Source organism: Mucilaginibacter flavidus (assembly GCF_024055575.1).
Classification (GTDB): domain Bacteria; phylum Bacteroidota; class Bacteroidia; order Sphingobacteriales; family Sphingobacteriaceae; genus Mucilaginibacter; species Mucilaginibacter flavidus.
This window is the reverse complement of sequence record NZ_JAMXOE010000004.1, coordinates 115,343-173,013: the sequence shown is the minus strand read 5'-3', so window position 1 is coordinate 173,013 and position 57,671 is coordinate 115,343. Positions and strand designations below refer to the sequence as shown.

47 protein-coding genes, 2 tRNA genes and 1 riboswitch (2 of these 50 running past the window's edge) are annotated in these 57,671 nt (G+C 43.8%); of the genes, 22 read left to right on the top strand and 27 right to left on the bottom strand.

Features of this window, described 5'->3' with window-relative positions:
• The 3 genes from NAF19_RS09925 to NAF19_RS09915 all read right to left on the bottom strand — a co-directional run.
• Positions 1-1,527: the 5' portion of an OmpA family protein gene (locus tag NAF19_RS09925; protein WP_252789890.1), read on the bottom strand. It extends 423 nt beyond the left edge of the window; 1,527 of the gene's 1,950 nt are visible here — the first part of the coding sequence; its start codon is at positions 1,525-1,527; its stop codon lies beyond the left edge, outside the window.
• Positions 1,528-1,608: 81 nt separating this feature from the next.
• Entirely contained in the window at positions 1,609-3,492 is a 1,884-nt protein-coding gene (locus tag NAF19_RS09920) for an ice-binding family protein (protein ID WP_252789889.1), read from the bottom strand.
• Positions 3,493-3,995: 503 nt separating this feature from the next.
• A complete protein-coding gene (locus NAF19_RS09915; protein ID WP_252789888.1) occupies positions 3,996-4,547 on the bottom strand; it encodes a helix-turn-helix domain-containing protein in 552 nt (183 codons plus the stop codon).
• Positions 4,548-4,945: 398 nt separating this feature from the next.
• Between NAF19_RS09915 and NAF19_RS09910 the strand changes: the two genes are divergently transcribed.
• The 6 genes from NAF19_RS09910 (at position 4,946) to NAF19_RS09885 (ending at position 13,940) form a co-directional block, all read left to right on the top strand.
• Complete coding sequence (locus tag NAF19_RS09910) at positions 4,946-5,323, top strand: BlaI/MecI/CopY family transcriptional regulator (RefSeq protein WP_252789887.1); 378 nt, start codon at positions 4,946-4,948, stop codon at positions 5,321-5,323.
• Positions 5,320-7,560, top strand: a complete 2,241-nt coding sequence (locus NAF19_RS09905) for a M56 family metallopeptidase (protein ID WP_252789886.1) — start codon at positions 5,320-5,322, stop codon at positions 7,558-7,560. Before NAF19_RS09910 ends, NAF19_RS09905 begins: the two co-directional genes overlap by 4 nt.
• Before the next feature lie 104 nt (positions 7,561-7,664).
• Entirely contained in the window at positions 7,665-9,152 is a 1,488-nt protein-coding gene (locus NAF19_RS09900; protein ID WP_252789885.1) for a TlpA family protein disulfide reductase, read from the top strand.
• Between the two features lie 193 nt (positions 9,153-9,345).
• Positions 9,346-9,876, top strand: a complete 531-nt coding sequence (locus tag NAF19_RS09895) for a hypothetical protein (protein WP_252789884.1) — start codon at positions 9,346-9,348, stop codon at positions 9,874-9,876.
• Positions 9,877-10,057: 181 nt separating this feature from the next.
• Positions 10,058-13,021: a glycosyl hydrolase gene (locus NAF19_RS09890; RefSeq protein ID WP_252789883.1), complete on the top strand. Its 2,964-nt coding sequence runs from the start codon at positions 10,058-10,060 to the stop codon at positions 13,019-13,021.
• A gap of 103 nt (positions 13,022-13,124) precedes the next feature.
• Positions 13,125-13,940, top strand: coding sequence for a BPL-N domain-containing protein (locus NAF19_RS09885; protein ID WP_252789882.1), 816 nt, complete (start codon positions 13,125-13,127; stop codon positions 13,938-13,940).
• A gap of 36 nt (positions 13,941-13,976) precedes the next feature.
• On the opposite strand, the gene NAF19_RS09880 is transcribed toward NAF19_RS09885, so the two are convergent.
• The gene (locus NAF19_RS09880; RefSeq protein WP_252789881.1) at positions 13,977-15,119 is read right to left on the bottom strand and encodes a GAF domain-containing protein; all 1,143 of its coding nucleotides are present in this window, start codon (positions 15,117-15,119) and stop codon (positions 13,977-13,979) included.
• Positions 15,120-15,499: 380 nt separating this feature from the next.
• On the opposite strand from NAF19_RS09880, the gene NAF19_RS09875 reads away from it, so the two are divergent.
• The 3 genes from NAF19_RS09875 (at position 15,500) to NAF19_RS09865 (ending at position 16,839) form a co-directional block, all read left to right on the top strand.
• Positions 15,500-15,889 carry a hypothetical protein gene (locus tag NAF19_RS09875; protein WP_252789880.1) on the top strand — a complete coding sequence of 130 codons (390 nt, stop codon included), beginning with the start codon at positions 15,500-15,502 and terminating at the stop codon, positions 15,887-15,889.
• A gap of 76 nt (positions 15,890-15,965) precedes the next feature.
• Positions 15,966-16,388: a hypothetical protein gene (locus NAF19_RS09870; protein ID WP_252789879.1), complete on the top strand. Its 423-nt coding sequence runs from the start codon at positions 15,966-15,968 to the stop codon at positions 16,386-16,388.
• Positions 16,389-16,416: 28 nt separating this feature from the next.
• The gene (locus tag NAF19_RS09865) at positions 16,417-16,839 is read left to right on the top strand and encodes a hypothetical protein (protein WP_252789878.1); all 423 of its coding nucleotides are present in this window, start codon (positions 16,417-16,419) and stop codon (positions 16,837-16,839) included.
• A gap of 182 nt (positions 16,840-17,021) precedes the next feature.
• Here the strand turns inward: NAF19_RS09865 and holA are convergent, their stop codons facing one another.
• A complete protein-coding gene (gene holA / locus NAF19_RS09860; RefSeq protein ID WP_252789877.1) occupies positions 17,022-18,044 on the bottom strand; it encodes a DNA polymerase III subunit delta in 1,023 nt (340 codons plus the stop codon).
• A 142-nt stretch (positions 18,045-18,186) separates the two neighbouring features.
• Between holA and NAF19_RS09855 the strand changes: the two genes are divergently transcribed.
• On the top strand, positions 18,187-18,645 hold the full coding sequence (locus NAF19_RS09855; RefSeq protein ID WP_252789876.1) for a type I restriction enzyme HsdR N-terminal domain-containing protein: 459 nt from the start codon (positions 18,187-18,189) through the stop codon (positions 18,643-18,645).
• Here NAF19_RS09855 and NAF19_RS09850 read toward each other — a convergent pair.
• Together NAF19_RS09850 and NAF19_RS09845 are read right to left on the bottom strand one after the other, a co-directional pair.
• Complete coding sequence (locus NAF19_RS09850) at positions 18,630-20,447, bottom strand: ATP-binding protein (RefSeq protein ID WP_252789875.1); 1,818 nt, start codon at positions 20,445-20,447, stop codon at positions 18,630-18,632. The two genes, NAF19_RS09855 and NAF19_RS09850, sit on opposite strands and share 16 nt — an antisense overlap.
• A gap of 107 nt (positions 20,448-20,554) precedes the next feature.
• Positions 20,555-23,212: a valine--tRNA ligase gene (locus tag NAF19_RS09845; RefSeq protein WP_252789874.1), complete on the bottom strand. Its 2,658-nt coding sequence runs from the start codon at positions 23,210-23,212 to the stop codon at positions 20,555-20,557.
• A gap of 362 nt (positions 23,213-23,574) precedes the next feature.
• Between NAF19_RS09845 and NAF19_RS09840 the strand changes: the two genes are divergently transcribed.
• Together NAF19_RS09840 and NAF19_RS09835 are read left to right on the top strand one after the other, a co-directional pair.
• Entirely contained in the window at positions 23,575-23,736 is a 162-nt protein-coding gene (locus tag NAF19_RS09840; protein ID WP_252789873.1) for a hypothetical protein, read from the top strand.
• Entirely contained in the window at positions 23,714-23,815 is a 102-nt protein-coding gene (locus tag NAF19_RS09835) for a hypothetical protein (protein ID WP_370362866.1), read from the top strand. The genes NAF19_RS09840 and NAF19_RS09835 overlap by 23 nt, the downstream gene beginning before the upstream one ends.
• 274 nt (positions 23,816-24,089) lie before the next feature.
• On the opposite strand, the gene metF is transcribed toward NAF19_RS09835, so the two are convergent.
• From metF to murQ, 6 genes are all read right to left on the bottom strand, one after another.
• Positions 24,090-25,046, bottom strand: coding sequence for a methylenetetrahydrofolate reductase [NAD(P)H] (metF, locus tag NAF19_RS09830; protein ID WP_252789872.1), 957 nt, complete (start codon positions 25,044-25,046; stop codon positions 24,090-24,092).
• 130 nt (positions 25,047-25,176) lie between these two features.
• Complete coding sequence (gene metH / locus NAF19_RS09825) at positions 25,177-28,896, bottom strand: methionine synthase (RefSeq protein WP_252789871.1); 3,720 nt, start codon at positions 28,894-28,896, stop codon at positions 25,177-25,179.
• Positions 28,897-29,034: 138 nt separating this feature from the next.
• Positions 29,035-29,142, bottom strand: a riboswitch (SAM riboswitch).
• Positions 29,143-29,334: 192 nt separating this feature from the next.
• Positions 29,335-29,946, bottom strand: coding sequence for a murein L,D-transpeptidase catalytic domain-containing protein (locus tag NAF19_RS09820; protein WP_252789870.1), 612 nt, complete (start codon positions 29,944-29,946; stop codon positions 29,335-29,337).
• Between the two features lie 28 nt (positions 29,947-29,974).
• Complete coding sequence (locus tag NAF19_RS09815; RefSeq protein WP_252789869.1) at positions 29,975-30,706, bottom strand: Bax inhibitor-1/YccA family protein; 732 nt, start codon at positions 30,704-30,706, stop codon at positions 29,975-29,977.
• Between the two features lie 148 nt (positions 30,707-30,854).
• Positions 30,855-31,421 (bottom strand): hypothetical protein, encoded by a 567-nt coding sequence (locus NAF19_RS09810; protein WP_252789868.1) that lies wholly within the window; start codon positions 31,419-31,421, stop codon positions 30,855-30,857.
• Between the two features lie 112 nt (positions 31,422-31,533).
• Positions 31,534-32,340, bottom strand: a complete 807-nt coding sequence (murQ, locus tag NAF19_RS09805; RefSeq protein WP_252789867.1) for an N-acetylmuramic acid 6-phosphate etherase — start codon at positions 32,338-32,340, stop codon at positions 31,534-31,536.
• 216 nt (positions 32,341-32,556) lie between these two features.
• Here murQ and NAF19_RS09800 point away from each other — a divergent pair, with 216 nt between their 5' ends.
• Entirely contained in the window at positions 32,557-34,152 is a 1,596-nt protein-coding gene (locus tag NAF19_RS09800; protein ID WP_252789866.1) for a S41 family peptidase, read from the top strand.
• Positions 34,153-34,339: 187 nt separating this feature from the next.
• Here NAF19_RS09800 and NAF19_RS09795 read toward each other — a convergent pair whose 3' ends face one another.
• The 3 genes from NAF19_RS09795 to era form a co-directional block, all read right to left on the bottom strand.
• Positions 34,340-37,099: a PAS domain S-box protein gene (locus tag NAF19_RS09795; protein WP_252789865.1), complete on the bottom strand. Its 2,760-nt coding sequence runs from the start codon at positions 37,097-37,099 to the stop codon at positions 34,340-34,342.
• 396 nt (positions 37,100-37,495) lie between these two features.
• Complete coding sequence (gene der, locus NAF19_RS09790; RefSeq protein ID WP_252789864.1) at positions 37,496-38,797, bottom strand: ribosome biogenesis GTPase Der; 1,302 nt, start codon at positions 38,795-38,797, stop codon at positions 37,496-37,498.
• A 187-nt stretch (positions 38,798-38,984) separates the two neighbouring features.
• Complete coding sequence (era, locus tag NAF19_RS09785) at positions 38,985-39,860, bottom strand: GTPase Era (protein WP_252789863.1); 876 nt, start codon at positions 39,858-39,860, stop codon at positions 38,985-38,987.
• A 145-nt stretch (positions 39,861-40,005) separates the two neighbouring features.
• Between era and NAF19_RS09780 the strand changes: the two genes are divergently transcribed.
• From NAF19_RS09780 to map, 3 genes are all read left to right on the top strand, one after another.
• Positions 40,006-40,082, top strand: a tRNA-Met gene (locus NAF19_RS09780).
• A gap of 134 nt (positions 40,083-40,216) precedes the next feature.
• Positions 40,217-40,289: transfer RNA gene (locus NAF19_RS09775), tRNA-Met, on the top strand.
• 233 nt (positions 40,290-40,522) lie between these two features.
• Entirely contained in the window at positions 40,523-41,284 is a 762-nt protein-coding gene (gene map / locus NAF19_RS09770) for a type I methionyl aminopeptidase (protein WP_252789862.1), read from the top strand.
• 198 nt (positions 41,285-41,482) lie between these two features.
• On the opposite strand, the gene NAF19_RS09765 is transcribed toward map, so the two are convergent.
• Complete coding sequence (locus NAF19_RS09765) at positions 41,483-41,779, bottom strand: hypothetical protein (protein ID WP_252789861.1); 297 nt, start codon at positions 41,777-41,779, stop codon at positions 41,483-41,485.
• A gap of 461 nt (positions 41,780-42,240) precedes the next feature.
• On the opposite strand from NAF19_RS09765, the gene NAF19_RS09760 reads away from it, so the two are divergent.
• Positions 42,241-43,344: a 3-oxoacyl-ACP synthase III family protein gene (locus tag NAF19_RS09760; RefSeq protein WP_252789860.1), complete on the top strand. Its 1,104-nt coding sequence runs from the start codon at positions 42,241-42,243 to the stop codon at positions 43,342-43,344.
• 80 nt (positions 43,345-43,424) lie between these two features.
• Here NAF19_RS09760 and NAF19_RS09755 read toward each other — a convergent pair whose 3' ends face one another.
• Positions 43,425-44,312: a dienelactone hydrolase family protein gene (locus tag NAF19_RS09755; RefSeq protein WP_252789859.1), complete on the bottom strand. Its 888-nt coding sequence runs from the start codon at positions 44,310-44,312 to the stop codon at positions 43,425-43,427.
• Between the two features lie 351 nt (positions 44,313-44,663).
• Between NAF19_RS09755 and NAF19_RS09750 the strand changes: the two genes are divergently transcribed.
• A complete protein-coding gene (locus tag NAF19_RS09750; protein WP_252789858.1) occupies positions 44,664-45,038 on the top strand; it encodes a cupin domain-containing protein in 375 nt (124 codons plus the stop codon).
• Between the two features lie 363 nt (positions 45,039-45,401).
• Here the strand turns inward: NAF19_RS09750 and NAF19_RS09745 are convergent, their stop codons facing one another.
• On the bottom strand, positions 45,402-45,689 hold the full coding sequence (locus NAF19_RS09745) for a hypothetical protein (protein ID WP_252789857.1): 288 nt from the start codon (positions 45,687-45,689) through the stop codon (positions 45,402-45,404).
• Positions 45,690-45,752: 63 nt separating this feature from the next.
• Positions 45,753-46,190 (bottom strand): Hsp20/alpha crystallin family protein, encoded by a 438-nt coding sequence (locus NAF19_RS09740; protein WP_252789856.1) that lies wholly within the window; start codon positions 46,188-46,190, stop codon positions 45,753-45,755.
• A gap of 213 nt (positions 46,191-46,403) precedes the next feature.
• Between NAF19_RS09740 and NAF19_RS09735 the strand changes: the two genes are divergently transcribed.
• Positions 46,404-47,045 carry a phosphatase PAP2 family protein gene (locus tag NAF19_RS09735; RefSeq protein ID WP_252789855.1) on the top strand — a complete coding sequence of 214 codons (642 nt, stop codon included), beginning with the start codon at positions 46,404-46,406 and terminating at the stop codon, positions 47,043-47,045.
• A 601-nt stretch (positions 47,046-47,646) separates the two neighbouring features.
• Positions 47,647-48,261 carry a hypothetical protein gene (locus tag NAF19_RS09730; protein ID WP_252789854.1) on the top strand — a complete coding sequence of 205 codons (615 nt, stop codon included), beginning with the start codon at positions 47,647-47,649 and terminating at the stop codon, positions 48,259-48,261.
• A 6-nt stretch (positions 48,262-48,267) separates the two neighbouring features.
• On the opposite strand, the gene NAF19_RS09725 is transcribed toward NAF19_RS09730, so the two are convergent.
• The gene (locus NAF19_RS09725; protein WP_252789853.1) at positions 48,268-48,846 is read right to left on the bottom strand and encodes a hypothetical protein; all 579 of its coding nucleotides are present in this window, start codon (positions 48,844-48,846) and stop codon (positions 48,268-48,270) included.
• Positions 48,847-49,211: 365 nt separating this feature from the next.
• On the opposite strand from NAF19_RS09725, the gene NAF19_RS09720 reads away from it, so the two are divergent.
• Positions 49,212-50,339, top strand: coding sequence for an acyltransferase family protein (locus NAF19_RS09720; RefSeq protein ID WP_252789852.1), 1,128 nt, complete (start codon positions 49,212-49,214; stop codon positions 50,337-50,339).
• 130 nt (positions 50,340-50,469) lie between these two features.
• On the opposite strand, the gene NAF19_RS09715 is transcribed toward NAF19_RS09720, so the two are convergent.
• Both NAF19_RS09715 and NAF19_RS09710 read right to left on the bottom strand, forming a co-directional pair.
• Positions 50,470-51,555, bottom strand: coding sequence for an alkene reductase (locus NAF19_RS09715; protein WP_252789851.1), 1,086 nt, complete (start codon positions 51,553-51,555; stop codon positions 50,470-50,472).
• A 100-nt stretch (positions 51,556-51,655) separates the two neighbouring features.
• Positions 51,656-51,991, bottom strand: coding sequence for a hypothetical protein (locus NAF19_RS09710; protein ID WP_252789850.1), 336 nt, complete (start codon positions 51,989-51,991; stop codon positions 51,656-51,658).
• 271 nt (positions 51,992-52,262) lie between these two features.
• On the opposite strand from NAF19_RS09710, the gene NAF19_RS09705 reads away from it, so the two are divergent.
• Entirely contained in the window at positions 52,263-52,592 is a 330-nt protein-coding gene (locus NAF19_RS09705; protein ID WP_252789849.1) for a hypothetical protein, read from the top strand.
• A 79-nt stretch (positions 52,593-52,671) separates the two neighbouring features.
• On the opposite strand, the gene NAF19_RS09700 is transcribed toward NAF19_RS09705, so the two are convergent.
• The 4 genes in view from NAF19_RS09700 to NAF19_RS09685 are tightly spaced (at most 31 nt apart) and all read right to left on the bottom strand, a layout consistent with a single transcriptional unit that may run on beyond the window.
• A complete protein-coding gene (locus tag NAF19_RS09700; RefSeq protein WP_252789848.1) occupies positions 52,672-54,342 on the bottom strand; it encodes an eCIS core domain-containing protein in 1,671 nt (556 codons plus the stop codon).
• Positions 54,343-54,364: 22 nt separating this feature from the next.
• Positions 54,365-56,194 (bottom strand): eCIS core domain-containing protein, encoded by a 1,830-nt coding sequence (locus NAF19_RS09695; RefSeq protein WP_252789847.1) that lies wholly within the window; start codon positions 56,192-56,194, stop codon positions 54,365-54,367.
• Positions 56,195-56,225: 31 nt separating this feature from the next.
• The gene (locus NAF19_RS09690; RefSeq protein ID WP_252789846.1) at positions 56,226-56,897 is read right to left on the bottom strand and encodes a hypothetical protein; all 672 of its coding nucleotides are present in this window, start codon (positions 56,895-56,897) and stop codon (positions 56,226-56,228) included.
• A protein-coding gene (locus tag NAF19_RS09685; protein WP_252789845.1) for an eCIS core domain-containing protein crosses the window boundary here: on the bottom strand, positions 56,894-57,671 show its final stretch. 4,097 nt of this gene lie beyond the right edge of the window; only the last 778 of its 4,875 coding nucleotides appear in the window; its start codon lies off the right edge, out of view; the stop codon is at positions 56,894-56,896. Before NAF19_RS09685 ends, NAF19_RS09690 begins: the two co-directional genes overlap by 4 nt.

The following is a 57,671-nucleotide window of genomic DNA, read 5'->3' as shown; positions in this document are numbered from 1 at the left end:
GGTTTCGCCTGTCATCACTATCTTGTAATCGCCATCAGGGTTAGTGCCTAAAATAGTGGCACCTGGTATGCTTGCCTGGTCGCTGGTATATGGCCCGAAATGCTGGGCAACGCCTTTGCTATCGGTAACATCAACCGACCACGATTTAAGCAGTTGTTGAGCGCTATCGACATTTAATACTACCTGGCTGTCAAGCGGGTTTACCTGGGTGGCGTTTATCTGCACTGGCTTCATCATATCGCCGCCAACTTCTACCAATAATTGAGGTGAAGCGCTGGTTATATCAACACGACGGTCGCCAGCACGGAGCAATGTAAGTTCTTTGGTGCCGCCAGGATGTTCTGATGGGATAACTGGTTTGGTACGGCCCTGTACGGCTATTCGTGAACCATCAATTGCGAACGTGGCAACTAAATACTGTTTTACTGTTTCAGCAAGTTCCTTGCCTTCTTTAGGGCCGTTGGCCGATGCACCGGTAAGTAAAATTACCGCATTTGGGTTTGCCCTTAAACGGTCGCCCAAAATGTTAAGAATATTATGATAAACATTTAACTGCCTTGCTGAGCGGCCGGTGTTATTGTCGGTTTGTGCATTCTGCAGTTGTTCTTCCCTGAAAGTGGTCGCCTGGTCAGGTGTAAGCATCACGTACCTTGCAGAAATTTGTGTGGACCCTTCATCAAAAAACACCGAGTTGCGCAGCGGCAAAGTTTCGCTTACCTGGCGCTGTAACGGCACTGCTAATGGTGCACGCACGTTAAACACAAAACTGTGTACCGGTGGCGCAGGTGGTGGTACTGCTGCTACAACATCTTTAACTTTGGCTTTTGAACCCTTGCCAAACTTGAGCGCAATACCGGCGCGTACGGTGGTAACCTGCCAGCTTTCGATGCTGCGAGGTGCCTGGCCGAAATAGGGATGAAATGAAACAAACGGCGAAAGGCTAACCTTTGTAGTGCTGTTTGCCGACGACATCATTATATCGTAACCGGCGCCAACCTGGCCCGAAATAATGGTTTTATGCATTGCAACCAGTTCGGCGCTGGTGTTTGGCTGCCTCAGTTGGGTATAGTCGAAGCCGCTGCTTGCATTAAATGCAATCCTTGGCCCTGTAAAAAAATACAGGCCGGTTGCTGGTACGCTTAAGCGCAAACTTGGCTCAATAGCAATGTAGCTTGTGCTTGTTTTTAAGGTAGCGGGGCAATCGCATGGGGCCACTACGCCGTCAAATTTGCCGCCGCGGCCGTCATAGGCTACGTTTAACATAACGCCCCACACGCCCACCGGGCGGTATTCAACCAGCACCGACCCATAGGGGGCCACACCTTTGCCTTTATGGAACGCGGTGGGCGCTATTAGCGAGCTGGTTAAGCGTTGGGTTGTACCATCGTAAAAATTAAAATTTGCAGCGCCAGATGCGCCAAACCACCATGTGGGCTGCGTTGTTTGAGCTTTAACCGTGGTGCCGGCCATTATAATCATCAGCATACAGGTGATGACTTTGGGTAGTATTTTATTTATGGGTAACATGTTGTATCTTCTTTAAATTGATGAGTATTGTAGTTTAGGTAAATCCCCCGAAGGGGATAAACCAGGTAAATCAACAGTTAGTTATTGTGGCACATTGATAGTGGTATTTACCATGGTAACCGAAGCTACCAGTGAAATAGCCCTGCCATTTAATACCGTTTGCACAGCATTGCCTGCTGTTGAGAACGTAACGCCTGCTGTGGCAATGATGGTACCTGTCATGATACCGCCACCTGCGCCATTAATTACAGCTGCGCTGCCTACATACCAGAATACATTTTTAGCTTGTGCGCCGCCTTTCAGTTTAACGTTCCTTGCTCCTGCCGGACCGGCGGTGCCTACGGTAAGCCCCGCAGCTGTCTGGAATATAAATACTGCATTCGGGTCGCCTTTTGCATCGAGGGTAAGATCACCGTTGGTTATTTTAAATGTACCGCTGGCAGATTTGTATACGCCCGCTGCTAAAGTCAGTCCGCCTAATTCGCCGGCGCCCGGATCGGTACCTCCTGGTTTTGATGCAGGGGAAATACTGTTATAAGCAATGGTGGCATCAATAAGCGCCTGCGATGCAATGGCAAACGAAGTAGCGTTGCCCGGTGCAGGTGGTGCGGTGTATATACGGCCGGTTACGTCGCCTTTGTTAAGCGGTGTTTCGGTATACACATCTGCAGTTGTGCCATCGTGAAAGCCTGTTATCAGGGTTGATGCGGCTGTTGTGCCTATACTGCCGTTATTAATAATGGTATTCAACCCCTGGTTGGTTACACCTGCGTTGCCGCCAAATGCACCAAAGATATCTATAGAGCCTAAGTTTGGCGGTGGCACCACCACTATCAGCGTAAAGTTTGCCGTGATGTTTTTATTAGCGCTCATGGTAACATTTAACGGATTGGTTGAACCCGATGCGTCGCCGCTCCATGATGTAAAGTTGTAACCTGCATTTGCTGTTGCCTGTATAGTTGCCGTTGCCCCTGCATTATAAGCACCCGAACCTGTTGTCGAGCCGCCTTCGGCCGGGTTTGAAGTTATGGTAAGCGCAAATTGCGAGGCCGGTATAGCCTTAAAATTGGCGATCAGCTTGCGGTTGCCAGCTAAAATAAACTGGTAGCTGGAGCTTGCGGAAACAATGTTGCCATTCTCCGTCCAGTTGATAAACGTGTACTTGGCGCTTGGCGATGCGGTTACCGTTACCTTGGTGCCGGCATTGTAAGCGCCCGAGCCGCTTGTTGTTCCGCCTTTAACCGGTAGCGATGATAACGCTACTGCAAATTGCGATGGCGGGATCACCTTAAAGTTTGCAACCAGTGCACGGTTGGCACTTAAAGTAAACTGGTAGCTGGAACTTGTTGAAACTATGGTGCCGTTTTCTGTCCAGTTAACAAAAGCATAGCCCGCGCTGGGTGTTGCCGTTGCGGTAGCAACCGTATCGCGGGCAAATACGCCCTCGCCAGTGGCTGTGCCGCCAATGGTTGGGTTTGCAGTTAGTGTTAACTGCGGGATGGTAGTAAAGCTCCACACAAAATTACTAACCAACGCTGTCCGCAGCGTATCAGTGGCCCCGGTTGTAATGGTGCCGGTGTAAATCGCAAATGGTAAAAGCGGTACGGTGGGCGTAAACGTAAACGTTTTAGCATCGGCCGATGCGGTAATTTTGCCTGCTACTGCTGTCGCGCCCTGTTTTATGGTAAATGTGTTAGCGTTGACAGTACCAACAGACATATTGGTATTAAACGTTACCGATATTGCTTTTTCAAGAACAACGTCCACCGCTTTATCAGCCGGGTCGGTTGAAACTACTACGGGGCAATTGCCTTTTATTTCGCCTTTAAAGTCATCTTTTTTGCAACCTGCGGCTAAAGCAATAACCAGCAGGATGGTAGCCACGATGGGCTTAAATACGTTTGGATAGTGCTTGCCGCTTGGCAATGGCGCACTATCCATAATAAGAGTAAATCTTTTTTTCATGAATAAATATTTGAAGAGTAAATTGTAAGTCCTCCGGAAGTCTTATTGGGTCAGATCTCAGGATAGTACAAATCTATGGATGGGTTATAGCTGATATGTTATATAACTTTTGCTAAAAGTTATATAATTCACACATTTTTCGGTCAAGGCAAAAGGCAGAAAAACAACTTAGCTGGGCAACGATTTGTAGTACCTTTTTTAATTTTAAGTAATCCGTAATATTCTTCAGCCCAAAGAATGTCGAATTCACCAGTCTTTCCGATGTAACGAAACTACCTTCATGGTTATTGCTACCGACCAGACGTTTCGATGGAACGTAAAAACTACAAAATGCGTTCCATCGGGACGCTTCGTCGGAAGAACTATGAAAAATGGCGTTTACTGTCCTTAGAACCGTTTAGTGCTGTTGAAATTGCTTCGGGCGATGCATGTCGACACCGTCTCAAAATCCGCTATAATCAGGCGGATAAATCAACTATTTATCGAGTTTGCCCTAATATTTTTCAGGCGCTTTTTTGGTCGTTAAAACTAACTTGTTTAAAATGCGAGGGGGTTACGCCGGTTACCTTTTTAAATTGGGCAGACAGGTGCGCCACGCTGCTGTAGTGGAGCTTCCACGAAATTTCGGTAAGGGTAAGCTCGTCCTGCCAGATCAGTTGTTTAACCGCCTGGATTTTATTTAAAATGATAAATTGTTCGATGGTGGTGCCCTGCACATCCGAAAATATATTGGCAAGGTAGGTATAATCAAAGTTTAATTCCGTGCTGAGGTAGTCGGAGAAATTGGTTTTAAGGGGCGAGTCGCTATAAGTAATCATATCCACGATTACCCGCTTAATGCTTTCAACTAAAATATTCTTTTTATTATCCAGCAGCACCAGGCCGTAGTTTGATAAAGCGAGTCCCGCTTCCATAATTTGTGCCGCTGAAGCATCGCCCGTAATGGTTACCCTCCCCAACTCAATATTGATGCATTTTAACCCGATTTTTTCAAATTCCTGCTCAACAATCATTTTGCACCGCGGGCCTACCATATTTTTTATAAAGAAGTTCATTGCAAAGGTACTTGCAAAGGCAGTGCCTGTATTGAATTTACAACATGTAGCTCTATCCTAAGCCAATTATGACTTTTGCACTTTGCACCAACCAGCCCTGCCAGTGTACTTTTTTTATGAAATATGTTTTTGTACGAACAAAAATTAATTAGTAAAGAGTGTCTGGTGCGTTATTTTCTTTTCTGTTGATTTTGGCTAAATATGAATAGTATATAGGATTTTATTAGTCTGTAAACGAATAACTGACCTATATTTTGGGTGGAGAACAGTTAGTGATTGTCAACGTACGGAACATTGGTTCTACAACTACTGCCTCAAGATTCAAAAAAACTATAGAAATAGTTTGTAAACTATGGGATTAGTTTTTTACATTTGGTAAACTATACCTTTAGTTTACTATGCCTGTCAAAGAACTTACCAAAGCCGAAGAAACAATAATGCAATTATTATGGCAATTAAAAGAAGCCATGGTGAAGGACATTATTGAACTTATGCCCGAACCTAAACCGGCCTACAACACCGTTTCGACCGTGGTGCGCGTGCTGGAGGGAAAAAAGTTTGTCGATCATAAGCCCTATGGCAATTCGCACGTGTATTTTCCGTTAATCAGCGGGGAGGAGTACAAGAAATTCACTTTCGACAAACTGATGAGTGGCTATTTCAGCAACTCGTACAAAAGCCTGGTGTCTTTTATTACCAACGAGAAAAAGCTGGATGTACAGCAATTGGACGAACTAACCCAACTGATTGAAGACCTTAAACACAAAAAGAAATGAACGGCCTGTATTACCTTGCAGAAGCTAACCTATACCTCGGCGTATTTTACCTGGCCTACTGCTTATTTTTAAACCGCAATACCCATTACCAGTTAAGCCGCACCTACCTGATATTCAGTTGCGTAGTCGCTTTTATACTGCCGCTGGTGCAGGTAAGCGCGTTAAGGTCGGTTAAAACAGCCGAACCTGTGTATGCAATAAGGCCGTTAAAGCCCGCTGAACAGGTAAATACCTTCGGCCCTGTTAAACCTGTTATGGCCCCGGTTGTAAATGTTACTGAGCAATATCATGCCCCCACCATAGGCGCACCTTCTGCTACATCGGTAATTGAACGCCATTTTACCTGGCAGGATGGTTTGTTGTATGCCTACCTCGCAGGCGCTGCTGTTTTACTTTGTATCCTTTTTATCAAGCTGTACACCCTGTTTAAAATGACCCGCAGTAAACAGGTAGTTAATGAAGGTAAGTACAGGGTGATCTATTTAAATGGAACAGATGTGGCCTTTTCTTTTTTTAATTACCTTTTCATCGGCACCGACACACACGGGGCCAACACCATCATCAGGCACGAAATGGTGCACATCCGGCAAAAACACTCTGCCGATATTATTTTGCTCGAGTTATTAAAGATATTCAACTGGTTTAACCCCTTTGTGTACCTGCTGCAAAACAGTTTACGAAGCGTACATGAATATATTGCCGACGAGCAAACCGCAGCTCATGAAAGTGACGCCCTAAGCTACGCATCGTTTTTATTGAACAACGCCTATGGCGTCGGCGGTTCGTCAATTACCCATTCGTTTTTCAATTATAACCTGCTGAAAAAGCGGATCATTATGCTGAATCAGCAACGTTCGGGTAAGTTGGCAAGGTTGAAGTACCTGGTTGCAATTCCGATCTGCATTACGCTGCTATGCGCATCTTCCCTGGTGTTCAGTAAGACCTATGCCTGGTTGGACCTTGCCCCTGCCAGCTTAAAATCGCCGGGTAAATATGCCATGCTAAATGCAAAATTTACCACACGGCGCAAACTGTTAAAAATCACCGAAAACGGGGTAACCACCATAACCGACAAGCTTTCAATTGATCAGCCAAACAAAAAAGTTGCCTATACAGCTGCAACAATTACAAAGGCCGACAGCCTGTTATTACTCAAAGATCATAACATTAAAGTAGAGGTGGTTCAGGACAGCACAAAATTTGTCACCAGGGACGGGCGACCAATTTTACCTGTGGTTAATGCTGACGGCTATCACTTTATGGACCATTTTCTGCATGACAATATCCATTTTACCGCTGCCAAAGGCGAAAAAGGCGGCCTGGTGGAAGTTGGCTTTGCACTGGACAACGACCGCCGCATAACCAACGCCAAAGTTGTAAAGAGTTGCGGCGCCAAACTGGATGCACTGGCGCTAAACGGGTTTAATGCTTACAAAGGAATAGTTAACGACGACCCGGGCAAACATTTAAAAATAGGCGTCTATTTTTTTACTGATGATTACTCAATATTTAAAACCGATTCTCTCGGCAAAGACCCCGAATTTGGGGGAGAATTGATTATCACCAATTATAAATATCCGACGGCCCGCACAAGTAAAGGGTATGAGTACGACGAAAGTGGTGTTGGCTTCCCCGGTGACAATAACAACACATCATTTGCAAAAGTTGTGATATACGATAAGAACGGTGAAGGAACCTGGTATTTTGAAAGTAAGTGCACACCTGCCGATTTGAAAACGCTTAAAGAAAAGTATGGGTATACTTTTCCGTCGGGAGCTTCATCTATTGTGCAGTTTTTTAACCCAAAAGATGTTCACAGTCGCTTAGGTTATATTTTCGATGTCGCTTCGTACCTGGATGCACCCTACGCGAATCAATTTTACAACTATATGCTCGACAATATTGAGTATCCGCAGGAAGCAAAAAAAGCATACAAAGGGGGCGTTGTAGTGTTGAACTTCAACCTTGATAACGATGGGATAATAAGTGATATAGCCGTGGCAAAAGGTGCCGGCAATGGTTTTGACGAAGCGGCGGTGAATGCCGTAAAATTATATAAATATGCCATTAAGGACAATGCGGGCAAGCATAGCCTTGCCGTGCTATTTTGTGTTGCCAAAAACGAGTATCGCCCGGTTGTTAGCGACGACGTTAAGAAAGATGGTTATGTAGGTGAGCTGGCAATCTGTGAAGCTAAGTCGCCATTTAAAAACGGGTCCGTTAAATGGAATCACTAATCTAACGTCCGTTCATAAAATTCGTGGCTCTTTGTGAATCGGCCTTAACGCGGGGAATCCATTATTGATCCGTACATTTACATTATAACTAAACCGATCCCCCTATGAAAAAACTTTTTATCTCAGCGTTATTAGTTCTGCTGTATTCAATAACAGCCTTTGCCAATAATGCGACCGTCCATATTACCGTTAAAAATTTTAAGGGAACAATTAGAGTATATGACCCCGGGCTGCGATACAACCTGACCAGGGGCAACGATACCGCCCTTCGCCTGGATGCACATCATTCGGCATCCTATACCGTGACAATCGATAAGCCGGTAAGTCTTGTTTTATATTTTTCGTCAAACAGCGAATTAACCTATAATATTTACCTTTCGCCGGGCGATGAACTTTTCCTTACTGCTGATTTTTCGAAAAAGAATAATAATTTCATTGTCACCGGCAGGGGCAGCGAGAATAATCAGCCCGAAATTTCGATGTTAGCAGGTTCAGACCTGCAGGCATTTAAAAGCGACACCAAGCCTGATCGTGTTATAGAGATCGTAAACAAGCAATTTTTACTTAACAAGGGCATATTGACAAACTATGTTGCCGAGCACAAGCGCTGGTCCGGATTTATAAAAGCCACGACAATTAATTTGCAATACCAGGCTATTTCCGATTATTATTTTTCATATCAAAACAACATTTATGGCAAACCCAAAGACCAGGACCCAAAATGGCGCAAAATCCAGGACAGCCTGTTTTCGAAGGTAAATTTGAGTAATGATGAGGCATTAGGATCGCATAATTACGCTCAATTCATCAATTTTGTTGTCATCCGGCGCTCGGGTGACCTTTGGGGCGAATATCTTACCAACCGGCGGTTGTTTTTCAAGACTTGTTTTAATTGCGACACTGTACAAGGTGAAAAACTTTTCAAAGAGGCGCGTCAGGGAATTTTAATGGCGAAGGTTATTGATAAATATTTCACAGGCAAGGCAGCGGAATTTGAATATGGCCAGGCAACAAAGTACGTATATTACAAAGCAGATTATCCGTCGGTTGTTTACCTGTTTAATCATTTCAAAAAAGAATACCCGGCAAGCGCCTACGTTAAAGGGTTTAGCAACCCAATTGCCGGGATAGTTAGTAAACAAAAAAACGCACTCAGCAATAAGGCCATTTTTGTTGCTGATAACGGAGGAAAGCTCAATACTATGAACGATGTGGTAAAACTCACTAAGGGCAAAACCGTATTAGTTGATATGTGGGGCACCTGGTGTGGCCCATGCAGACAGGAAATACAAAAAAATGCCAAACAGCTTAGCGATCATTTCAAAGGGAAGAATGTCACTTTTCTATACATCGCCAATCGTGACTCCAAACTGGAAAAAGAGTGGAAAAAACAAATTGCATATTTCCAGATCGAGGGCCTGCATATTTTAGCCAATCATAAATTGACAGAGGATATTATGGAAAAAGTTAAAGCAACCGGCTACCCTACCTACATCATTATAAAAAAAGACGGTAGTTATAAACAGGCAGCAACGAGGTACCCGGTAAATGTGCAGGCCATGATAAAAGAAATTGAAGCTGCAGGGGTGTAAGCCCGGCTTGGTATAGAATATTTAATGTAACGCTTTTAAGGACTGCCAAAACATTAATAAACTTAACTGGCCATCACATTTATATCACATTAAAACCCCTAACATTTCACCAAAAAATACGCATTTAGTAACATTTTTTATGCGATATGATGCTTGTATATTTAGTAAGTATACTAATGACAAGAACTAACGCATGCGATTGAAATTATTTTTTATCACCCTTTTAATTATTGGCTTAGTACCTATAGGCGTTAGCGCCCAGGAGTTCGGCATGCTGCCAACAACCGAGCAGCAACAGGTTCAGTCATTAACCATTGCCCGCAACATGCTAAAAGCGGTGATGGGCATAAACAACCACTTTGCCGATTTTAAAGGGGACTTTGTGCAAAAAGATGCCAATGAAAGTTCATATTATAAGGTAAAAGGCCTTGATTTAGGCGCCAGCGAGCAATATGTTATTGTAAACAGTAAAGGCATTACCATGTATGTGGCTATTTTTAAAGCCAAAGATGTGAATGATAAAAGCGCGATACTTGCATTTAATGCTTTTGCCGGAGGCATTATGACCGTAAGGCAATATGCCGATATCGGCGTAAAAATTGAAGATGCCGAAACCAAAGGTGGTATAATAAAATACTATTTACGTACTCAAGGCACTAAAATAGCCGCCTTTACTTTCGCCCCGGCAGATAACACCGGGACATTGTTGGTAGCTGTACAATAAAAAGATATTTTTTTACCTAAATTCCTATTCCCTCCTATTAAGTTTTTTATAATTTCGATAGAAGACAGTGCAGGACAGTTACTGCTTCATTGCCCTTAAATTTGACCCTGTGTGACGGTAAATGCAGTTCATTAGCTATCGCTTAAACTGCTATCGTACCCGTTCAGTCTTTTTCAGCATTATGAACAAAATGTATCTCCGGAAACTCTGCTTTTTAATAGTTTTAACAGCAACGTTTGTTTTGAATATTAATGGCGTAAGGCGGGTAAACCCCGAAAAAGATCACAATAAAACGATCGCACCTGGCACCGACACCCTATTAAATTTATTTCGTTCGCCGCCCGATTCCGCAAAACCGCGGGTTTACTGGTGGTGGCTTTTTAACCGGGTTACAAAAGAAGGTATTACACGCGATTTGGAACAGTTTAAGGCGAAAGGGATCAGTGGCGTTAACCTAATTTGTACAGGAGGATATGCGGGGAAGGCGCCGCTGCCGGGCGTAAAATTCCTCGGCGACGAGTGGCGCGGGCTTTTTCGACATGCAATAAAGGAAGCTAAAAGACTCCATATGGAGATAGGCTTTAACCTGGCCGGAGGATGGACCATGATGGGCCCATCGGTAACGCAGGATAACGCCATGAAGAAGGTTGTAACTGCTGAGTTGAAAACAGCCGGGCCGGCAAAATTTTCCGGGACGCTTCCGCAGCCTGAAAAAGTAGATGGTTATTATCATGATATCATGGTGCAGGCATTTCCCCTGCCGGACAGCAACAAACAAATCGACCCCAAAAACATAATCGATTTAACGGCTAAACTAGACGCCAGCGGTCACCTTGAGTGGGATGTTCCAAACGGCAAATGGGTTATCTTGCGAACGGGCTACACATTAACCGGGCACCCATGGAGCAAATGGCATGCTTACCCCGAGGGGGACACTTTTGAAGGCGGAGAAGGATACGAAATAGATTACTTAAGCCGGCGGGCGCTGGAAGATTATTTCGCCCATTTAGGCAAGCTCGTGATAAACGAAGCTGAAAAGGCCGGCGGCAAGCTTGACTACCTGTGGTCTGACAGCTGGGAATGCGGAAAGCTTACCTGGACCCAGGATTTCGCCAATCAATTCACCAGGTTTCGTGGTTACCGGCTGGAAAGTTATATGCCTGTTTTGGCCGGCTATAAAATCATCAATGCAGATGTATCGGCAAGGTTCCGCGACGATTTTGACCGCACTATACAGGATTGTATCGCCGAGAATTTTTACGGGCGTTTTGAAGAATTGTGTCACCAGCATGGTATGAAGGTTGGTAATGAAGCCGGAGGTCCAAATGACATCCCACCGCAGGATGTATTGAAAAACTTTGGGCATAGCGATATACTCGCAGGCGAATTTTGGGTAAACGGGCACTATAAATCGCCGGACGGCTATAATAAAGACCCAATGCAGCGGCTCAATCTGAAGCAAACTTCATCGGCGGCGCATGTATACGGCAAACAGCAGGCAGAGGCAGAGTCTTTCACCCAACAGGAGCAAGACCGCACACACTGGTCGCTCGGCCCGTCCGATTTAAAGCCCTATGCCAACCAGGCATTTTGCGAAGGTATAAACCGCCTGATGCTTCACCAGGCTACCTGCCAGCCGCCTTCGGATGGTAAACCGGGATATGAGTTTTGCGCTGGGCAGCATTTTACCCCGAATATCACCTGGTGGGAGCAGTCACCGGAATTCTTCACCTATCTTTCCCGTTGCCAGTACATGTTGCAGCAGGGCAAATTTGTGGGCGATGTTTGCTTTTACCTGGGCGAAAGGCCACCGCTGCTGGCGCCGCCGAAATACGATATCCCCACGCTGGGCCCGGGCTACGACTGTGATTATAGTAATCCCGACGTTTTGTTGAATAGGATGTCGGTAAAAGACGGCCGTATTGTTTTGCCCGATGGCATGAGCTACCGGCTGTTGGTATTGCAAAATTGCACTTCCCCATCGCCGGAAGTTGCTAAACAGGTTGGTTCTTACCAGGGGCTGTCGGTGTCCCCTATCCCATCTAACGCAATGTCGCTGCCGGTTATTACGAAATTGCGGGCAATGATAACCGCGGGCGCAACAGTTATCGGTTCGCCGCCGGATGTTTCCGCCGAATTGAAAAATTACCCTCAATGCGATGAACAGGTACGGAAGATAGCTGCGGAAATATGGGGCGGCCTGGATGGCATAACCCGCACGGAACGCAGGTTAGGAAAAGGGCGCATTATCTGGGGGAAAACGCCAAAGGAAGTTCTGCTTGCTGACGACATTGCCCCCGACTTTACTTTCCCGGGGCAAACTAAAAACCCTGGGACGTTTGATTATATCCACCGCACCAGCGGCGATGCGGAAATCTATTTCGTTATCAACCGCGCCAATCAACGCCAAACACGCGACTTTACTTTCCGGGTTGCCGGGAAACTGCCCGAAATATGGGATGCGGTATCGGGTAAAACTGTTATGGCAAAAGCTTATAATCAAACCAACACCACTACTACATTGCCGATTGAGCTGGATGCCTTCAGTTCATATTTCATTGTATTTCGTAAGCCGGTAGTCTTGAATGCTAAAATATCGGCCGGTGGTAATTTCCCTAAGCTGGCAGAAGTGCGTGAACTTAATGGCCCCTGGAATGCCGCATTTGATCCGAATTGGGGCGGTCCGGTGAAAGCTGCATTTCCGGAACTTATCAGCTGGACTAAACGGCCTGAAGACGGCATAAAGTATTATTCGGGGACAGCTACTTACAGCAAAAAGTTTGATTTGGGTAAGGATGCTGGCGGAAATGTGACGGTAATAAAAAAGAATAAAAGGTTGTTTCTTGACCTCGGTGCGGTAAGAAATGTGGCTGTAGTACGGTTAAACGGACAGAAACTGGGCATCCTTTGGTGCGCCCCCTGGCGGGTTGAAATAACTGGGGCTGTAAAACCAACCGGCAATTTGCTGGAAGTTGATGTGATTAACTTATGGGCCAACCGCGTTATTGGTGATCTGAACCTGCCAAAAGAAAAAAGGTTCACCAAAACGCATGATGCTTTCCGTTTTGATATGCTGCGGGGAAGCACACCGTTGCTGGAGTCGGGATTGCTTGGGCCTGTAAAGGTTTATGGAACTGGTGATTAATATCGATCTGGTTGCGTAGTTTATATCTTCGGCGCTTAACACTTTTTCTTGTCAGGCGTGTTTTTATTATTTTGTAGCTTGCAGTTATTAAATGCCTGCATCAATGAAAGTTAAGTTTATCGGCAAACCTAATTTAAATCTGCACACTGCAGATGGTAAGTTGCGACGGACTTTTGTTTCTGTGCTTTTTTCGCTGGCAATAACTGCCTTTACCGCCTGTACAAACCATAAACACAAAAGTAACTCACCCACCGGAGGCGTGGCTCAAATTCTTTTATTCAATGGCACCGGGACTTCGCCCAATGATGTCAGCGCGATTGAAGCAATTCTTAAAAACAATCACCTCTACTACACTATCGTCAATTCTTCAGAATTAAACAACATGAGCGAACTGCAGATGCGAAAATACCGCTTGCTGATTATTCCGGGTGGAAATTTCATCGACATGGGTAAAAGCCTCGCACCGGCTACAACAGCCAGGGTACACAATGCGGTAAAACACGGACTAAATTATCTTGGCATATGCGCGGGTGGTTTCCTTGCCGGCAGTTCAGCCTATTATAATGGTTTTAACCTGGCATCGGGCGTGTGCTTTGGTTTTTACGCTGCCGAAAACCAGGGCACCCGCAAGGCGGTGGCTATTACCACTCCCGGTGCGCCCGCACAGGATCAGTACTGGGAGGATGGACCGCAATTTACCGGCTGGGGCGCTGTAGCCGGCAAATACCCCGATGGCACGCCTGCCATTGTACAAGGCACATATGGTGAAGGGTGGATAATGCTTGTCGGGTTCCATGCCGAGGCACCGGAAGACTGGCGAACCGGCATAAAGTTTAATACGACTACCAAAGCCGACAATACCTGCGCCGGGCTGATTATCCGCGCCGCGTTTTACCGGGCTGCATTACCACATTTTTGAGTCAGCCAGGCAGTGGTTACAAAACATAAAGCTTTGTTACTCATAATGCGGCACATACGGGTTAATCACCGTATTATCAATATCAGCAACTATTGATTTTATTTTATCATCCAGCGCATACACTGCTTCGCTCAGCATTTCCAGGTATTCGCGGGGAGCTTCGTAGTCGGCATCTTTAATCAATCCCATCAAGCCCATTATCGAGGTCAGCGGTGCGCGGAACTCATGGGCCTGTATGTGGGCTATTTTTAAAAGGGATGTATTTTGGTCGATAATTTTTTTCTCTTTGAGTTTGCGTTCCGTAACATTGCGGATAAGGTACGATATGCCAATTATTTCATCATTATTATCACGGGCGGCTTCGAACGCCGCTTCCCACCAGATAGTGCCCATATCATCATAATCTGTTGAACCTTCTTCGAATGACTTTTTACCTTCCAGCGCCTCGTTATAGCGTTGCAAAAAGGTGCTGACAAAAGCAGGGTGCAGGTATTTTACAAATTGATCGCCGCGCAACAGTTTAGCGTTATGCACGGTGCGCACAAAAGCAACCGCTGTTTTATTAAAATCAATAACTTCACCGCTTTTACCAAGCAGTACATGGAAATTGGTAGAACTTTCAAAAAATGAGCGCAGCCTTATAGATGCATCATTATTAAATTCCTTTTGCTCTTCCAGCTCTTGTTGCTTTTTCCGGAGCAGCTCAACCCCCGCTTTTAATTCAAGGGTTTTCAAAGCCTGGGCACCCAATATTTTAAGCACGAGGCGTTGGTGGTCGTCGAGCGTTTTAGGGCTAACATCATAAACGGCGAGTACACCAACCCTTTCGCCGGTAGCTGTAATTAGCGGCATTCCGGCAAAAAAACGAATACCGAGCCCACCCGAAACATTTGGATTGCTAATACAATAGGGATCATTCAAAGTGTCGGCAATAATCATCACATCTGCTTGCTGAAAAGCTTGAGTGCAGAGGCTGCCTTTGACAGGTATCTCCGTTAAATCAATACCCTTTCTAACCCTTAGGTGCAAAGAATCATAACCCTGCAAAGCGATTAACACGTACGGGGACGCGGTTACAGCCGACGCCAGCTCAACTATTTCCAGCAGCTCGGCGTCATTTTCAAAATCCAAATCAATAAAACGGGCAACATCGTGTAAACGCTTTTCGTCAATAATCATTAAGTAAACTGGTATATGGTGTAAGATTAAAACTGTCAAAGCAGCATTTAACCTCCATTTATACGGAAATTACGCATTTTTTGTTCCACCAGATTTGCAGTAATAGTCATCTTATGGTCTTTTAAACTGAAAAAGTAAGGCATGCAAAAGCCCATGGAAGTTTAAAATAGGGCTAATGCTAGATTCTTTTCGATTTCAGTACCCCTTAAAAAAATAATCGTGCTCATTACTAAATAGTTAAGACAAAATTGTAATTTTTTATAGAACTATGTATTGCATATTACTGTATTAAACATATATCTTTGTAAAGTAGGGATATAAAAGCACTCCCTTAAAGAATAATGAGCATCATCATCAATCACCCTAAAAAAACCAATAACATGAAAGCTAGCTTTTTTATAGCCGCTTTTTGCCTGGTGGCATTGAGCATTTTTGTGGGCTGGATAAAATATCAGCGGAGCAACGGCGACATCTCAATATCTGTAAAAAACACCGACGACTACTATACCTACACGGCATCATTCGCCGAAGACGTAACCGGACGAGTGCAGGATTATATTAATTACAGCATTGCGCCTAATGGGCTTTTCAAGTCGACCCATGATTATTTTAACGTTACCACCACCCTTGCGGATAAAACAAATTTCTACGTAAAAGAATCGCCGGGAGAACTGAAGATTGAGCTTGACAAACGCAAAAACTCAACTGCTTCATACCTCCGTATCAAAAAAATGTGCGACGGCATTAGCAATGTTTTAAAAGGGAAATGAGAGGAAGCCGGAAGTCAGAAAAGACGAGAAAATAAAAAACGAATAAATTTATAACACATAACATAAAACCACGATCATGAAAAAAATCATTTTAACACTTTCATTATTAATAGGATTAACTGCCGTAACCTTTGCTCAGTGCGAAAAGACAGTAGAGCTTTCCTCATCAAAAACTAATCACCTCGACGAAAAGGGAACCATTACCCGCAGCGACGATGAAACCGCGGTTATTGACATCAGCAAAACCGCTGTAGATATCAGTGTAAACGGCGAGCATAAAATAACCGCCCCAATAAAATCAAATACCTGCAATTGGACCGTTCCGTTTAAAGAAGGCAAAACAGTAATAAAAGCTACCGCCGACCACGACGGACAAGACGAAAATATTACCATTACCATTGAAGGTAAAGACGGAAAAGTTACCTTGCTGTTTGAAATGGAAAGCCAACCTGGCGATAAGATAAAAGTCGGTATTGATAAGTTTACAGAGAAAGTTTAGCAATTATCTTACGTACCGAAAAACTGATATGAAAAAAATATTATTAACATTAACACTACTGTTGGGTATAATCGCCGCAAGCTTTGCACAATGCGGCAAAACAATTGTGCTAACCTCGTCAAAAACAAACCATGTTGACGCCACTGGTAAACTAATAGGAAGCGACGACCAACCCGTAGTTATTGAAATAAACAAAGCTGCCTTTAGCATCTCGGTAAACGGTACCCAGAGAATGGCTGGCATTGTTAAAACTTACAAATGTAGTTGGCCTGTGCCATTTAAAACCGGGAATTCGGGAATTCAAGGCACCATGAAAAAAGATGGCAAGGACGAGGACGTTATGTTTACCATTGACGGAAAAAATGGTAAAATAGCGCTGGGGTTTGAAATAAAAAGCATGCCCAACGACAGGGTGAGGATGACTCCCGATAAATTTATAGCAAAACCTTAGTTAAATTTCAGACTTACGAAGGTTACGAACCTTCGTAAGTCTTCCGATCTTCATTACTACGCTACTTTACCGTTTTCATCCAAAGTTTCGATAACGGTCTGATTTGTTTATTGATGTAGATATTAAGCCTTGGCTTACCGCTGGCATCGTTTAAAAACAGGCCCCGCTTCTTTTGTATTTTTTCAATGCAAAATCTTAAACACCAACTCCTTCATCAGCCCGCCATGGTCGGTATTGGAGTCAACACCTTTGCTTTTTAAATCGTACTCGCGCAGGTAGCTGATAATTTGCATGGTTTTGGCATAGTTAAAGCTGCGGGCTGCCTGCTCATAGTCTTTTATAAAATATGGACTAACGCCTAGTTCCCGGGCAAGCGTCTGCGGGGATTTGTCCTTTACATAATGATAAGTGAGCACCTTGCTAAAAAAATTGTTCAGGTTGCCGAGCACCAGTACAATAGGGTTTGCTTTTGGGTTTGCCTCAAAGTAATTGATTATCTGGTTAGCTTTAAGGGCATCTTTGCGGCCAAGGGCTGCCTGCAGTTCAAAAACATTATATTCCTTGCTGATGCCGATATTGTCGTGGATATGCTTTAGCGTAATTTCCTGCCCGGCCTGCACATTCAGCATCAGCTTTTCCAGTTCGTTTGATATTTTCGACAGGTCGTTACCCAGGTATTCTGATAGCATCAGCGAGGCTTGCGGATTTATTTTGTAACCTTTTTCGGCTACGAACCCTTCAATCCATGCCGGTATCTTACTGTCATACAAAGCAGCCGACTCAAAAATGAGCCCATTTTTTTCAATGGCCTTATAAGTTTTTTTGCGCTTATCAAATTTGCCGTATTTGTAGCAAAACACCAGTATGGTGCTGGGCAACGGGTTCTCCAGGTAGCTGAGCAAAGGGTTTATGCTTTTTTTATCAGCATCGTCACTGCCCCACTTCATATCCTGGGCTTCCTTCACCAATACAACCTGGTAGTCGGCCATCATCGGGTAACGTTTCGACGCGCCCAGCACCGTCATTATATCGGTATCCTTGCCATAAAAAACGGTTTGGTTAAAGCCTTTTTCGGCCTCAGATAGTAACTTGCGCTCCACGTATTCGCCCACCAGATCAATAAAATAAGGCTCCTCGCCGTGTAGTAAATAAACAGGCTTGTACTTTTTATTTTTAAGATCCTTTATAATATCTGCGGCGCTCATATCAGGGTGCAAAATAGTGATTTTTGGTGAGTGGTGAGCGGAGAATTGTGAATGGTTATAACAACTACTCACTTAATCAACTTAATCAACTACTCACCAATTCAAATTAGGATTCTCCTCATAAAATAACCATTTTCGCAGTATGGACTTGCTGTTGCCGCTTAATCTCCCGCCCTATCCATTCAAAATAACCGATGCTAACGGACAGCTAACATTGTTTGATGTTATCAGGAAGCGGGACATTATCATCACTCCCGAAGAATGGGTGCGCCAGCATTTTGTACAGTATTTAATAAATCAAAAAAACTACCCCAAATCGCTTATTAAGCTTGAGGGTGGTCATAAACTGCATGGCATGGCCAAGCGTACCGACATTGTGGTTTATAATCCCGCCGGCGAAAAAATTTTATTAGTTGAGTGCAAAGCCCCGTCAGTAACCATCGACCAAAAAACCTTCGACCAGGTGGCCCGGTATAATATGGTGCACAAAGTAAAGCTGCTGGCGATTACCAACGGGCTGCAGCATTATTACTGCGTTATTAATTTCGAAGAAAGGGATTATAAATTTATTGAAGAAATGCCGTTTTACGCAACACTATGACCGGCATCAGCAAAAACCAAGTTCTGAATTTTCTCCATCAGCTCTTCCGGCTTAAATGGCTTTGATACGTAGTCATTCATACCAGCATTTAACACCTGCTCTTCAATATCCAACAATGCTGCAGCAGTTAATGCAATAATAGGCACGTTTGCTTTTTTGGGATTGGGTAGTTTCCTGATCCCCATCGACGCATCAAAACCATTCATTACCGGCATTTGCAGATCCATTAATATAATGTCGAAATCGCCATTCTGGAAAGTTTCAATTGCTTTCTGTCCATTCTCCGCAATGGTGGGCGCAATTTTCCATTTGGATAATAGCTTTTTCATCAATAATACATTCACCGGGTTATCTTCGGCAATTAATATCCGCAGGTTGCTTAGGCTGTCGGTGTTTTGCAACAGCGGATGCTTGTCGCCAACTTCGTTGATATTTGCGTTTGATACCTGGAACTCCATATTAAACGAAAACTCCGAACCCTCGCCTACCTTACTTGATACGTGCATGTGCAGCCCCTGCAGTTCGAGCAGGCGTTTTACAATTGCAAGCCCCATACCTGTACCGCCGTACTGACGCGTTGTAGTTATTGATTCCTGGGTGAAGGGTTCAAAAATGCTTTGCAGGTTATTCTTGTCGATGCCGATACCGGTATCTTTAACGGTAAAGGTGATCCTTAATTTATTGTTACGGTCTTCGTAGCAAAACGCCTTCACATAAATGCTGCCCTCGCGGGTAAATTTAATAGCGTTGCTTACAAGATTAAACAGTATTTGTGTAAGCCGGGTGGGATCGCCAAAAAGCACCCTTTTTTGAAGCACCGGGTCTATTTTTAAAGTAAATGACAGTCCTTTTTCTTCTGCCTTTAGCTTTTGTGCACCGCAAATATTTTGCATTAAATCAACGAAGTTAAATTTCACGGTCTCGAAAATCACCTTGCCTGCCTCTATCTTGTTAAAATCGAGTACATCGTTTACGATAGATTGCAGGTTATTTGCCGAGGATTTTAAAACGTTAAGATTTTCCTTCTGATCTGGTCGCGGGTTAGCCATTATCATCAGGTTGCTCATCCCTATTATTGCATTCAGGGGAGTGCGGATCTCGTGCGACATGGTAGCCAAAAACTCTGATTTTACCTGTGATGATTTTTCGGCTTTGCTTATTGTCAGTTCCAGTTTGGCGTTCAGAACCGCCTGGTCCTCGCTGGTTTGCTTAAGCTCCTTGATGTTTTTCAAGAATGCACTGTAAAAATGGCTGTGGATATAAATGATAATAATAAAGTTGGCAAACATACTAATGATGATTGTCGACTGGTCAAGTTCCTCGGGCCTTAGTGGGATAAAGTAGCTTTGATTATAGTTTAAAACATAAAAGGCAAGTACCGGAATAATATTAAGTAACGAATACCCTAACCCGGCACGTTGCCCAAGCATGTAATAACTAAACAACAGCACCAGCAAAATAACCTGTATGGTAATAATATCAACCTTTTGAATGGTAATAAAAACATTGGATAAATTTATCAACGTTGCAATTATCAGCAACGCATGTGATATCACCCGCCATTCAGGTTTATAAGTAAGGTATTTAAACAGGCATACAACGCAAAAAAAAACAATTGCTGCGGTAACCGTTAAAAACTCAAGGTGTTGAAAATAAACGCTTAGAAACAAGCCCGCTACAACTACCATCACTATCCAAAGGCCATAATAAAGCAGGCGGATACGAGCCTTGTCGAGGATGGATTGTTCGGTCGAGAGTATGTTGGATAAGGAAAAGTTAAAAAAGTCCGCGTCCTTGCTCATTAATGTAGCACTAATCTGTTAAAGTTGCCTATAAAATTCAATATTAGCAAGAGGTGTAGAAAAGTAAACCCCCTGCTCATCATAATTTATCGCAAACAGATATGCAATTAGCAAGCCAAAGCCGTCATGCCTTCTTCAATTATATTCAACTTGGCTTCCGCATCGGCCTTTTTCTTTAGCTCAACCTCAATAATTTCGGGTTTTGCATTAGCCATAAAGCGCTCATTACCTAACTTTGAGTTAACCGCCTTTAAAAATCCAGTCAAATAATCCTTCTCTTTTTGCAGTCTTGCGCACTCTTCAACAGGGTCAATTTTCTCCTCCAAAGGCACATAAAACTCATCGGTTGAGACCATAAAGCCCGCAGCCTGTGCCAGCTTGTCGGTAACGAAATCAAGCGCGCTGGTGTTGGCGAGTTTAGTTATAATTAATTCATAAACTTTATAATCAACCTGCGAGTTTGCTTTAACCGAAAGACCCAATTTTTCTTTTGGTGATATTTGTTTTGCATTACGAATGTTGCGTACCTGCGTTATAATTTGTTTCACAATTTCCACCTCATCAAGCAGCCGGGTATTTATTTGCCCACCTTTCGGTAATTGGGCAACTATGCAACAATCAAATTCAGATCTCGCCCCAAACAGCTCGTCATGCCACAGCTCTTCGGTAATAAATGGCATAAACGGATGCAGTATTTTCAGGATATTCTCAAAGAAACGAACCGTAGCCGAATAGGTTTTACTATCAATAGCTTGTTTTTCAACATCTTGCTGGTAAGCCGGCTTCACCATCTCCAGGTACCAGGCACAGAAGTCGTCCCATACCAGTTTATAGGTACTCATTAAAGCCTCAGAAAGGCGGAACTGCGTAAAGTTGCCTTCAATCTCTGTTAAAGCCTGGTTGAAACGGCTTTCAAACCATTCAATGGCAACGGCATTCGGGCTTTCAAGCTTTTCGTCAACCTCCCAGCCTTTAACCAGTTTAAATGCGTTCCATATTTTGTTGGCGAAATTCCGTCCTTGCTCGCAGTAACTTTCATCAAACATCAAATCGTTACCTGCGGGCGAACAAAGCAGCATCCCTACCCTAACACCGTCAGCGCCAAATTTTTCTATCAATGCCAACGGGTCCGGCGAGTTGCCTAATGATTTCGACATTTTGCGACCCAGCTTATCCCTTACTATCCCCGTCAAGTAAACGTTTTTAAACGGCGCCTCGCCCCTAAACTCATGCCCGGCCATAATCATCCTGGCTACCCAGAAGAACAGTATCTCTGGCGCAGTAACCAAATCGTTAGTAGGGTAATAATAGTTGATATCGGCATTGTTCGGGTCCTTAAAACCATCAAATACCGATATCGGCCACAGCCAGGCCGAAAACCACGTATCGACTACATCCTCCTCCTGCACCAATTCATCTATGCTAATTCCGTGACTCTTGGTTTTTGCTTCCTCAAATGCTTCTTCCTTGCTTTTGGCAATTACAAATTGGCCGTTTGGTAGGTACCAGGCAGGTATTCGCTGTCCCCACCAAAGCTGGCGGCTTATACACCAATCCTTCACGTTTTCCATCCAGTAACGGTAGGTATTGGTAAACTTGTCAGGTATTAGCTTTATTTCGCCTTTCAGCACATAGTCCAAAGCAGGCTGCGCCATTTCGGTCATTTTGCAAAACCATTGCATAGATAGCTTTGGCTCAATAACCGCATCCGTACGTTCCGAAAATCCAATCTGCGATTTGTAGTCTTCAATCTTATCTAAATAACCATCAGCTTCAAGCAGGACAGCTATTTTTTTACGCGCCGCGAAACGGTCTTCACCAACCAGTATTTGCGCCTTTTCGTTCAGCGTACCGTCGTCATTTAAAATATCAATAACTGGCAGGTTATGCTTTTGGCCCAACTCGTAGTCATTCAGATCATGCGCCGGGGTTACCTTTAAACAGCCGGTACCAAAATCCATGGTAACGTACTCGTCCAGTATAACAGGAATTTCCCTGTTAATAAGCGGTATCAATACTTTCTTTCCGTGCAAATGCGTGTAGCGCTCATCATTAGGGTTGATACAGATAGCGGCATCAGCCATAATGGTTTCAGGACGAGTTGTAGCTATTGTTAAGTAATCCTGACTCAAGGCTTCAGACTCAGAACTTACGACTTTATACCGTATATAATAAAGTTTCTGATTAACTTCTTTACGTATAACCTCTTCATCACTTACCGCAGTTTTGCCCTGCGGGTCCCAGTTTACCATACGAACTCCGCGGTAAATTAGGCCCTTTTTATACAGATGGATAAAGGTGTCTATAACCGCAGCAGAAAGATCGTCCTCAAGGGTAAAGCGGGTGCGGTCCCAATCGCATGATGCACCGAGTTTTTTTAGCTGATCGAGGATGATGCCGCCGTATTTTTCTTTCCATTCCCAGGCATAAGCCAAAAACTCCTCGCGGGTAAGGTCTTTTTTGCTGATGCCGCGCTCTTTAAGCATAGCAACAACTTTTGCTTCGGTAGCAATGCTGGCATGGTCGGTGCCGGGCACCCAGCAGGCGTTTTTGCCTTTCATACGCGCGCGGCGAACCAGTACATCCTGTATGGTATTATTCAACATATGCCCCATGTGCAGCACACCTGTTACATTTGGCGGAGGGATTACAACAGTATAAGGTTCGCGTTCATCAGGCACCGATTTAAAAAAATCGTGCTTTAACCAGTAGCTGTACCATTTTTCTTCAGTCTCTTGCGGCAGGTATGTTTTAGAAATACTCATAGGGTGCAAATTTAAAAAAGAAAGTCCATAGTCGATAGACCATAGACCATAGTTTTTACCGGAAAGTATATCAAAGCGCCGTAAAGTAGCGCTACCGTCATTCCATACGCTTCGATGGTCTATGGACTATGGTCCATGGACTTCTTCCCGCCTGCCACAATATTTTTACAATTAAAAAGTTTAATCTATAAACAACGCGAAATGTTCGCTAAAACACTGCATTTACACCGTTTTTTATTGGAAATACTCAAAAGAGCGCGATCATCTTTTTTGATAAAATGGTTTAATAAGTAACCATCCCCCCCTGCCGGCTTGCAGCCTTGCTTCGTAATTTATTAACTTTAGTTTTTCCGTAGCTGATTATGAAACAAAACATAAAACACTTTATGCTGGCGGGTTTGTTATGCCTTTCGGCCAGCGCTTTTGCCCAGGTGCACACAAAAAACAAGGACAACCCGAAAACGCCGGATTTGACCTTAAATCTCAGAGCAATACCGCACGATGGCGCCTTTAACAAATATTGACGCCTGGTACAAAGCATTTAATATAAAGCCTGGCGATAAGCTGTATAAAAAACCTGAGGACAGGACGAAGGTGTGGTAGATTAGTCCATAGACGACGGACCATGGTGAAGAAAAATATCAATTAACCGGCTGTGTCTTTGCAGCCGGCTTTTTTTACGCGCAGTCTTTTCCAGTGCAGCATTTTCCGCTCGTCATTGCGAGGAACGAAGCAACCTCTACACAGGACATTCAGGAACCGGAATGTTTATGAATACCAAAATGCGGCTGACAGGTCGCCATAAATTTTTTACTTCTTAATTAGCACGCGTAGAGGTTGCTTCGTTCCTCGCAATGACGATAGTAGTAAGTGCGCCCTAAAATATCGCTTCCGCAATCTTCCTGGTAGGCCCGGCGTTGCTCATGGTGTAGAAGTGCAGCACAGGTACTCCGAACGCCATCAGCTCTTTACATTGGTTTATCATCCATTCAATACCCGCTTCTTTTACATCTTTTTCGTTTTTGCAACCGGTTATTAAATCGCACAAATCCTCGGGCATATCAATGTGGAATGTTTTGGAAAGATTAACCAGTTGCTTTGATGTTGTAATTGGTTTCAGCCCGGGAATGATAGGAACATTTATTCCGTTTGCGCGGCAGTTATTCACGAAATCAAAGTATTTCTGGTTGTCGAAAAACATTTGGGTAACTATAAACCCGGCGCCCATATCAACTTTTTGTTTCAGGTATTTAAAATCCGATTTAAGGTTTGGCGCCTCAAAGTGTTTTTCGGGATAGCCGGCAACACCGACGCAAAAATCTGATTTAAGGTTCTCGCCCAGGTTTTCGTGCAGGTAAATGCCGTTATTCATATTTACAACCTGTTGCAGCAAATCGGTAGCGTAACAGTGCCCGTTGGGAGTTGGCACAAATGATGCGTCGGCTATACGGGCATCACCACGCAACACCAACACGTTTTCGATACCCAAAAACTGCAGGTCGACAAGGCCGTTCTCGGTTTCGTCTTTAGTAAAGCCGCCACACAGCAAATGCGGAACGGTATCAACCTTATACTTGTTCATTATAGCTGCACAAATTGCAATGGTGCCGGGGCGTTTTCGATAGCTCAGCTTCTCCAGCAAACCATTATCGTGCTGTTTATAAATAAAGTCCTCACGCAACGATGTAACATCAATAAATGGCGGCTTAAACTCCATCAACGGATCTATCGCATTGTACAAACCTTGTATGCTGTGCCCCTTTAGCGGTGGAATAAGTTCGAACGAGAATAGTGTTTTTCCGTTTGCGTTTTTAATATGGTCAACAATCTTCATTAGTATGATTCAGATATGGTATTTTTTCTATCTTGTCATTGCGAGGTACTAAGCAATCGCGAACTGTGCAAGGCGGACATGCATAGCTACGAGATTACTTAGTACCTCGCAATGACAAAGTTTTATATTTTTAATAGTTGAGGTTTGGACCCAACCACCTCTCAGTGGTTTCCAAATCCATGCCTTTTCGTTTTGCGTAATCTTCAACCTGGTCTTTGCCAATCTTTCCCAAACCAAAATACCGGGCCTGTGGATGTGCGAAGTAAAACCCGCTTACTGAAGCGGCCGGTGTCATAGCCAGGCTTTCGGTAAGGTGCATGTGGGCATTGTCTTCAGCTTTCAGCAATTCAAACAGCGTTGTTTTTTCGGTATGATCCGGACAGGCAGGATAACCCGGCGCCGGGCGAATACCCTGGTATTCTTCTTTGATCAGGTCATCAGTGCTTAACTGCTCGCCTGTGGAGTAACCCCAGTATTGTTTACGAACCAGTTCATGCATTTTTTCAGCAAAGGCTTCCGCCAATCGGTCGGCAAGGGCTTTGGCCATTATGCTGTTGTAGTCGTCATGGTCGCGTTCAAATTCGGCTACCAGTTCATCGCAGCCCAAGCCCGCTGTTACTGCAAAACCTCCAAAGTAATCGGGCACGCCGCTTTCTTTTGTGGCGATAAAATCCGACAGTGCATAGTATGGTTCACCCTTAACTTTCTCTGCCTGTTGGCGCAAGGTGTGAATGGTTTTAAGCACGGTTTTACGGCTTTCGTCGGTGTACAGCTCAATATCATCACCAACGCTGTTAGCCGGCCAAAAACCGATTACGCCGTTGGCCTGGAGCAATTTTTCATCCACTATCTTTTTCAATAACACCTGCGCATCGTCGAAAAGCTTTTTGGCTTCGTCGCCCACAAATTTATCGGCAAATATTTTCGGGTAACTGCCGCGCAATTCCCAGGTATGGAAAAATGGTGTCCAGTCGATGTATGGCAGCAGATCTTCCAGCGGAAAGTTTTCTAATACTTTAGTGCCGGTAAAAGTTGGTTTTTGCGCCACATCACCATCCAGGCTAATCTGGAACCCACCCTTACGTGCCTCCTCTATAGTTACGAAACGTTTATCCGAACGCTTGTTTAAATGCGCCTCGCGTGCTTTTTCATACTCATCTTTTATTCCCTGTATGTAGCCCTCGCGATTTTCCCTGTTCATCAAACTGCTGCAAACAGTTACGCTACGCGATGCATCCAGTACGTGGATTGCCGCCCCGGAATAATTCGGCGCCACTTTTACTGCTGCATGTATACGCGAGGTAGTTGCCCCGCCAATTATCAATGGGATCGTAAAACCTTCGCGCTCCATCTCTTTGGCAAAGTGCACCATTTCATCCAGTGATGGTGTTATCAACCCACTAAGGCCGATAATATCTACATTTTGTTTTTTTGCCTCTTCTATAATGCGTTGGGCGGGCACCATCACCCCAAGGTCAATCACCTCGAAGTTATTGCAGGCCAGCACCACACCTACAATATTTTTACCAATATCGTGCACATCGCCTTTTACGGTAGCCATCAACACCTTGCCGGCGTTGGCCCTGCTCCCGCTGCTGTCTTCGCCGGCATCAATAACCCGCTGCTTTTCCAGCTCGATAAACGGCAACAAATAAGCCACAGCCTTTTTCATTACACGGGCTGATTTCACCACCTGCGGCAAAAACATTTTACCAGCACCAAATAGGTCGCCTACTATATTCATACCGTCCATCAGCGGGCCTTCAATAACTTCCAGCGGTTTGGCATATGCCTGGCGCGCTTCTTCCACGTCGTCGTCGAGGTATTCAATTATACCTTTAACCAGGGCGTGCGATAAGCGTTCCTGCACCGTTCCTTTGCGCCACTGCTCATCGCGCTCAATAACTTTGCCCTTTGTTTTTATGGTATCGGCAAACTCAACCAAGCGTTCGGTAGCATCCGTGCGGCGGTTTAACAATACGTCTTCAACCAGCTCCAGCAAATCTTTCGGTATCTCCTGGTAAACTTCAAGCATCCCGGCGTTTACGATACCCATATCCATCCCTGCCTTTATGGCGTGGTACAGGAAAGCCGAGTGCATAGCCTCACGTACCGTATTATTACCGCGGAACGAGAACGAAATATTACTTACCCCACCACTTACTTTAGCATAAGGCAGGTTTTGCTTTATCCAGCGGGTAGCTTCAATAAAATCAACTGCATAGTTATTATGTTCTTCCAGCCCGGTAGCAACCGTTAAAATGTTTGGGTCGAAAATGATATCCTGCGGCGGGAAACCTACTTCATTCACCAATATATCGTACGAGCGTTTACAAATTTCAATGCGGCGCTGTAACGAGTCGGCCTGGCCGGTTTCATCAAAAGCCATTACAACTGTGGCCGCGCCGTAGCTTAGTATTTTGCGGGCCTGCTCTTTAAATTTATCCTCGCCTTCTTTCAGCGATATCGAGTTTACGATACCTTTACCCTGGATGCATTTCAAACCAGCCTCAATAACCGTCCATTTGGATGAGTCAATCATTATCGGCAGTTTGGCAATATCTGGCTCGGATGCCACCAGGTTTAAAAATTTCACCATCACAGCTTCCGAGTCAATCATGCCCTCGTCCATGTTAATGTCGATAACCTGGGCGCCGCCTTCCACCTGCTGGCGGGCAACGGTTAAGGCAGCTTCATAATCTTCGGCCAAAATCAGCTTCGAAAACTTTGGCGAACCTGTAATGTTGGTACGCTCACCTACGTTTACAAAATTAGTTTCAGGCGTAATAGTAACTGCTTCCAGTCCGCTCAACCTCATGAAAGGTTCTATCTCGGGTATCCTGCGTGGCGGATATTTAGCAGCTTTTTCAGCAATACATTTAATATGCTCCGGCGTAGTGCCGCAACAGCCGCCAACTATATTAACCAGCCCGTTTTTTATAAAATCATCAACCTGGTGCGCTGTTTCGTGCGCAGTTTCGTCATATTGACCAAACTCATTTGGCAACCCAGCATTTGGATAAGCCGAAATATAAACATTAGCTTTTTCAGATAATTCTTCAATATGCGGGCGCATTTCTTTTGCACCCAAAGCACAGTTCAAGCCAACAGATAACAAATTAGCATGACTCACCGAATCCCAGAAAGCTTCAACGGTTTGGCCCGACAGGGTACGTCCTGATGCATCGGTAATTGTACCCGAAATCATGATGGCACCTAAGCCACGGAAAGGTACAAAATCTTTGCCGGCAGCCTTACATTCGTTCCGGTAACGGTCAATTGCAAACAAAGCTGCTTTCGCATTCAATGTGTCGAATATGGTTTCAACAATCAGCAAGTCCGAACCACCGTCAACCAAACCCCTCACCTGCTCATAATAAGCTTCGGCAAGATCGTCGAAAGTAACGGCGCGGTAACCCGGGTCGTTTACATCAGGTGATAAAGAAGCAGTACGGTTTGTGGGCCCGATAGCGCCGGCAACAAAACGTGGTTTGTTGGGTGTTTTTTTATTGTATTCGTCAGCAACCTCGCGGGCAATGCGGGCACCCTCGTAGCTTAGCTCGTAAGCTAGCTCTTCCATATGGTAGTCGGCCAGCGATATACGTTGTGTACTGAAGGTATTGGTCTCGATAATATCTGCACCCGCATCCAAATATTCGGCATGAATGGCTTTGATAATATCCGGGCGTGTTATGTTCAGCAGGTCGTTGTTGCCCTGCAAATCCGATTGGTGATTACGGAACCTTTCCCCACGAAAATCAGCCTCCTTCAACTGGTAGCGCTGTATCATCGTCCCCATTGCCCCGTCAATAACCAGGATGCGTTTCTCTAATTCTTTTCTAATATCCATTTTGTTCAGTTGGCAGTTGCCAGTTTGCAGTTACCAGTTCGCAGTTTGCGACTATAACATCACAGTTAGTTAACTGCAAACTGGCAACTGCAAACTGTAAAAAGCTTATCTCGAAAAGTCGGGTGTTAGTTTGACTTTCGCTTATCTTTCCCGGGGCCGTTTGGCTGCCGGGTAGAATGTAGCACCTTGTAAGTACAGGTTGCTAAGACATCGCAGGGTCTGTCCCTCCGTCTTTCTCCATAAGCATCACAAAGATGCGTATTAATGAAATAAGTTGCAATAGGTTTTAGTTGTCATAGGATAAGAAAAGAACGAGAGCAAAGAGTCAAGAATCAAGAGCCAAGACAGAAAAATCCGCATTCCACCTTTAGGTTTTGGTTTGGTTCTTGACTCTTGTTTTTTGCGCTTCTTGACTCTTGGTTCTTGACTCTTGGCTCTTCAGCAGTATATCCACATCAGCCAATGCTTTTTCTGTTTACACAATAGCCCGTCTACAATTTTCATGGTATTGTTTGAAATCGCAGGGCAGCCCCAGCCTTCGGGCGTACCGAACGGGTAAACATCATTTTCGGCTACTTCTTCCCAGGAATGGAACACGATTTGCCTTACCAACGCATTGCTGTTGGTATTTTCCAATCCATCTAAATAATATTTTACATGAACACCCCAGGCGCTATAAGCACGGTTGTTTATTTTGTATTTGACCAGCGGCGTGCAATGGCTGCCATCCGCATTGCTAAACTCTGGCTTATCTTTTGACCACATGCCCGACCATGGCATTTTGCCGCAGCCGTGGCTTACCAGGCCCGAAAGCAGGATGTTATTTTTGCCAAAATTCCACACCACAAAACGCCTGACCCCCGAGGGCAGGTTCATATCAATTAAAATACAATATTTGGTATCAAAGCCTTTTTGGCGGCAAAATGCCAGCGCTTGTTTGGCCTTTTCGCGGGTGCGGGCGGTATCGATGTGCGGCGCTGCTGCCTGCACGCTTACCATCAATAAAAACGCCGGTAAAAAGGTTAATAAAAATTTATTAAGTCTCCTCACCGGCTTTTTATAAAAGTACTTATGCTGATTACCTTCTTCTGCCGAAAATACGCAGTAAGAAAAGGAACAGGTTAATAAAATCAAGATACAGCGTTAAGCCACCCATCAACGCCATCTTCGATGCTGTAGCATCGCCATAAGTTAAGCCGGCGCCAATTTGTTTTAGCTTTTGCACATCGTATGCTGTTAAGCCTACAAATACAGCAACACCGATGTAGCTGATTAACATGTTTAACCCAGTGCTGTGTATAAACATATTTACTAACGATGCCACAATAATACCTATGAGGAACATGATTAAAATAGAACCAAATTTGGTAAGGTCTGTTTTAGTTGTGTAACCGGCAATTGCCATTATACCAAATACTACCGACGACGTCAAAAACACGCCTAAAACAGAAGAATCTGTGTATACTTTAAGTATAATGCTAAAGCTAATACCAGTTACGGCAGCGTAGGCTACAAAAATAAGTGCCAGTACACCGTATGATAAACGGTTTAGTCCGAAGCGCATTACCAAAACGAAAATAAGCGGTGATATCATTGCCAGCAGGCCGATACCTGTTATGCTATTTGTTGTTGGATCCTGAATTATCGACCGCAAACCTTGGTCGGCATTAAATAAATAGGCGATTCCGGCAGAAACACCTAATGCCACAAACATCCACATAAATACGCTCGCTAAGAACTTACGTGAGGCATCAGTATCATTAATTTGTATTACGTTGTTGAAATCGTAATTAGGGTTGTTAATTTCCATTTTTTGTTTTAAAGATTTATTGTTCAAATGTAATTAGTAGTTATGAGATTTGAGACAAGAGATGCGAGATTTTTAATTTCGGTTTCACACCCGATAGCTCATAATTTCAAATACTAACGTCAATATATCAATTCTCGTACCCCAATGCTCAATTCAGCCTTTTTGTCAGTTGTTCCTCAACCTTTTTAAACACCTGCAAAGGCTTTAAAGTCCGCCAGTTCAAGTCGTCGAGCACGCCGCCGAAGTTGATATAGTAGTCAATATTGTTCCGTTTAAACTCGTCAATTACATGGTCCCTGAAATTGATTCCGGCTATCCAGCCATCCTCCACATCCTGGAACCATTCCTCATAATAACAATCATCCGAAGAATGGAAATTGAGTACATTCTCCCCGATCAAAATAAAATGATTGATGCCGTTATCGATCATCAGCTCCAAAATCTCGCGCTTCAATAACATAATGTCGTTGTTGATAGCATCATTCCACTCACCGATAAACTCAATTATCGAGTAGCCACGCTCATAGTCAGCAAACAACACCTTCATATACAAGGTATTTGAGCCAAATGAATCCCACTGCGGGTGCAGCAAGTAATTGTAAACCTGTTTATCAAACTCGAACTCACTATACTCCGTAGCATAAAACGGCGAATACTCATCCTCCGCTGCTACATAATCATCGCGCCATTTATAATATGGTTCTATCTCGTGCATTTTTGCCCCTTTGCCCCTCTAAATCTCCCCTAAAGGGGAGACTTTTAATTTTATATTTTAATTTATTCATCCGCACATCTGCATATCCGCACATCATTTCCACATCTGCACATTATTTCCCCAGGCTATCCACCGCTTTCCTTACGCTTCCGTATTTGGCAAGTAAATCTGCGGCGGTTTGTTCGTCCAAGCCGGTTTCGGCCATTACCATGCGTGTACCGCGGTCTACCAACTTATTGTTTGTCAAAGCCATATCAACCATTTTATTGCCTTTAACGCGCCCGAGTTGTATCATTACGCTGGTGCTCAGCATATTTAAAACCAGCTTTTGCGCAGTACCGGCCTTCATCCGGGTTGAGCCCGTTAAAAACTCGGGGCCGGTAACCACTTCAACCGGGTATTTGGCCACGGCTGCCACCGGGCTGCCGGTATTACAAACAATGCAGCCGGTAACAATGTCGTGTTCGTTGGCAGCTTTTAAACCGCCAATAACATAAGGCGTAGTGCCTGATGCCGCTATGCCCACCACCACATCGTTTTCAGTAATATCAAAGGCTTTAAGGTCGAGCCACGCTTGTTCGGTATCGTCTTCAGCAAACTCAACCGCTTTGCGTATAGCACCATCGCCGCCGGCAATAATACCAACCACCCAATCAAACGGTACGCCGAATGTAGGCGGGCATTCCGAAGCATCAACCACTCCAAGCCTGCCGCTGGTACCTGCACCAATATAGAACAGCCTCCCCCCCTCCTTCATCCTGGCCGCTGTAATTATCGACAGCGCCTCTATTTGCGGCAGCGCTTTTGCCACCGCCAGTGGCACCGTTTGATCCTCACGATTGATACTCTCAAGAATCTGCAACACCGGCATTTGTTCCAGGTTGTTGTAATGCGAATCCTTTTCGGTGGTTCTTTCCATGGGACAAAATTGAGGAAAAAGATTTGAAAAAAAGTTGGAAAAGTCCGGAAAGTCGGAAAAGTCCGGAAGACACTGCGGTGCCGGGTCAACGTTTAACAATTCCCTGACAAGTACCTAACTTCTGCACTTTATATCTTTTTTGTCTTTCCCGACTTTTCAGACTTCGGACTTTATTGACTTTCCGGACTTTTATTTAACTTTGTGATTAATAAGACAATGAAACGAGCTGCAGGAATAATTTTCAGGACGATGGTATTGGTGTTGCTGGGAATAGCTATAGGGTTGTTTATCAGTAACCACAGCCTTATGAACCAAAGCCTGGGCTTCTCCATGCAGGACGGCGATAAGATATCAAAGGTACTAAACCTGGTAAAAGATAGTTACGTCGACTCTGTAAATGTCGATAGTATTGAGGGTGCAACTGTAAACAACCTTCTTCAAAACCTCGACCCGCACTCGCTTTACCTGCCCGAACAACGCGCGACTTCGCTAAATGAAGGTTTGGCCGGTGGCTTTACCGGTATCGGCCTTGAATACCAGTTATTGCGCGATACCCTGGTTATTACTCAAATTTACACCGGCGGGCCTGCGGCAAATGCCGGACTGATTACCGGCGACAGGATTTTAGAGGTAAATAACAAAAAGTTTTCGGGTACACATCTTACCACAAAATCGGTTAATAAAGCTTTGCGCGGCGACGATAAGTCGGCGATATTGGTTACAGTTGTGCCGCCAAACTCACTCATAAAAAAACAATACACACTAAAACGCGGGCATGTTAATACCAGCAGTCTTGATGCTGCATACATGGCTGCGCCCGGCGTTGGTTACATAAAAATCAGCAAGTTTGCGTTGACTACCGATGCCGATTTTAGGGATGCCATAGGCAAGTTAAAGGCAAAAGGTCTGCAAAAGCTGGTGCTGGATTTAAGGCAGAACGGCGGCGGCTACCTGAACGCAGCTACCGCCCTGGCCGATGAATTTTTAACCAAAGGCAAACTGATTGTTTATACCCAGGGCATACACGAAGACCGTCGCGATTATTTTGCAACAGATTCCGGCACTTTCCAGCAAGGCAAGCTGGCTGTAATTATTGATGAATATTCGGCATCCGCAAGCGAGATACTGGCCGGCGCATTGCAGGACCTGGATAGGGCTACCATTGTCGGCCGACGTTCGTTTGGTAAAGGACTTGTTCAACAGCAGTTTTCGTTTGACGATGGTTCGGCTGTTAATTTAACTATTGCCAGGTATTACACACCTTCGGGGCGCTCAATCCAAAAATCGTATAAGGGCGGTGTAGATAGTTATCATAATGAAATTGCCGAACGGATGCGCAAAGGCGAATTATTTTCGGCGCAAAGCAATTTGGATGACAGCATTTTTAAACGCCCGTCGACCTACCATACCGCAAACGGCCGCAAAGTATTCAGCGGAGGCGGCATAATGCCCGATGTTTTTGTACCAGCCGACACAACCGGGAACACCTATCTGGTGCAGACGCTGGGCGACCAGCAACTTTTTTCGGCATATGTAATTGATAAGCTGCAGCCCAAACTAAGCCAGTTTGCATCGGCAGAAGATTTTATAAAGCAATATAATATGAGCGATAGCGAGCTCAATAACTTTATATTGTATGTTTCAAAAACCATCAAAGAGATTGACTCGCGCGAACTGGCGCAATCAAAATCGACCATTAAAACCCTGGTAAAAGCCAATGCCGCCCGTTTTAAATGGGGTGATAATGCCTACTTCGAGGCTATAAACAGCGACGATATTACGCTTGTAAAGGCTGTTGAGGCGGTAAAATAAACACGATTTAGGGATTATAGATTTACAGGATTAGTTTGTTTTTAGCATCCTGTAAATCATTAAAATTTTTGCATCGTGTTAACTTCGAGGCTATAAACAGCGACGATGTTACTTATAAAGGCTATTGATGCGGTAAAATAAACACGATTTAGGGATTGAATAGATTTACAGGATTAGTTTGTTTTACTTAAATGTCATGAACCGACGCGTCTTCGGCCATGTCAATAATCACTTTGTCCAGTCTCTCCAACTCCGCCTGGATGTACTGAAGTATTTCATCGTCCGATGGGTTGTCGCCTAACATTGCAGCTAAACCTTTTAAATTAGCCAGGGGGCTCCGTATCAGGTGCGATTGCTTCCAAGCCATATCCTTTATACTGGTTATATGATCCTGGATCCGTTGGTAAGCTGCTTTCAGGTTATCTTCTGAATTTTTCCTTTCAGTTATATCCGATAATGCCAGCATTAAGCCAAATATTTCATTTTTATCGTTAGTTATAGGGAACAGCCTGGTATAGAACCAAAGTACCGACCCATCGGGTTGCGGATAGTTAATTTCATAACTTAAATTTCGGCCTTTCAACACTTCTTTGGCATAATTTATGAATTGCGGAAATCTTTCCGTTGGGAAATAATCAGCAAGCTGATCACCTTTCGCGGGGCTATGGTTATATTGGCTATTTACAAATTTAACAGCCATTTGGTTAAAAGCCATCACGCTAAGATTCTCGTCCAACAACGCGTAAGCGGTATCGGTAGTGTCCATAATAGTTTTAAGGTTAGCTTCTGATTTTTTGAGCAGTTCTTCAGCTTTTAACCGTTCAGTAACGTCGGTAGTTAACGACAGCCTCAACGCCCTCCCTTCGAACACGATATCATGTGATATTAGCTGAACAAAAAATATGGTCCCATCTTTTTTTACTTGCTTTATTATACCCATATCTGTTGAATCAACCATTTCCTTCTGAAAAATCTGTAGTTGTTCATCAAGTTCATCCGGCGGGCGCAATTCTTTAACGCTCATATTGAGCAATTCATCTTTTGTGTAGCCGTAAAGATTTATGGCAGTTTCATTAACAGCTATAATGGAAAGATCATCTTTTGCAATCATCCACAGAGGCGAGGGATTACTTTCAAAAATAAGCTTATACTTTTGCTCAGACGATCGTAGCTCTTCTTCGGCAATAAGTTTTTCGCTAACATCATTTGTTAATACCAGCCTTACCGCCCGGCCTTCAAATATCATATCGCTTACAACTACATTTACAAAAATTAGCGTACCGTCTTTTTTCACATGCCTTACTATCCCCCTGTCAGTAGGTTCGCTAACATCTGTTTGAAAATTCAGCCGCTGTTGCTCCAAATCTTCTTTAAGCCTGACCACGGTGGCGCTCGAATGTAAAAGCTCATCCCTGGTATACCCGTACAAATTGGCTGCAGCTTCATTAACTGCAATTATCGACAGGTCATCTTTTGCTACCATAGTAAGTGGTGAGGGGTTCCGCTCAAACAGCAGTTTATACTTTTGCTCTGATGACCTTAGCTCATCCTCGGCTTTAATACGCGACGAAATATCAATACCCGTTCCCAACAAACAGAGCTGATTTTCGTACATTACAGGGCTGCCGGTTAATAAAAACGGGATATTGGCGCCATCCTTAGTTTTTGCCTGGGCCTCAACAGTTGCATACCCTTCGGAAAACGTTTTTTTAATAGCATCATCAACTTTTATAAGATCTTCCTTAATAATCAGGTCTTTAGTAGTGAGTTTTAGTATTTCGTCTTTGCTATAGCCGATAATTGTTTCAAAATTTTTATTCCATCGCAAGTATTCTTCCTTCTCGTTTATCAGGTAGAATACTCCCGGCAGACTGTTAATAATTGTTTCTGAAAGGGCTTTTTCCCTTAAAATAAGTTCTTCAGCTTTTTTCCGGTCGGTAATATCACGGGCAATCACTAATGTTCTGTTATCAGCAAACATCGTTACCTTAATTTCGACGTCTATTATTTCCCCGTCCTTGCGCGCAAGTCGCCGTTCCCTGGTTAAAGATTTGTCAGGGTGGTGACCGCCATGAATAACCGGGTCGGTTTTTAATTGCTCAGTGTCTACAATGCCCTCCACATTTAGTCGCAATAGTTCTTCTTTTGAATACCCTATCATTCTGCACATGCTACCGTTTACGTCAACAAAATTCCCCTTGCCATCCACCAAGTAAATCGCATCAGAAGCATTTTCAAGCAACGAACGGTATTTCCGCTCGCTTTGTTTAATAACGTTGCTACTTTTTAAAATATCGTTAATTAGATGTTTTACATTTTTAATTATGTAGAAGGAGAGCGATAGGGCAATAACTAAAGACAATAATATTAAAAGGAAAAATTTTTGAGGCGCCCGCTGGTATATTTGGTTGTTATCATCAAATATTTTCTTCCCTACCTGCACCTGCAATTCCATTAACTGGTTTATTTTTAGTGCAAATGGCGGGGATTGCGAAGAAAATTCTTCTTTTATTAACTTATCAAGAGCCAGGGTATCCTGTTTGGTCAAAATAGATTCAAGTGTTTTGTACACCTCGTCGGTCCGGCTTTTAATTACGTCTGCATTTTTTACCAAAAGTTTTTCCTCTGGCGTAAGATAGGTGAGCTTGTAATTGTGCCAATTGGCATCCATAATCCTTTTGGCTTTTTCAACCCGTTGTTTTGCTTCACTAAACGAAATTACATGGTTTTTAACATTTCCGGGCACAGGAAGAATTTCTTCAATATACTCAAAACGTACATTAGATAGTTGCTGGATACATAACACTCGGTCGGCGTACAACGCCCGGGTGTTTTCGTTCATTTTTTTCAGCTCGATGATACCATAGTAGCCCAGCCCCACTAAGCTGGCGGCTGTAATAAATATCAACATGTATAACTTAGATGAAGCGCTGAACTTATTTAACATCGTATTTTATTGAATGGCTACATAAATAATTTTCATTTGTTGTTTAGGTTCGCTGATGCCTTATTGATGGGTTTATTAGGGTTATCCCAACTTTAATTCAACTGGAACACAACTAAAAAATGCACCAGTTAAATCAGCTTTATAAAGCTATGATAAAAAAACAATAAAATTGCCAGTGGCTTTTACTCGGAGTTAATTTACGTCTTAAAACAATTTAAAAGGAAATGGACGCAGCAAATGGGATTGATGGCGAATGTTTTGAAGCAGCCGAGGGTATAGAGTGAGGCCCGAGAAGGCAGCAATGGGTTAAAATAAATGACCTATGGATTTGACGAATACAGGATTGATTTGATACGTCAATCAATCCTGCAAATCGCTATAATCTGTTAATCGTGTCTATTTCTGCCTAAACCATACCTGAACCGGAGCACCGTTAAAATCAAAGTTTTCCCTTAGCTTATTCTCAATAAACCTGTAGTACGGTTCTTTAATATATTGGGGCAGGTTGCAGAAAAACGCAAACATGGGCGATGAGCCCGCTATCTGGGTGATGTATTTTATTTTAACGTATTTGCCTTTTATTGATGGTGGCGGGTAGGCCTCAATTATCGGCAGCATTATTTCGTTTAATTTGGATGTTGGTATTTTCCTGATTTTGTTTTGATACACCAGGTTGGCAGTATCAATTACCTTTAACACCCTTTGTTTTTCGGTAACCGATGTAAATACAATGGGTACGTCGGTAAACGGCGCTATTTTATCACGTATCTGCTCTTCAAAAACTTTAACAGTTTTGTTGTTTTTCTCGATAAGGTCCCACTTGTTTACAACTATTACCACGCCCTTTTTATTCTTTTCGGCAAGGTGGAATATATTGATGTCCTGCGACTCGATGCCTTCAACCGCATCAATCATCAGGATAACTACGTCTGCTTCTTCCAGCGCCTTAATGGTACGCATAACCGAATAAAATTCGATATTCTCCTTCACCTTGGTTTTCTTGCGCATCCCAGCGGTATCAATCAGCATAAAGTCATGCCCGTATTGATTATAATGGATGTGAATGGAGTCGCGGGTAGTGCCAGCGATAGGAGTTACAATGTTCCGGTCCTTCCCTATCAGTGAGTTTATTATCGACGATTTACCAACGTTCGGCCGACCGATAATAGCGTATTTCGGGCGCTCGTTATCTTCCAGTGGCTCATCGTCAAAATGTTTAACAACTTCGTCAAGCAGTTCGCCTGTTCCCGAGCCGGTCATCGACGAAATATTATAAAGCTCCCCTAGTCCGAGGCTGTAAAACTCCATTGAATCAGATAATTGCGAATTATTGTCGAGTTTGTTAACTACCACAAATACCGGCTTTTTGCCCTTGCGCAAAATGCTTGCAATTTCATCGTCCAAATCGGTGATGCCAGTGGTAACGTCAACCATAAACAAAATTACGGTTGCCTCTTCAATGGCAATTATAACCTGCTCGCGGATGGCGGCCTCAAATACATCCGCCGAATTGGCCACATAGCCGCCGGTATCTATAACGGTAAACTGGCGGCCAATCCACTCAGAAACACCGTAGTGCCTGTCGCGGGTTACGCCACTAAAGTCGTCAACAATGGCCTTGCGGGTTTCGGTTAAACGGTTATATAAAGTTGATTTGCCTACGTTGGGCCTGCCCACTATGGCTACTATATTGCTCATTTTGTTTGTTAGATTCGAGAATCAAGAGCCAAGAATCAAGAGAACCGCAATTGCATTATCTTATTCTTTTCTTAATTCTAATATATTAAATTTTTTGCTTTTTAAATTCGGCTCTTATTCCCTAACTCAAAGCTAATCTTGCTGTTTGTCTTAAAATCCTGGTTCTTGACTCTTGATTCTTGACTCTCTATTCGTACCCAAACTTCTTCAGGTAATTCTTCTTGCTACGCCAGTCGGGGATTACTTTTACAAACATCTCCAAAAATATTTTCTTCTGGAAAAATTCTTCCATGTCCCGGCGCGCATAGGTACCTACTATTTTCAGCATGCTGCCGCCCGTACCGATTATTATATTTTTCTGCGAATCGCGCTCTACAATAATCTCGGCGCTTATGCGGTGTAATTTTTCTCCTTCAACAAATGCAGTTACAATAACCTCAGTGCTGTAGGGGATTTCCTTTTTGTACTGCTTTAAAATCTGCGCCCGTATCATTTCCGATGCAAAAAAGCGGTCATTCCTGTCGGTAAGCGCATCTTTTTCGTAATAAGCTGGATGCTCCGGCAGGTTTTCAATCACAAAATTCATTACAGCCAGCACGTTGTAGTCTTTAAGAGCCGATATGGCAAAAACCGCTTTTGGCTTTAGCTTTTCTTCCCAAAATTCAACTTTTGCTTTAACGGTTTCTTCGTCGCTTTGGTCAACCTTGTTAATTAAAACAGCAACCGGGGCTTGTGTGCCCTCCAATTTTTTCAGCACGTCGGTTTCGTCGTACTCTTCGTAAATATCGGTAACCAGCAAAATCAGGTCGGCGTCAACAATCGAGCCGTCAACCTGGTGCATCATGCTTTCGTGCAGTGCATAGTGCGGTTTAATAACACCGGGCGTATCCGAAAATACAATCTGGTAATCTTCCTCGTTAACAATACCCAGTATGCGGTGCCTTGTTGTTTGTGCCTTGGGGGTGATGATAGACATTTTTTCACCAACAAGAGCGTTCATAAGCGTTGATTTGCCCGCGTTGGGCTTACCAATTATACTCACGAAACCTGCCTTATGCGCCATAAAAAAATAATTAAAATATTATTTGGACTGCAAAGAAACGAATTATATCTTTGCAGTCCAATTAAAACGGAGTGCAAAATGCATTTTTAGCTAATTGGAAGCAACTTTCCGAAGTTATGATCGGATCGCAACATATAAAAAACAGTGCGGGATGGAGCAGTTGGTAGCTCGTCGGGCTCATAACCCGAAGGTCGTAGGTTCGAGTCCTGCTCCCGCTACCCAGAAAAAATGAAGCCTTTAGTTCGCTAAAGGCTTTTTTAATCTAAATGCAAACAAAGAAGGCCTGATAAACCTTCTACTTATACAAAAACTTATCCTTTCTGCAGTAATGAGGCAGATCGTAACCATAAAAATAGTGCGGGATGGAGCAGTTGGTAGCTCGTCGGGCTCATAACCCGAAGGTCGTAGGTTCGAGTCCTGCTCCCGCTACCTTTTAAAAGTCTTTAGTCGCAAGTCTAAAGACTTTTTTCGTTTACTTGAAAATAATAAAAGGCCCTGGATCGGAAATTTGAGGCTTTTTAGTTTTCTGACTGAATTGCTTTTATGAGGCATAGTTACACCGTTACAGGAATCGAATAGTACACTGCTTTGACCTACAGTTAATGAAGTTTAACTATTTTTGAATGCCCGGATCAAATGACCTGGCCAATAATACGTATAAAATGTCTATTACAACGAGCGAAGAGTTAACAGGAATGAAAGCGGTAAGCGAACTTGTTGCGCTTACATTGCGGCAAATGATCGATCATGCAAAGCCGGGTATGACGGCTAAAGATCTGGATGATTTTGGCGGTTTAATACTGGAAAAACATGGGGCGAGTTCCGCTCCCTTAAAAACATACAATTTTCCGGGCAATACTTGTATTAGCATCAATCAACAGATTGCCCATGGTATACCGAAAGCTGAAACAATATTAAAAGAAGGCGACCTGGTTAACATCGATGTCTCGGCTGAACTAAACGGTTACTGGGCCGACAATGGCTGTTCTTTTGTCCTTGGTGGAGATATACATGGCCATCAAGCCCTTGTTAATGCTTCAAAAGAAATATTGCGGAAAGCGATTAGCCATATCAAAGGCGGTGTACGCGTGGCCGACATTGGCCTGATCATAGAAACTGAGGCGAAAAAGCGTGGATTTAAAGTAATAAAAAATTTAACAGGGCATGGCGTTGGCCGGAGCTTACATGAGGAACCCCACGAAATTGCTAATTATCGCGATCGTTTCAACCTTCAGCGCTTCAAAAAAAACTCTGTGGTAGCCGTGGAGACGTTTATCTCAACTGCATCTACCATTGCAGAGACTCAGTCAGATGGATGGACGCTTGTGGGGGACAAGGGTGGCTATGTAGCACAGCACGAGCACACTATCTTAATCACAGGTGGCGAACCGGTTATCCTAACCGAAAATAACGGCGTTTGGTAATAAAGGCTCATTATGAATGGCTTTGGGTTGTTTAGATATAAAGGTTTTCCGCAAAAATCACCGGCATTTCACCGCTTGAGTACAGGAGCAAATACAATAAAAACGCGGTGCAATAAAGCACATTCCTTTACAATATCGGCTTGATTGGCAAGCCTGCATGGATCGGAATAAAAGATACCCAAACTCCACGCCCACTATTTAGTATACGCCCATTTCGTTTGTAAAAATCCCTTCAGCAATCAAAACTCCCCGCTCGCCATTACCGGTATCAATTGTGTGTACATACTTATAGCTCCCGCTTAGCTGGTCGTAACCCTGGTCAATGATGTTTATGTTCACATCGGTAACTTTAAAATCGGTATTGTTTTGCAGGCACAGCAAATGCTGGTTGCCCGATAGCAGGAAATCATAGTCATATCCTTTGCTGTGCAGCTCAATAACTCTTTTGGTTAGCAAGCTATTTAGTTTTCGGGTGTTTTTGTCAAGGCTGTTCATCGTAATCATCGTTAATTATTCTGTGCTTGTTAAGCGATTTTCGATCTACATCACATAAACACCATACCAGCGATACAACTACCTAATATACAATTATTTACGACAACAACAAATAAAATATTTTTTCGATAATTCGTGAATTAACAAAATATAATACGAAATGTCGCTGAATGCAAAATCTAACATAACTTCTGACAACCGTCAATATTTACTGTGATCAAAAGCACTAAATCGTCGCCTAATTCATCGTAAATTTGCCTGATCTGACAAGTGTAAAACCACCAGGTTTTTAAACTCAGGGGCCTGTTACAGCCATATTATGCTGATAATGGAAAAAAGAAGCCGGGAGTTCAGATTATTTTATAACTTAAAGCCATCCATTTCTGCAGCACCGGCCCCCTTTTCCAGGCCGGCTAAAAGAACCGGGTGACCATATTATAGACCATCAAGTGCAGCCATATATGTCGATGCTTAAAACCCAGACCTACAGCGTTATTGCCGGAAGCGGCAGCTATCTGCCAACCCGCGTTATCAGCAATACCGACTTTTTAAACAACACTTTTTACGACGAAACCGGCAATCAGCTTGGGCGACCGACTGAAGAAATTGTCCGCGGGTTCAGTGATATTACGGGCATTTATGAACGACGCTACGTTACCGATGACCTGGTAGCTTCGGATATTGCCTACTTTGCTGCAGCAGATGCCATACGCGACGCAGGGACAGATCCGGAGCAATTGGACTACATCATTTTCGCCCACAATTTCGGCGATATCCGGGCAGATAATGCACGAAGTGAATTTGTCCCTACCCTGGCTTCACGTGTAAAATACCGACTGGGAATTAAAAACCCCGCAACCGTTTGCTACGATCTGCCCTTCGGCTGCGCGGGCTGGTTGCAGGGGGTTATTCAGGCAGATCTGTATATCCGTTCAGGCCAGGCGAAAAAAGTCCTGATCGTCGGCGGTGAGACCCTTTCGCGCATTTCAGATCCGCACGACCGGGATAGCATGCTTTATGCCGATGGCGCCGGGGCTATAGTCCTCGAAGCCCGGGAGAGTGATACGCCGGTTGGCATCCTTTCTACCAACTGCCATACTTACACGGCCGAACAAGCCTATGTGTTAAGAATGGGGAAATCCAACTATCCTGATCACCCCCAGCCCGACCGTTTGTTTTTGAAGATGCAGGGCCGTGTGCTTTATGAGCATGCGCTTAAAGTGGTGCCCCTGGTGACCAAAGAAAGTATGGACAAAGCCGGCCTCGACATAAAAGATATGGATATGCTGCTGATACACCAGGCCAACAAAAAAATGGACGAGGCAATGATGAGGCGTTTATATGAAGCCTTTGGCGCGCCCCAGCCAACCAAAAATGTAATGCCGCTTACTGTTTCGTGGCTGGGCAACAGTTCTGTCGCCACTTTGCCAACCCTTTATAACCTGGTAGAAAAAGGCGAAATGCCAGGATACAGTTTCCATCCGGGTAATAACCTTGTGTTTGCTTCGGTAGGCGCTGGTGTAAATGTGAATGCACTGGTATATCGTATACCGGGCGAGAAATAGGTAATCTGAAAGCATACAAAATTAAAGCCTCAAACGATTTGAGGCTTTTTATATTAAACCGCGTGTATAACGTAGGCACGCTATTTCAAATTCTCCTTAAAAAAACCAATCGTCCGGCTCCATGCCAATTCTGCCGCGGCTTTGTCATAACGGGGAGTAGTATCGTTATGAAAGCCGTGGTTTACGTTGTCGTAAATAAAGGCCTGGTATTTTTTACCATTTGCTTTTAAAGCAGCCTCGTAGGCAGGCCAGCCGCCGGTAATACGGGTATCGAGCGATGCATAATGCAGCATCAGGGGCGCTTTAATTTTTGGCACATCCTCCGCCGCAGGCTGACTGCCATAAAAAGGCACAGCTGCCGCAAGATCAGGTGCGCGAACCGCCATCATATTGGCTATGCCGCCGCCAAAACAGAACCCCACCACCCCTACTTTGCCATTACAATCCTTATGACTTTTGAGGTATTCAAATGCGGCCATAAAGTCTTCCTGCATTTCTTTGGGGTCGCGTTTGCTTTGCATCTCACGGCCGGCGTCGTCAGTACCCGGGTAGCCACCCAGCGGCGTAAGGGCATCCGGCGCGAGCGAGATAAAACCTGCCAGTGCAGCTCTGCGGCCCACATCTTCAATATAAGGGTTTAAGCCCCGGTTTTCGTGCACTACAATAATGCCGCCAAGCTTACCTTTGGCATCCTTCGGTTTGGATAGCAAACCTTTGATATTCCCACCGCCTTTTGGCGAAGGATAAGTGATATATCCCGAATCCAGGCGCGGGTCATCAGCCTTTATCTGTATATTATTTTTATAGTCGGGCATCAGGAAACTCATTATAGCGGGCACGGTTAAGCCGCCAACCGCATATAACGATAGTTTTTGCACAAAGTCGCGCCGGTCGAGCCGGCTGTGGGCGTAATCATCATACAGGTCGAACACTTCCTGTTTGATGTCTTCTTTTTTTATCTGGCTCATGGTGGATGGTTTTATTCAAATATAAATGATTTAGGGGAAATGATTGGTGAGGAACAGTAAAAGTGGTGTTACGTTTATGCCATAATGTTAGTTGTAAAACCACCTGGCATCAACCGGCAATTATATCGAACAAGACAGCAAGGGTACATAGCAGGTTGCACGGTCCAAAGCGTTCCATTTTTACAAGCGGAACACCCGGAACGCTATGAAACATGCTGATTATCAGTACTTTTAATTATTACAAACAATACACATTAACGATTTGGGGCGAAATGGAATATTTATTGGAGAGTTTGCAAGAAAAATATCAAACCCAACGAACGCTGAAAATGCTAAATTTGAAAGAAAAAAATGCAGGAGATAAAGTCGATAAATATTATGGAGAAGTTTTCATTGTTCGACAAGCAATGGACACCCCACATCATTGGTGAACTCAACGGCCAATACGTAAAACTTTGTAAACTTAAGGACGACTTTGTGTGGCACAGCCATGAAAACGAAGACGAACTTTTTATGGTTTTTAAAGGCACACTTTTAATGGATTTTAGGGATGGGCGAACAGTTGAGGTTAAAGAAGGAGAGATTTTGATCGTTCCCAAAGGAGTTGAACACCGCCCGCACACCAATGGCGAAATTGTGTTTAACCTGCTCTTCGAACCTAAAGCCACCCTTCACACTGGCACCGTAGAAAGTGAAATGACAGTAAAAGAGTTGGGCTGGATATGAGTTGGTTTTTATACAGTAAAATATTCACGGTGGTTAATTAACTGGTTGGCACCGGGGTATCCGCATTGTCCGGTTTCTGAGAATTCGGACAATGCGGAAATTCTTTACAGATTATACCAATTGCCTAATAAAAAAATTACCGGAACATCCAGGCGCTTGCTCCATGATTTTTCGGAATGATAAACTTTCAAACTTTAACATTTTTTAACTGCGATGCCTGCTATCCAAGTTCTGCAAAAATCGCAAATAATCGTATTCTAAAACCAAACTCCGTTTAAAACTGCCCTGCCCAGTCGTCATCCCTGTCCTGCTTTAAAAGTATAGACACGAACCAAATTAAAATACCGATGAGCAATATATCTTTCACAGCATTTCCTCCAGTGTTTTTAACCGGAAGATCTCGCAGGCAATTAATTTGCAGTTGGCTCCCAATTCTTCCAGCGAACAGCAAATGGTTTTGATCCTAACGGGCAGTTCATCAATCGTTTCCATCAGGTCGATATGCAGTGGGGCGCTCAGATCCTGGCCGCCTTTAAGGCGGTCAAATAACGCAGCCGATGTTTGGCGGTCATCGCCCAGGAAATATTGCCCGTAGTTCACAAATCCTTGCGTGGTTTTTAAACTCAATAAAATATAAAATTCCGTTTCCATGGCTGTAACAAGCAAAGAGTCCCTGCAAGCAGGAGCCCTCTCAATAAAAAATTACCGGCCTTATTATTTAATCTCGATCTGGCGGCGTACCAATTTGGCTTCTTCGCGTTTCGCAATATCAATTTTTAGCACACCGTCGGCATAACTGGCCTCAATATTGTCGGCATTTGCGCTTTCAGGCAAAGTAAACGAGCGCACCCACGAACTGTAGCTGTATTCGCGTTTGCTGTAATTTTTCTGATCGTTGTTGTCTTCACGGCGCTGCTCTACCGAAATATTCAGAACGTTCCGGTCCAGGCTGAGTTTAAAATCTTCTTTCTTCAAACCGGGTGCGGCCAGCTCTACATGAAAGCTGTTTTCGCTTTCGCTGACATTGGCTGCGGGGACACGCACCACCATCCGGTCATTGAAAAACGTGTCGTTAAAGATAGAGTCAAAAACGTCATTAAAGCCTGGCAATAATGACTGGTTACGATTGTTGTTGAATTTAACTAAGGTCATGGCCTTTTCTCCTTTAAATTTTACTTTAAAAAATGTTTGAACAATAATTAATTAAACTGTGTTAGCAATAACAAGCGTTGTGCCAATGGCTTACAGATGAATAATTTGCAGGTCCCGGCTGAAATTTTTTCAGCGCCGGTGACAATTTTTCAGTAGTTGGGAGCCTGATTTTATGCTAAATTTCCACAGAGTCGAACAGTAAATTTGTCAGGATTGAAAAATATAAAAAAACACCTCATCTGGTACCTGGTCGGCGGTTTAACCGCAGGCTTTATGTTGCTGACCGCATTTGTGCTGTTGGATCCCCTGTCAAAAATAGATCGTGAGTTTTCAGAAGAAATACAGGAGCATCATCACCTGGTGGTCGATCTGTTGATGAAATGGATCAGCGCCTTTGGCTACATGCCCGCCTCAGCAATTTTGGTTGGCGCTACCGCCCTGCTATTTCTTTTATCAGGTTATAAAAAGGAAGCACTATTCATTGTATTGGGTTCACTTTCAGGCCTCGTCAGCACCCTGGTGAAACTGCTGGTCAATCGTCCACGCCCGGCAGCGACCCTTGTACGGGTGCTGGGAAAAACACAACAGCAGAGTTTTCCAAGCGGCCACGTACTGTTTTATGTTGTGTTTTTTGGCTTCCTCGTTCTGCTAATGTACCAGCTTAAAGGTTTGCATAAAAATTTACGCATCGGCATTGCAGGTTTCTCCATACTGCTGATCTTCTCGGTTCCAATATCACGAATTTATCTCGGCGCACACTGGTTTACCGATGTGCTGGGCGGCTTTTTACTGGGGCTGCTATGTCTTATCGCCCTGTCATATGCCTATTTGAATGCCTGGAAAGCAAAAACTTGAGTAAGCATACAATTTCTGTATGAGCAGGATGTCTCAAAAATTTAAGTTAACCCATAAAGTTATGCCGTTTGCAAAATGTCGAATTCACCAGTCGTTCCTATGGAACGAAACTAAATCGTGTGGTATTTTCGACCGACCATACGTCCCGATGGGCAATGTCATTAAGTTAAGGAAACCAAAGCGTAAAGCCCCCTCTAAATCTCCCCCGGTTGGGGAGACTTTAGCTTCGCCCGCGTTTAATTTTTTTCAAGTCCTCCCTACCGGGGAGGATTTAGGTGGGGCTAATTCCCTTAACTTAATGACATTGACCTATGGGACGAAAGAGCATTTTTTAGCGTGCCGTAGGTACGCATGGTCGGTAGAAATGAATATTCAATGTCCATTTTACGTTCCATAGGAACGTTTCGTGATATTGAAGCCGCTATTTACGGTGGTTTTGGACGCCTTTTTAGACAGTTGATTTTATGGGTTAACTTAAACTCAAAGCGTACCGCGTACTGTAATTTGCAGAATTTTTTGGCAATATTTGGCGGCTTAGTACGTATGCGTATTAGAAAGATTATCTGAGGAGAAAACACTTACTAATTAACATTTGGTAAAAATGAAGATTCTATTAATAAAACATTACACCTTATGTTTCTTGCTTTTACTATCGGCAATTGCAAAGCAAGCAAACGCAATATTTTATGATGAGCCTAAAGTAATTTATATTCAACCACTCGGTAATGTCGATAAATCAGATATTAACATTGTCAAAGCGTCCGTAGAACAATTTTATCACTATAGATGCATAATCAAGCCCCAGATAAACTTTACCAATGACATACTGGCCGACAGCAAAACCCGATACGAGGCCAACCGGATACTATCCAAATACAACACCAGCGAAAACCTGCTTATTTTAACCGATAAAGATATAGCCTGTGCAAATCCCGAGCGGCACAGTACTGAATGGGGCATATTCGGCTTAGGCTACAGGCCCGGTACAACCTGCGTAATATCAACATTCAGGCTAAAGCGAAAAGCAACCGCTCAACTTTTTAATTCCCGGCTAACCAAGGTTTGCCTGCACGAAATCGGCCATAATCTCGGCTTGAACCATTGCACAAGCGGCGACAAAAGATGTTTAATGAATGATGCCAATGGAACAATAAAAGAGGTTGACCAGGAGCAAATATTTTTATGCGGGAAATGCAGGAAGGCTATTGGAACATAATCTGTCCTAATCTTTTGATTTATCTTTAATTAAGGGTAATCTGTTCAGCACCTCCGTATTAAATCTTTTTAATACCCTATGTTTCTCCTTAGTGTCAAGTTTTGAAGTTAAGGAACAGTGCCATTTGCTGTTTGCATAAGTGTACACGATATCAATAAAGCCAATATCATCGTAGTATTCGGTGTTAAAACCAGCGTTGTACCTATGTTTTTCAATAGCAATTCTATAAACTTCCTTTGGCTTCCTGTCAAAAAAAATTTCCTTATAATCTGATGCTTCTATACAGCAGCAATAGCAATCGTTTACTTTTCCGCTTTCATCTCCCGCATGTCCCGTTACGATACTATCAGGTAATTGAAAGTTTTTGTTACTGTTTTTAAAAGAGTCGATCATGGTTGCCAGATCATATCCCTTATCCTTCATGTGAAATAATATGCGCGTTGACTCGTGGTTAATACATTCAGCCGGCCTTTTAAGATTATCGTGGTTGTTTGAAAAGCTATAACCATACCATATAAAAAACAATATGACGCCTAAAAACAATATACTGGCGCCGATAAATACAGATACGAAAGATGGCCTCATAGTTTACTAATATATGTAAACCACGCTGGATAATAAAACGGGCTTATGCTCCGCCTCATTGTCCGTAGTCCCTTGACTACGCCAACACCAACCCATCCCTTAAAGCCTTTTCATAACTCTCCTCATCAAACTTATAATAAGCCGGTGAGCGATGCGCGCCAATACTACGCTTTTCATCAAGCGTAACAATCAACCCCAGTGAAATTAAGTTTCCGGGTGCGGTTTTTTACATCACTAATTACCCCGGCAGGATTTATTAAAACCGCCCTTGCAAATCCGGTACTTTTAATTATCATTGTGTCAGCCAAACGCATTAGCGTGCAGTAAAACACTCCCTTTATCCAATTTAAACTAATTTAACCTGAATGAGCGCAACTACCACGTACCTGCCACCAAAAAAACATTACGAAATTCTTGACGGGCTGCGCGGCGTAGCGGCTGTAACAGTGGTTATCTTCCACATACTTGAAACCTATTCGGGCGACCGCTTTCATCAAATCATCAATCACGGCTACCTGGCGGTCGATTTCTTTTTTTTACTCTCTGGCTTTGTAATAGCCTATGCTTATGACGACCGCTGGGCTAAAATGACGCAATGGGATTTTTACAAACGCCGGCTCATCCGCCTGCAGCCAATGGTAATTGTGGGTACTATCATCGGGGCGGCGCTTTTTTATTTCCAGGCCTGTAGTGTGTTCCCACTCATAGCCGGTACACCAGTTTGGAAAATGCTGCTGGTAATGGTGGTGGGCTTTACCATGTTACCCCTGCCCATATCAATGGACATACGCGGATGGAGCGAGATGAACCCCTTGGATGGCCCGGCCTGGTCTCTCTTTTTCGAGTACATCGGTAATATTTTATATGCGGTAATCGTGCGTAAATTTTCGAAAACGCTGCTTACCATATTTGTGGTACTTTCGGCATGTTTGCTGGTGCAATACTTATTACAGGGACCGCAAGGCGACGTGATAGGCGGTTGGGCCATCGACAAAACACAAATGCACATAGGCTTCGCCCGGTTGCTGTTCCCGTTTTTTGGTGGCGTTTTGTTGATGCGCGTGGGTAAAGTTATCCATGTTAAGGGTGCATTTGCGGTATGCAGTGTGCTGTTGCTGGTTGTTTTGGCTATCCCAAGACTTGGCGGCCCTACGCAATTGTGGATGAACGGCATCTACGAGTCGGTTGCAATCATCATATTTTTCCCGCTAATAGTTGCCATAGGCGCAGGTGGCACCATGACGAATGAATACACCAAAAAAGTATGCAACTTTTTGGGGGCTATCTCCTACCCTTTGTATATTACCCATTACCCACTAATCTATTTACATTTGGCGTGGGTGGTAAACAATAAAATCCCGATGCAAACCGGCCTTTTAGGTGGCGCTGTAGTGTTGGTAGTAGCAATTACCATAGCTTATGCATCCTTGAAACTATATGATGAGCCGGTTAGGAAGTGGCTTACCAATAGGTTTTTGAAAAAGCAGGCGTGAGATTTAGCTCCTATTCGCAAGACCACGCACCTGCATTTTGATGGTGCCGGTTAATATCCCCCAACTCCCTAAATAATCAAAAAGCCTCAAATCGTTCAATTTGAGGCTTTTCAGTTATTGTGCTTTAAACTTATTGAAACACCGGATAATCTACATATCCCTTCTCATCGGCAGTATAAAACATATCCATATGCAAATCGGCCGATAACGCATGATCATTTTCGAAGCGCTCCACCAAATCGGGATTGTTAATAAATGGCCTGCCAAACGCAGCAAGGTCTGCCAGTCCGCTTTGTAACTCGGCTTCAGCAGTTTCAAGGGTATGGCCACCTGCAAGTATGATTATATTTTTAAATTTAGCGCGAATGGTTTCCTTTATTTCGATTGGTACTTTTGGTGCACCCATTGCCGAATGGTCAACAACATGCAGGTAAGCGATATCCAATTGGTTAAATTCTTCGGCCAGGTAAGTGTAAGTAGCATCAATTTCAGGATAGTGCGGCATATCGCTGGCTACACCGTATGGCGATAACCTGATACCCGTTCTGTCCTTGCCGATTGCTTCCGCCACTTCGCTTACTACTTCCAGAACAAAGCGGGCCCGGTTTTCAATGCTGCCGCCATATTCGTCAGTGCGGATATTGCTGATGGGCGATAAGAATTGCTCCAGCAGGTAACCATTGGCGCCATGCAGCTCCACGCCGTCGAAACCTGCTTTTATTGCATTCTTTGCAGCTGTAACAAATTCAGCTTTGGTTGATGTCAATTCTTCAGTCGTCATCGCTTTTGGTACCGGGAATTCCTGCATTTGCTGTGCGTCGGTCCACATGTGGCCGGCAGGTTTTACTGCCGATGGTGCCAATACTTCAGATCCTGCGGGCAAATTCAGCGGATGGCTAATGCGGCCTGTATGCATTAATTGCACAACTATCTTCCCTCCTTTTTCGTGCACGGCAGCTGTTACCTTTTTCCAGCCCTCAACCTGTTCATCACTAAAAATACCCGGGATACGGGCATAGCCCAAACCGTTTGGCGATGGCGATGTGCCTTCGGTAATAATAAGGCCGGCACTTGCACGCTGTCCGTAATATTGTGCCATTAAATCGTTTGGCACATTGCCGATTGCACGGCAGCGCGTCATTGGCGACATTACAATGCGGTTTTTTGTAGTTATAGCTCCAACCTGCGCGGGCTCAAATAGTCTGATGTTTTCCATTTTGATTTAATTGCTGTTTAAACACATAAATATATGATTCTTTCCGCTCACAGTACTAACGGAAACTAATTATGACAAATTTATGTTTGGAGTGGGGTACCTAAATGCTCAGCGGGGCAGGCTTTTCTGTCATTTTCTTCCAGATCGTATATCCGCCATAAATGAACATCAAACCAATAAACAGGTATACCCAAATAGAAATATTGCGCCCGGCAATAATAAGATACAGGTAAGGCAGGCTAAAGCTTAGGGAGGCAAACAGTAGCGGAATAAGGATTGCTTTTTTTGCCCTGAAATTCTTTATCACCCAGCCAAGGAACGAGAAAAAACACACCTTACTTATTAAATAAAGACTGCCGATGGTTAAAGGGTCCACCTCATGCCTTTCACCCAGGCCGATAACCCAGTCTTTAAATAGTGTTATGTATTCCGTCATTTATTGCAAGGTATGAATTACAAGTACACATAACGCGTAATAAAGCAAATTAGCTTATCATTTTTAGTTAATATTTCCTCAGTCTGTAAATATTGGTTAAGATGGCTACAAGCTGATAGCAATTCACAGGGCATCTGTTATAACACAGGTAGATTTTTATATTGATAATATATCGTTGGTAATTGGCGCAAAATAATGATATTTTCCGCATGCGATATTTTTTTTAATTTTTACTATATTTGATAACCAAACAATTAAACCATACGAAACCATGAAAAAGATTTTATTATTAGCTGCCCTTATTTTTTCAATGGGCGTGGCATTTGCTTCATCAATTACCGACGATCATCTTACAGGTTACATTGACGACTCGCACTGCGGCGGAAGTAAAACACCAATGTGTACACCGGCAACCCGTGTTGCCTGCGCCAAGCAATGTATTAAAGGCGGCGCTACTGCAGTTTTGGTTGTAGGCGATAAAGTTTATAAAATATCAAACCAAAAATCGGTATTAGAATATGCCGGCAAAAATGTAACAATCGACGGTAAAATAACCGGCGATTCCATTGAAGTAACAAAGGTTATTGAAACCAAGTCATAGTCGATCTCTCAAACTTTGCAAAAGTAAAAAGCCTCAAACCAGAAGATTTGAGGCTTTTGCTTTCGGCAGAATCATTTAATCAAAACCCATCGCGGTCGGCCTGGTCGCGTGCAGCAATACATTTGTCGCGGTCGGGGCCCGGGTCATGTGCTACAGCACATACATCATCATTAAGTAAAGGGTTGCTGTTTGTATCCATTTTACTATTGGGATTATTGGGAAGGTCCTTCGGTGCGCTCTTGTTCATTTCTTCTTCAAACAAGTCCAGCCGTATTTCCAAATTTATATCCTGGTTACCCGCTTGTGCTTCAATATAACTATATCTGTCGCCTAACCCCAGCGCATGGTGTACTTCGTGCGAAAGGGTGTCGGGCCCGGATGCCCAGTTGTCGGAATTGGGCCATTGGCAAAAATTCACTGTAAATTCAAAAACATCAGGCCCCGGCGCATCTACAAAAACAATATCAAGCGTGTAACCTTTGGTATGCGACGCCCGCTCAATTGCATCTTCCAATTGTTTTATTTTTATGACATCATCTTTGTCGCCATTAAGCTTAACTTTTATCATCACCCTGATGTTATTCGGATCGGAAGCATCTGCAATAAATGTCTTGTTTTGTGTACCCTTACGAGTCACCCTATCGGCCTGCTTGCTGGTAGCAACCACCCTTTCTTCAACATCCGCAAATAAACCGTCCCATTCTTTTTTTTCTTTTTTCAAAGCGGCATCAACTGCAGGTCGTGTTTTCTTTTCAACTTCTGGCGAACATCCATATTCCTTTTTAGCTGTGGCTTTCCCCCTGAAAGGCTTTGTAAGCAATAGTTTTAATTTTTGCAAATAGTAAATCCGTTTATCGGGCTCTGCTTTTGCACGCTTAATAATCCTCATAACTGTTTGCCAGGATTCATTGTCCAGCTTAAATATTTCCGGCAGCATAAAAATCTCCTGTTCAAGTTTAACTGCTTCCATTTCAACAGGGGCAGCCTGTGGTTTTGGAGCAGCATTAGCAACTTTAGGCTCGCGGTAAATATTTTGTACCGAACTTTGTTGCAGCGTATGCACGAGTTCATGAGCTAACAAACGTCTTCCGCTGGCTGAAGCAGTTGTATACTCACCTTCATTAAAGTAAATATCGTGTCCTACTGTAAACGCCCTTGCGTTTAATGCGCGGTTCAACTGTGCAGCTTCGTTATTGTTATGAATTTTCACGTTGCCAAAATCAACCCCAAACCTGTCCGACATAAAGGAATTTGTAGCGCCATCCAAACTACTTCCTCCTCCCTCCGATGCTGCTATCCGGTTGTGTATCGCCGGGCTTACGCCCACTCCCGCTTCGCCGCCTGCTTTTGTTATTGGCGTAATACCACCTCCGGGGCCCGGCTTGCGCTGTATTTTTTTATCCTCCTCTTCACATGCTGAACATTTCCTCTGTATTTGCCGGTTGCCGGGCATTTGCATCACCTTGTCAGCAATATTATTCGCCTCCTGTTCATGTTTATCGCCCGGCTCGTTTACCGTTAACTTTGTTTGTATGGTTTGATTAGAATAAACAGGAATTTGACTGTAGCTTGCGTTCGAAGTATATTCCTTGTTTAATGCGCCTAAATTAAATCCCGTTGCACCGGCAAATCCGTCGGTCGGTTTTTCTTTGCTCCCATAACGATACCGGTTTTGAGACCGCCCCTTTTTGGCCCGAAAACTCCCCTTGCTACTGGAAGTTTTGGCTTTTGTTTGTAAAGTGGTAAGCATGTTGTTTATCGTATTCTAAAATTTACGGTGCAAGGAAAAAGTCCCGTAAAACCTGTGCGGTGTTCATCAATTCTGCTTTGCGGGCAGCCGCTTTTGCCCCGCTTAACGATGCGCTGGTGGCATTGCCGAATGTTTCTATTAAAACAATATTCATAGCCGGGCGCGTAGGTGTGTCATGTGACCCCCACTGGCCAAATGTAATACCTTTCGACATTTTGGGAGCAGTGCCCGTTGGGTACCTGGTTCTTTCATCTTTTTTGCCGAGAAAATTGCCTGGCACACGCACACCAAGTTTGTCCGCTTCCTTCGCCATTTTCAAAGTCAAAGCATCATCATCTGCTTCGTGCCCGGGCCTGGGATCAGTAGTAATACTGGGGCCGCCTTCTTTTTTAAGTTGCGCATCATTTTTCGGAACCGAATGCCCATGTACACTTGCCACCCTTTCTGGTTGAAACCTGTTTATCAAGTCCATCAGCACTATATTTTCCGGTTCAATACACCGGTTTTCCGAATCGACCAGGCAACCTAAGGTTGAGTCTTTGGCGGCATCTTTCCCCACTGCCGGGAACTGGCGGTTAGGATCCGGCGTATCAACATCCGTTGCTTTGCCGTTAGCCAATTGTTTGGTTGTTCCGCCTGATGTTCGTCGTTCGGATAACGGTCTTGACGAATGCACATTTGCTGAAAATAATTCGGGAACAATTATTATCGAAAAGAAAGGCATCGGCGCATTTGGTGCACGAAGTAAATCCAGCAAATCATTTACCACCTCCACGCCCCCAGGCTCGCTGCCGTGTACGCCGCCAATAATAAGTGCGCGCCTGTCAGTCGTCCCCCTAAAGTAAAATGCCTGCACCGTATGCGCCCCGGTACCAAGCGTTCCTGCAATATTACCCGGCTCCGGCGCCCACTTGTTGTCTATGGCCTTTTTTTGCCGTTCAATTATATCGTCTTTAGGCCAGAGCGGTTCAGGGCCGTTTTTCATAATTTTTTCGGCCAGCCACCTGTCATCGGTATTTTCAGCAAATGTGCTTTCTACCTCAGCCTTTAGCTTAGCGTCGGCTGTTGGCGATTTCGCCCTGATCCTGTCAAAAAATTGCCTTTTTTTTAGTTGTTCGGCTGCTTCGGCTTCAGCTGCCTTTGCTTCTGCCAATTTCACATCACCAGCGCCCGCACGTTGAATTGCGCCGTTTTGAAGTGCCGAATTTTGCTGCACAACGTGGGTTAGTTCATGCGCCAGCAAACGCTTCCCTTTACCCGAACCTGGATTGTACTCCCCCTCGTTAAAATAAATATCATTACCGGTAGTAAATGCCCTGGCATTCAGTTCGCGGTTCATTTTGGCCGCCTCGTTGTCTGCATGAATTTTCACACCGCCAAAGTCAACCCCAAACCTGTCCGACATAAATGCCCCGGTAGCATTATCCAGGCTGCTGCCGCTTCCTTGGGTATCCGCTATTTTGTTGCTTAACGCCGGGCCTGCAACCGCCCCATCACCGCCTTTTGTTTGTATCAGTGGCGTTATATCAGTTGATGCCGGCTTGCGCTGAATTTTTTTGTCCTCGTCTTCGCATGAAGAACATTTCCGTTGTATTTGCTGGCTATCGGTCGTGTCCATTATCTTATCGGCCACGCTGTCGGCTTCCTGCTCATATTTGTCGCCGGGTTCGTTTACTGTTAATTTTGTTTGAATAGGCGGTGATGAATGTGGAAATAGCTTAACGTTTTCAAATTGATGCGTTACCGGGCTTTCGTTTTCAGCTGATTTTGATTTATTGGCAGCCGTTCTTTTCCGGCGCCGGGTTGATGCCGGGCGATATGCGGAAGATGTTAACCTGCTTAAACTTCGCATTATTTTATTATAGTGTCAAACCGACTTGCTGTTAAATAAATACATCAAGTTTAAAAGGCCTTATTACATAACCGCTCAGTTCCGATTTTTCCAGTGCACTTTTCAATTCCTCAGAAATTAAAAACCTTCCTGATATTTCATATTTAAACAAATCATACATCTTTTTTAGCACTATTTTTTTGGGATTTATCGTAAACCCATAGCCTTTTTCATTTTGCAGCTTATTTATGCTGGTTACAAAATCCTCGACTGATGACAATTTTATTTCCTCAGGTTTTTCGTCGTTAATTTCGTCCTCAATAAAAAATGATGATTCTTCAAAACTGATATTAGGGCACATTATTAAGTTAAGAAATTTATAGCCCTTTTTTTTACTTAAGTACTTAATATAAACATCCCTGTATTTGCCACCGCAAATGTTAAACCCTTCCAGAAGTGTTACAAATGCCTGGCTTACAAAAAAACCATTCATGACCAGAAAATTTGAGCTTAGCATATCTGTGGGAATTGCCACTTTATCGCCGCTGAACTTATTCATTTCAAAATCACCTTCAATAAAATCGTAATATATTTCTTGGTATTTGGAGTAACGTTCCGGTGAGTCATTTTCAGGATCTGTAAACCCGAGGATCTGCCTGTCAGCCGAACCTGTCACCGTTTTATCGACCGAAAATTTTATTTCATAAATATCTATTTTTGTCATGGTTCTACAAATTTAAACAAGTCAAGCTTTTTTGTAGGCTCGTTTGCTAATGCCTTCTTAACTTTCAGTGCCACAGTATTCATTATCTCAGCAGCTTCTTCATTAGTCATTGTTTTAACAGATTTACGTGATTTTTGTAAAGTGTCGTTTATTAACATATTAACTTCTTCGGTATAGTTTGGATGGCTGGCGTGCACTCCTTTTAACCCTTCTTCCGTCCTGCTGCTAAAACGCTTTACCCATTTGCCGTTAATTTCGCCATTAAAATCAAAGCCACCTGCTACGGCTTTCTTCAATACATCGTTCTTCTCAAGAAGCTCAACCGGCACAATGTGATGCGCTTCGAAGCCCTTACCCGGACTTGCTTCTTTCAAACTACGCGCAAGCTTGTCCCTGTTTAATTTCGCGTCCGCAGCGGCCTGGCCATGTTTCTTTGCAAATTCAACCGGGTCAAATGAAACCCTTTCCTGTATAATTTGCTTTACTTCTTTCTGAATTGCTAAGTCTTCGGCCTCGATTTCAGCCTTGGTCAAAGTTTTACCTGCTACTGCCCTGGCTTCGGCTTTGGCTTCGTAAATGGCGTGTACCTTTGCAAACAAGTCGGCGCCACGTTCGGGAGTTAAATTTTTTAGCCTTTTGGCAAATTTCTTCCCGCCAATCCCAACCAGGATTCCCTCCACCTCTTTGCCTTCTTTCGACATAAATTTCCCCTCCTTGCCTATCACGCCGCCTGCTTTATCTTTCACTTCAACAAGATCGCCGGTTGCCAGCAGC

Coding starts and splice junctions, on each gene's coding strand:
- NAF19_RS09715 (WP_252789851.1), bottom strand. CDS start 51,555: ATGGAAAACATCAGACTATTTGAGCCCGCGCAGGTTGGAGCTATAACT.
- NAF19_RS09850 (WP_252789875.1), bottom strand. CDS start 20,447: ATGAGCAAGGACGCGGACTTTTTTAACTTTTCCTTATCCAACATACTC.
- der (WP_252789864.1), bottom strand. CDS start 38,797: ATGAGCAATATAGTAGCCATAGTGGGCAGGCCCAACGTAGGCAAATCA.
- metF (WP_252789872.1), bottom strand. CDS start 25,046: ATGAAGATTGTTGACCATATTAAAAACGCAAACGGAAAAACACTATTC.
- NAF19_RS09695 (WP_252789847.1), bottom strand. CDS start 56,194: ATGCGAAGTTTAAGCAGGTTAACATCTTCCGCATATCGCCCGGCATCA.
- NAF19_RS09725 (WP_252789853.1), bottom strand. CDS start 48,846: ATGAGGCCATCTTTCGTATCTGTATTTATCGGCGCCAGTATATTGTTT.
- NAF19_RS09855 (WP_252789876.1), top strand. CDS start 18,187: ATGGACTTGCTGTTGCCGCTTAATCTCCCGCCCTATCCATTCAAAATA.
- NAF19_RS09895 (WP_252789884.1), top strand. CDS start 9,346: ATGCGATTGAAATTATTTTTTATCACCCTTTTAATTATTGGCTTAGTA.
- NAF19_RS09755 (WP_252789859.1), bottom strand. CDS start 44,312: ATGAGCCAGATAAAAAAAGAAGACATCAAACAGGAAGTGTTCGACCTG.
- NAF19_RS09865 (WP_252789878.1), top strand. CDS start 16,417: ATGAAAAAAATATTATTAACATTAACACTACTGTTGGGTATAATCGCC.
- NAF19_RS09740 (WP_252789856.1), bottom strand. CDS start 46,190: ATGACCTTAGTTAAATTCAACAACAATCGTAACCAGTCATTATTGCCA.
- NAF19_RS09745 (WP_252789857.1), bottom strand. CDS start 45,689: ATGGAAACGGAATTTTATATTTTATTGAGTTTAAAAACCACGCAAGGA.
- NAF19_RS09905 (WP_252789886.1), top strand. CDS start 5,320: ATGAACGGCCTGTATTACCTTGCAGAAGCTAACCTATACCTCGGCGTA.
- NAF19_RS09710 (WP_252789850.1), bottom strand. CDS start 51,991: ATGACGGAATACATAACACTATTTAAAGACTGGGTTATCGGCCTGGGT.
- NAF19_RS09880 (WP_252789881.1), bottom strand. CDS start 15,119: ATGATTATTGACGAAAAGCGTTTACACGATGTTGCCCGTTTTATTGAT.
- metH (WP_252789871.1), bottom strand. CDS start 28,896: ATGGATATTAGAAAAGAATTAGAGAAACGCATCCTGGTTATTGACGGG.
- map (WP_252789862.1), top strand. CDS start 40,523: ATGTCTATTACAACGAGCGAAGAGTTAACAGGAATGAAAGCGGTAAGC.
- NAF19_RS09910 (WP_252789887.1), top strand. CDS start 4,946: ATGCCTGTCAAAGAACTTACCAAAGCCGAAGAAACAATAATGCAATTA.
- NAF19_RS09870 (WP_252789879.1), top strand. CDS start 15,966: ATGAAAAAAATCATTTTAACACTTTCATTATTAATAGGATTAACTGCC.
- NAF19_RS09840 (WP_252789873.1), top strand. CDS start 23,575: ATGAAACAAAACATAAAACACTTTATGCTGGCGGGTTTGTTATGCCTT.
- NAF19_RS09900 (WP_252789885.1), top strand. CDS start 7,665: ATGAAAAAACTTTTTATCTCAGCGTTATTAGTTCTGCTGTATTCAATA.
- NAF19_RS09845 (WP_252789874.1), bottom strand. CDS start 23,212: ATGAGTATTTCTAAAACATACCTGCCGCAAGAGACTGAAGAAAAATGG.
- holA (WP_252789877.1), bottom strand. CDS start 18,044: ATGAGCGCCGCAGATATTATAAAGGATCTTAAAAATAAAAAGTACAAG.
- NAF19_RS09760 (WP_252789860.1), top strand. CDS start 42,241: ATGTCGATGCTTAAAACCCAGACCTACAGCGTTATTGCCGGAAGCGGC.
- NAF19_RS09800 (WP_252789866.1), top strand. CDS start 32,557: ATGAAACGAGCTGCAGGAATAATTTTCAGGACGATGGTATTGGTGTTG.
- NAF19_RS09690 (WP_252789846.1), bottom strand. CDS start 56,897: ATGACAAAAATAGATATTTATGAAATAAAATTTTCGGTCGATAAAACG.
- NAF19_RS09765 (WP_252789861.1), bottom strand. CDS start 41,779: ATGAACAGCCTTGACAAAAACACCCGAAAACTAAATAGCTTGCTAACC.
- NAF19_RS09815 (WP_252789869.1), bottom strand. CDS start 30,706: ATGGAAATTAACAACCCTAATTACGATTTCAACAACGTAATACAAATT.
- era (WP_252789863.1), bottom strand. CDS start 39,860: ATGGCGCATAAGGCAGGTTTCGTGAGTATAATTGGTAAGCCCAACGCG.
- NAF19_RS09705 (WP_252789849.1), top strand. CDS start 52,263: ATGAAAAAGATTTTATTATTAGCTGCCCTTATTTTTTCAATGGGCGTG.
- NAF19_RS09885 (WP_252789882.1), top strand. CDS start 13,125: ATGAAAGTTAAGTTTATCGGCAAACCTAATTTAAATCTGCACACTGCA.
- NAF19_RS09915 (WP_252789888.1), bottom strand. CDS start 4,547: ATGAACTTCTTTATAAAAAATATGGTAGGCCCGCGGTGCAAAATGATT.
- NAF19_RS09810 (WP_252789868.1), bottom strand. CDS start 31,421: ATGCACGAGATAGAACCATATTATAAATGGCGCGATGATTATGTAGCA.
- NAF19_RS09720 (WP_252789852.1), top strand. CDS start 49,212: ATGAGCGCAACTACCACGTACCTGCCACCAAAAAAACATTACGAAATT.
- NAF19_RS09795 (WP_252789865.1), bottom strand. CDS start 37,099: ATGTTAAATAAGTTCAGCGCTTCATCTAAGTTATACATGTTGATATTT.
- NAF19_RS09890 (WP_252789883.1), top strand. CDS start 10,058: ATGAACAAAATGTATCTCCGGAAACTCTGCTTTTTAATAGTTTTAACA.
- NAF19_RS09835 (WP_370362866.1), top strand. CDS start 23,714: ATGGCGCCTTTAACAAATATTGACGCCTGGTACAAAGCATTTAATATA.
- murQ (WP_252789867.1), bottom strand. CDS start 32,340: ATGGAAAGAACCACCGAAAAGGATTCGCATTACAACAACCTGGAACAA.
- NAF19_RS09750 (WP_252789858.1), top strand. CDS start 44,664: ATGCAGGAGATAAAGTCGATAAATATTATGGAGAAGTTTTCATTGTTC.
- NAF19_RS09700 (WP_252789848.1), bottom strand. CDS start 54,342: ATGCTTACCACTTTACAAACAAAAGCCAAAACTTCCAGTAGCAAGGGG.
- NAF19_RS09920 (WP_252789889.1), bottom strand. CDS start 3,492: ATGAAAAAAAGATTTACTCTTATTATGGATAGTGCGCCATTGCCAAGC.
- NAF19_RS09875 (WP_252789880.1), top strand. CDS start 15,500: ATGAAAGCTAGCTTTTTTATAGCCGCTTTTTGCCTGGTGGCATTGAGC.
- NAF19_RS09730 (WP_252789854.1), top strand. CDS start 47,647: ATGAAGATTCTATTAATAAAACATTACACCTTATGTTTCTTGCTTTTA.